Origin of the sequence: Azomonas macrocytogenes, assembly GCF_014191985.1 — a bacterium.
GTDB classification, from domain to species: domain Bacteria; phylum Pseudomonadota; class Gammaproteobacteria; order Pseudomonadales; family Pseudomonadaceae; genus Azomonas; species Azomonas macrocytogenes.
Genome location: NZ_JACHXI010000010.1, coordinates 57,672 through 113,745 on the forward strand (window position 1 = coordinate 57,672; position 56,074 = coordinate 113,745).

55 protein-coding genes and 2 pseudogenes (2 of these 57 only partly in view) are annotated in these 56,074 nt (G+C 55.9%); 36 read left to right on the plus strand and 21 right to left on the minus strand.

Annotation, left to right across the window (positions count from 1 at the left end):
- The 8 genes from FHR87_RS10985 to gshB all read right to left on the minus strand — a co-directional run.
- Positions 1 to 221, minus strand: the 5' end (the start) of a protein-coding gene (locus tag FHR87_RS10985; RefSeq protein WP_183166775.1) for a J domain-containing protein. It extends 883 nt beyond the left edge of the window; 221 of the gene's 1,104 nt are visible here — the first part of the coding sequence; the start codon lies at positions 219 to 221; its stop codon lies beyond the left edge, outside the window.
- A 10-nt stretch (positions 222 to 231) separates the two neighbouring features.
- Positions 232 to 1,521: a dihydroorotase gene (locus FHR87_RS10990; RefSeq protein WP_183166776.1), complete on the minus strand. Its 1,290-nt coding sequence runs from the start codon at positions 1,519 to 1,521 to the stop codon at positions 232 to 234.
- Complete coding sequence (locus FHR87_RS10995; RefSeq protein WP_183166777.1) at positions 1,521 to 2,531, minus strand: aspartate carbamoyltransferase catalytic subunit; 1,011 nt, start codon at positions 2,529 to 2,531, stop codon at positions 1,521 to 1,523. The genes FHR87_RS10990 and FHR87_RS10995 overlap by 1 nt, the downstream gene beginning before the upstream one ends.
- Before the next feature lie 11 nt (positions 2,532 to 2,542).
- Positions 2,543 to 3,052 carry a bifunctional pyr operon transcriptional regulator/uracil phosphoribosyltransferase PyrR gene (pyrR, locus tag FHR87_RS11000; protein ID WP_183166778.1) on the minus strand — a complete coding sequence of 170 codons (510 nt, stop codon included), beginning with the start codon at positions 3,050 to 3,052 and terminating at the stop codon, positions 2,543 to 2,545.
- 22 nt (positions 3,053 to 3,074) lie between these two features.
- Positions 3,075 to 3,503, minus strand: coding sequence for a Holliday junction resolvase RuvX (ruvX, locus tag FHR87_RS11005; RefSeq protein WP_183166779.1), 429 nt, complete (start codon positions 3,501 to 3,503; stop codon positions 3,075 to 3,077).
- Positions 3,500 to 4,069, minus strand: coding sequence for a YqgE/AlgH family protein (locus FHR87_RS11010; protein ID WP_183166780.1), 570 nt, complete (start codon positions 4,067 to 4,069; stop codon positions 3,500 to 3,502). Before FHR87_RS11010 ends, ruvX begins: the two co-directional genes overlap by 4 nt.
- Positions 4,070 to 4,128: 59 nt before the next feature.
- Positions 4,129 to 5,025: an energy transducer TonB gene (locus FHR87_RS11015; protein ID WP_183166841.1), complete on the minus strand. Its 897-nt coding sequence runs from the start codon at positions 5,023 to 5,025 to the stop codon at positions 4,129 to 4,131.
- Between the two features lie 120 nt (positions 5,026 to 5,145).
- Entirely contained in the window at positions 5,146 to 6,099 is a 954-nt protein-coding gene (gshB, locus tag FHR87_RS11020; RefSeq protein ID WP_183166781.1) for a glutathione synthase, read from the minus strand.
- Between the two features lie 211 nt (positions 6,100 to 6,310).
- Between gshB and pilG the strand changes: the two genes are divergently transcribed.
- From pilG to FHR87_RS11055, 7 genes are all read left to right on the plus strand, one after another.
- Positions 6,311 to 6,715, plus strand: a complete 405-nt coding sequence (gene pilG, locus FHR87_RS11025; RefSeq protein WP_183166782.1) for a twitching motility response regulator PilG — start codon at positions 6,311 to 6,313, stop codon at positions 6,713 to 6,715.
- Between the two features lie 42 nt (positions 6,716 to 6,757).
- Positions 6,758 to 7,123: a twitching motility response regulator PilH gene (gene pilH / locus FHR87_RS11030; protein WP_183166783.1), complete on the plus strand. Its 366-nt coding sequence runs from the start codon at positions 6,758 to 6,760 to the stop codon at positions 7,121 to 7,123.
- Positions 7,124 to 7,134: 11 nt separating this feature from the next.
- Positions 7,135 to 7,692 (plus strand): chemotaxis protein CheW, encoded by a 558-nt coding sequence (locus FHR87_RS11035; RefSeq protein ID WP_183166784.1) that lies wholly within the window; start codon positions 7,135 to 7,137, stop codon positions 7,690 to 7,692.
- Between the two features lie 69 nt (positions 7,693 to 7,761).
- Positions 7,762 to 9,813: a methyl-accepting chemotaxis protein gene (locus tag FHR87_RS11040; RefSeq protein WP_183166842.1), complete on the plus strand. Its 2,052-nt coding sequence runs from the start codon at positions 7,762 to 7,764 to the stop codon at positions 9,811 to 9,813.
- Positions 9,814 to 9,943: 130 nt separating this feature from the next.
- A complete protein-coding gene (locus FHR87_RS11045) occupies positions 9,944 to 16,417 on the plus strand; it encodes an Hpt domain-containing protein (RefSeq protein WP_420826738.1) in 6,474 nt (2,157 codons plus the stop codon).
- The gene (locus FHR87_RS11050) at positions 16,410 to 17,456 is read left to right on the plus strand and encodes a chemotaxis protein CheB (RefSeq protein ID WP_183166785.1); all 1,047 of its coding nucleotides are present in this window, start codon (positions 16,410 to 16,412) and stop codon (positions 17,454 to 17,456) included. Before FHR87_RS11045 ends, FHR87_RS11050 begins: the two co-directional genes overlap by 8 nt.
- A complete protein-coding gene (locus FHR87_RS11055; RefSeq protein WP_183166786.1) occupies positions 17,449 to 17,919 on the plus strand; it encodes a chemotaxis protein CheW in 471 nt (156 codons plus the stop codon). The genes FHR87_RS11050 and FHR87_RS11055 overlap by 8 nt, the downstream gene beginning before the upstream one ends.
- A 16-nt stretch (positions 17,920 to 17,935) precedes the next feature.
- Here the strand turns inward: FHR87_RS11055 and FHR87_RS11060 are convergent, their stop codons facing one another.
- Complete coding sequence (locus tag FHR87_RS11060) at positions 17,936 to 18,655, minus strand: 16S rRNA (uracil(1498)-N(3))-methyltransferase (RefSeq protein WP_183166787.1); 720 nt, start codon at positions 18,653 to 18,655, stop codon at positions 17,936 to 17,938.
- A 93-nt stretch (positions 18,656 to 18,748) separates the two neighbouring features.
- Positions 18,749 to 20,155, minus strand: coding sequence for an adenosylmethionine--8-amino-7-oxononanoate transaminase (locus FHR87_RS11065; protein ID WP_183166788.1), 1,407 nt, complete (start codon positions 20,153 to 20,155; stop codon positions 18,749 to 18,751).
- A 165-nt stretch (positions 20,156 to 20,320) separates the two neighbouring features.
- On the opposite strand from FHR87_RS11065, the gene FHR87_RS11070 reads away from it, so the two are divergent.
- The 5 genes from FHR87_RS11070 (at position 20,321) to FHR87_RS11090 (ending at position 27,701) form a co-directional block, all read left to right on the plus strand.
- Entirely contained in the window at positions 20,321 to 20,893 is a 573-nt protein-coding gene (locus tag FHR87_RS11070; RefSeq protein ID WP_183166789.1) for a cytochrome b, read from the plus strand.
- Positions 20,894 to 20,912: 19 nt separating this feature from the next.
- Entirely contained in the window at positions 20,913 to 21,488 is a 576-nt protein-coding gene (locus FHR87_RS11075; RefSeq protein WP_183166790.1) for a YceI family protein, read from the plus strand.
- A gap of 427 nt (positions 21,489 to 21,915) precedes the next feature.
- Positions 21,916 to 23,061, plus strand: coding sequence for an efflux RND transporter periplasmic adaptor subunit (locus FHR87_RS11080; protein WP_183166791.1), 1,146 nt, complete (start codon positions 21,916 to 21,918; stop codon positions 23,059 to 23,061).
- 9 nt (positions 23,062 to 23,070) lie between these two features.
- The gene (locus tag FHR87_RS11085; RefSeq protein ID WP_183166792.1) at positions 23,071 to 26,214 is read left to right on the plus strand and encodes an efflux RND transporter permease subunit; all 3,144 of its coding nucleotides are present in this window, start codon (positions 23,071 to 23,073) and stop codon (positions 26,212 to 26,214) included.
- Positions 26,211 to 27,701: an efflux transporter outer membrane subunit gene (locus FHR87_RS11090; protein ID WP_183166793.1), complete on the plus strand. Its 1,491-nt coding sequence runs from the start codon at positions 26,211 to 26,213 to the stop codon at positions 27,699 to 27,701. The genes FHR87_RS11085 and FHR87_RS11090 overlap by 4 nt, the downstream gene beginning before the upstream one ends.
- Positions 27,702 to 27,811: 110 nt before the next feature.
- Here FHR87_RS11090 and grxD read toward each other — a convergent pair whose 3' ends face one another.
- The 7 genes from grxD to nifL all read right to left on the minus strand — a co-directional run bounded on the left by grxD (position 27,812) and on the right by nifL (position 34,439).
- A complete protein-coding gene (grxD, locus tag FHR87_RS11095; RefSeq protein ID WP_183166794.1) occupies positions 27,812 to 28,135 on the minus strand; it encodes a Grx4 family monothiol glutaredoxin in 324 nt (107 codons plus the stop codon).
- Positions 28,136 to 28,188: 53 nt separating this feature from the next.
- Positions 28,189 to 28,728, minus strand: coding sequence for a nitrogen fixation protein NifQ (locus FHR87_RS11100; protein ID WP_183166795.1), 540 nt, complete (start codon positions 28,726 to 28,728; stop codon positions 28,189 to 28,191).
- A 41-nt stretch (positions 28,729 to 28,769) separates the two neighbouring features.
- Positions 28,770 to 29,219, minus strand: coding sequence for an ArsC/Spx/MgsR family protein (locus FHR87_RS11105; protein WP_183166796.1), 450 nt, complete (start codon positions 29,217 to 29,219; stop codon positions 28,770 to 28,772).
- Positions 29,220 to 29,230: 11 nt separating this feature from the next.
- Positions 29,231 to 29,509, minus strand: coding sequence for a 4Fe-4S binding protein (locus FHR87_RS11110; RefSeq protein ID WP_183166797.1), 279 nt, complete (start codon positions 29,507 to 29,509; stop codon positions 29,231 to 29,233).
- A 42-nt stretch (positions 29,510 to 29,551) separates the two neighbouring features.
- Complete coding sequence (gene nifB, locus FHR87_RS11115; RefSeq protein WP_183166798.1) at positions 29,552 to 31,066, minus strand: nitrogenase cofactor biosynthesis protein NifB; 1,515 nt, start codon at positions 31,064 to 31,066, stop codon at positions 29,552 to 29,554.
- Positions 31,067 to 31,294: 228 nt separating this feature from the next.
- Positions 31,295 to 32,860 carry a nif-specific transcriptional activator NifA gene (nifA, locus tag FHR87_RS11120; protein ID WP_183166799.1) on the minus strand — a complete coding sequence of 522 codons (1,566 nt, stop codon included), beginning with the start codon at positions 32,858 to 32,860 and terminating at the stop codon, positions 31,295 to 31,297.
- 19 nt (positions 32,861 to 32,879) lie between these two features.
- The gene (gene nifL / locus FHR87_RS11125; protein ID WP_183166800.1) at positions 32,880 to 34,439 is read right to left on the minus strand and encodes a nitrogen fixation negative regulator NifL; all 1,560 of its coding nucleotides are present in this window, start codon (positions 34,437 to 34,439) and stop codon (positions 32,880 to 32,882) included.
- Positions 34,440 to 35,250: 811 nt separating this feature from the next.
- Here nifL and FHR87_RS11130 point away from each other — a divergent pair.
- The 3 genes and pseudogenes from FHR87_RS11130 (at position 35,251) to FHR87_RS11140 (ending at position 36,642) form a co-directional block, all read left to right on the plus strand.
- Positions 35,251 to 35,503 (plus strand): annotated as a pseudogene (locus FHR87_RS11130) (RnfH family protein).
- 33 nt (positions 35,504 to 35,536) lie between these two features.
- The gene (nifX, locus tag FHR87_RS11135; RefSeq protein ID WP_183166801.1) at positions 35,537 to 36,250 is read left to right on the plus strand and encodes a nitrogen fixation protein NifX; all 714 of its coding nucleotides are present in this window, start codon (positions 35,537 to 35,539) and stop codon (positions 36,248 to 36,250) included.
- A complete protein-coding gene (locus FHR87_RS11140; RefSeq protein ID WP_183166802.1) occupies positions 36,247 to 36,642 on the plus strand; it encodes a NifB/NifX family molybdenum-iron cluster-binding protein in 396 nt (131 codons plus the stop codon). Before nifX ends, FHR87_RS11140 begins: the two co-directional genes overlap by 4 nt.
- Before the next feature lie 127 nt (positions 36,643 to 36,769).
- Here FHR87_RS11140 and FHR87_RS11145 read toward each other — a convergent pair whose 3' ends face one another.
- Positions 36,770 to 37,336, minus strand: coding sequence for a hypothetical protein (locus FHR87_RS11145; RefSeq protein WP_183166803.1), 567 nt, complete (start codon positions 37,334 to 37,336; stop codon positions 36,770 to 36,772).
- 29 nt (positions 37,337 to 37,365) lie between these two features.
- Positions 37,366 to 38,211 carry an SIR2 family protein gene (locus FHR87_RS11150; RefSeq protein WP_183166804.1) on the minus strand — a complete coding sequence of 282 codons (846 nt, stop codon included), beginning with the start codon at positions 38,209 to 38,211 and terminating at the stop codon, positions 37,366 to 37,368.
- A gap of 433 nt (positions 38,212 to 38,644) precedes the next feature.
- Between FHR87_RS11150 and nifH the strand changes: the two genes are divergently transcribed.
- From nifH to FHR87_RS11235, 18 genes and pseudogenes are all read left to right on the plus strand, one after another.
- On the plus strand, positions 38,645 to 39,517 hold the full coding sequence (gene nifH, locus FHR87_RS11155) for a nitrogenase iron protein (RefSeq protein ID WP_183166805.1): 873 nt from the start codon (positions 38,645 to 38,647) through the stop codon (positions 39,515 to 39,517).
- Positions 39,518 to 39,643: 126 nt separating this feature from the next.
- Positions 39,644 to 41,125, plus strand: coding sequence for a nitrogenase molybdenum-iron protein alpha chain (gene nifD, locus FHR87_RS11160; RefSeq protein WP_183166806.1), 1,482 nt, complete (start codon positions 39,644 to 39,646; stop codon positions 41,123 to 41,125).
- Positions 41,126 to 41,229: 104 nt separating this feature from the next.
- Complete coding sequence (nifK, locus tag FHR87_RS11165; protein ID WP_183166844.1) at positions 41,230 to 42,801, plus strand: nitrogenase molybdenum-iron protein subunit beta; 1,572 nt, start codon at positions 41,230 to 41,232, stop codon at positions 42,799 to 42,801.
- 139 nt (positions 42,802 to 42,940) lie between these two features.
- Positions 42,941 to 43,168, plus strand: coding sequence for a putative nitrogen fixation protein NifT (nifT, locus tag FHR87_RS11170; RefSeq protein ID WP_183166807.1), 228 nt, complete (start codon positions 42,941 to 42,943; stop codon positions 43,166 to 43,168).
- A gap of 4 nt (positions 43,169 to 43,172) precedes the next feature.
- Positions 43,173 to 43,919 (plus strand): dinitrogenase iron-molybdenum cofactor N-terminal domain-containing protein, encoded by a 747-nt coding sequence (locus FHR87_RS11175; protein WP_183166808.1) that lies wholly within the window; start codon positions 43,173 to 43,175, stop codon positions 43,917 to 43,919.
- Positions 43,920 to 43,932: 13 nt separating this feature from the next.
- Entirely contained in the window at positions 43,933 to 44,202 is a 270-nt protein-coding gene (locus tag FHR87_RS11180) for a DUF6129 family protein (RefSeq protein WP_183166809.1), read from the plus strand.
- A 6-nt stretch (positions 44,203 to 44,208) separates the two neighbouring features.
- Positions 44,209 to 44,364, plus strand: a pseudogene (locus FHR87_RS19215) (4Fe4S-binding leucine-rich repeat protein); the annotation flags it as partial.
- Positions 44,365 to 44,454: 90 nt separating this feature from the next.
- Entirely contained in the window at positions 44,455 to 44,946 is a 492-nt protein-coding gene (locus FHR87_RS11185; protein ID WP_246336013.1) for a hypothetical protein, read from the plus strand.
- A 241-nt stretch (positions 44,947 to 45,187) separates the two neighbouring features.
- Positions 45,188 to 46,612 carry a nitrogenase iron-molybdenum cofactor biosynthesis protein NifE gene (gene nifE / locus FHR87_RS11190; protein WP_183166811.1) on the plus strand — a complete coding sequence of 475 codons (1,425 nt, stop codon included), beginning with the start codon at positions 45,188 to 45,190 and terminating at the stop codon, positions 46,610 to 46,612.
- An 11-nt stretch (positions 46,613 to 46,623) separates the two neighbouring features.
- Positions 46,624 to 47,991 (plus strand): nitrogenase iron-molybdenum cofactor biosynthesis protein NifN, encoded by a 1,368-nt coding sequence (gene nifN / locus FHR87_RS11195; RefSeq protein WP_183166812.1) that lies wholly within the window; start codon positions 46,624 to 46,626, stop codon positions 47,989 to 47,991.
- Positions 47,992 to 48,003: 12 nt separating this feature from the next.
- Positions 48,004 to 48,480, plus strand: coding sequence for a NifB/NifX family molybdenum-iron cluster-binding protein (locus FHR87_RS11200; protein WP_183166813.1), 477 nt, complete (start codon positions 48,004 to 48,006; stop codon positions 48,478 to 48,480).
- Between the two features lie 110 nt (positions 48,481 to 48,590).
- The gene (locus FHR87_RS11205) at positions 48,591 to 49,073 is read left to right on the plus strand and encodes a NifX-associated nitrogen fixation protein (RefSeq protein ID WP_183166814.1); all 483 of its coding nucleotides are present in this window, start codon (positions 48,591 to 48,593) and stop codon (positions 49,071 to 49,073) included.
- Positions 49,074 to 49,088: 15 nt separating this feature from the next.
- Positions 49,089 to 49,304, plus strand: coding sequence for a CCE_0567 family metalloprotein (locus tag FHR87_RS11210; protein WP_183166815.1), 216 nt, complete (start codon positions 49,089 to 49,091; stop codon positions 49,302 to 49,304).
- Positions 49,305 to 49,495: 191 nt separating this feature from the next.
- Entirely contained in the window at positions 49,496 to 49,816 is a 321-nt protein-coding gene (locus FHR87_RS11215; RefSeq protein ID WP_183166816.1) for a 2Fe-2S ferredoxin, read from the plus strand.
- A gap of 5 nt (positions 49,817 to 49,821) precedes the next feature.
- The gene (locus FHR87_RS11220; RefSeq protein WP_183166817.1) at positions 49,822 to 50,325 is read left to right on the plus strand and encodes a hypothetical protein; all 504 of its coding nucleotides are present in this window, start codon (positions 49,822 to 49,824) and stop codon (positions 50,323 to 50,325) included.
- Positions 50,325 to 50,693 carry a hypothetical protein gene (locus tag FHR87_RS11225; RefSeq protein WP_183166818.1) on the plus strand — a complete coding sequence of 123 codons (369 nt, stop codon included), beginning with the start codon at positions 50,325 to 50,327 and terminating at the stop codon, positions 50,691 to 50,693. The genes FHR87_RS11220 and FHR87_RS11225 overlap by 1 nt, the downstream gene beginning before the upstream one ends.
- Entirely contained in the window at positions 50,690 to 51,439 is a 750-nt protein-coding gene (locus tag FHR87_RS11230; RefSeq protein ID WP_183166819.1) for a DUF364 domain-containing protein, read from the plus strand. The genes FHR87_RS11225 and FHR87_RS11230 overlap by 4 nt, the downstream gene beginning before the upstream one ends.
- Entirely contained in the window at positions 51,439 to 51,867 is a 429-nt protein-coding gene (locus FHR87_RS11235; RefSeq protein WP_183166820.1) for a hypothetical protein, read from the plus strand. The genes FHR87_RS11230 and FHR87_RS11235 overlap by 1 nt, the downstream gene beginning before the upstream one ends.
- Before the next feature lie 55 nt (positions 51,868 to 51,922).
- On the opposite strand, the gene FHR87_RS11240 is transcribed toward FHR87_RS11235, so the two are convergent.
- Complete coding sequence (locus FHR87_RS11240) at positions 51,923 to 52,141, minus strand: Nif11-like leader peptide family natural product precursor (RefSeq protein ID WP_183166821.1); 219 nt, start codon at positions 52,139 to 52,141, stop codon at positions 51,923 to 51,925.
- Between the two features lie 272 nt (positions 52,142 to 52,413).
- Positions 52,414 to 53,220: a TOBE domain-containing protein gene (locus tag FHR87_RS11245; RefSeq protein ID WP_183166822.1), complete on the minus strand. Its 807-nt coding sequence runs from the start codon at positions 53,218 to 53,220 to the stop codon at positions 52,414 to 52,416.
- Between the two features lie 461 nt (positions 53,221 to 53,681).
- On the opposite strand from FHR87_RS11245, the gene FHR87_RS11250 reads away from it, so the two are divergent.
- The 3 genes in view from FHR87_RS11250 to nifS are tightly spaced (at most 59 nt apart) and all read left to right on the plus strand, a layout consistent with a single transcriptional unit that may run on beyond the window.
- Positions 53,682 to 54,005 (plus strand): HesB/IscA family protein, encoded by a 324-nt coding sequence (locus FHR87_RS11250; RefSeq protein ID WP_183166823.1) that lies wholly within the window; start codon positions 53,682 to 53,684, stop codon positions 54,003 to 54,005.
- Between the two features lie 59 nt (positions 54,006 to 54,064).
- Positions 54,065 to 55,015, plus strand: a complete 951-nt coding sequence (gene nifU / locus FHR87_RS11255) for a Fe-S cluster assembly protein NifU (protein WP_183166824.1) — start codon at positions 54,065 to 54,067, stop codon at positions 55,013 to 55,015.
- 12 nt (positions 55,016 to 55,027) lie between these two features.
- Positions 55,028 to 56,074, plus strand: partial view of a cysteine desulfurase NifS gene (gene nifS / locus FHR87_RS11260; RefSeq protein ID WP_183166825.1) — the 5' portion only. It continues 162 nt past the right edge of the window; the window shows 1,047 of its 1,209 coding nt (coding positions 1-1,047); the start codon lies at positions 55,028 to 55,030; its stop codon lies beyond the right edge, outside the window.

Sequence of the window (56,074 nt, forward strand, 5' to 3'; positions counted from 1 at the left end):
TCCAGCAGTTCGGTCTGCTGCTGCCGGTAATCATCGAGCAACGGCTTGAAGGTGTCGCTCCAGCGTTGCTGGTAAGCGGGGATCGCCGCCTGCCAGGCTTCGAGCAGTCGCCGCTGTTTGTCGATCCTGCCGATCAGGCTGTTGAATTTCTTCTGTCCGCTGGACAGCTTGCATTGCTCGGTCTGGGGATTGATCTTGAGCGATTTTTCCTTGTCGGCCATGTGTCGTTCCTCATCGGTGACTACCGTGGTGAGCCCGGTAGCCGATTCGGCCGTCCAGCAGCGTGTAGTGCACCAACCCCGGCAGCTGCTGGCCGATGAAGGGGCAGTTGCGGCCTTTCGAGAACCAGTTTTCCCCGGCCAGCGTGCTGGCTTCGGGGTCGAACAGCAGCAGGTCGGCGGGAGCGCCTACCGCCAGTTGCCCGACGGGCAGGCGCAGGGCTGCGGCCGGGCCGCAGCTCAGCCGGGCGAGCAGGGTTGGCAGATCGAGCAGGCCGTCCCGGACCAGGGTCATGGCCAGCGGCAGCAGGATGTCCACGCTGCTGATGCCCGGCTCGGTTTCGCCGAATGGGGCCTGCTTGGCGTCTGCTTCGTGGGGCTGGTGGTGGCTGGCGATGGCCGAGATCACGCCGGATTTCACCGCTTCGCGCAGGCCGTCGCGGTCGGCCTGGGTGCGCAGGGGCGGCTGCACATGGTAAAGGCTGGAAAAATCGCGCAGCGCCTCGTCGGTCAGGATCAGCTGGTACATCGCCACATCCGCGGTGACCGGCAGGCCGCGCGCCTGGGCCTCGGCGATCATTTGGGCGCCGCGAGCGCTGCTCAGCTGGCTGAAATGGGCGCGTACCCCGGCTTCTTCCACCAGCAGCAGTTGCCGGGCCAGGGCCACGGTTTCGGCGCTTTCGGGAATCCCGGCGAGGCCAAGGAAGCTGGCGGTCGCGCCTTCATGGGCCAGGCCGCCGACGGCCAGGTCGCGGTCCTGGGAGTGGAGTACCACGCACAGATCAAAGGTGGCCGCGTATTCCAGGGCGCGGCGCAGGCTGCGGGTATCACTGAATTCGACCAGGCCGTTGCCGAAGGCGACGCAGCCGGCGTCGCGCAGGGTGACCAGTTCGGCCAGTTGTTCACCGGCCAGCTCCTTGCTGAGCGCGCCGATGGGGAAGACCTTGGTGCGGGCGGATTCGCGAGCCCGGTCGAGGATCAGCTCGGCGACCGCCGGGGTGTCCAGTACGGGGTTGGTCTCGGGCGGGCAGCACAGGCTGGTCACGCCACCGGCGACGGCGGCGAGTGTTTCGCTGGCGATGGTGCCTTTGCGGCTGTAACCCGGTTCGCGCAGGGACACGGAGAGATCGACCAGGCCGGGAGCCACCACCAGTCCTCGCGCATCGAGGGTTTCGTCCGCAGCGAAGCCGGCCGGTGCGTTGGCGATGGCCGCGATCCGCCCATTATCGATATAGAGATCGGCGCGCTGGTCCAGTCCGCTGGCCGGATCGATCAGCCGGCCACCGAGGATATGGATACGCATCAGTTCTGCTCCTCGACGTCCTGATTGAGTTGTCGTTGCGTGGCTTGGCCGCTCATGGCCATGGACAGCACTGCCATGCGGATGGCGATGCCGTAGGTGACCTGGTTGAGGATCACCGAGTGGCTGCCGTCAGCCACTGCCGATTCGATCTCGACACCGCGGTTGATCGGGCCGGGATGCATGACGATAGCCGTGGGGCTGGCCAGGGCGAGGCGCTGGCTGGTCAGGCCGTAGAGGCGGTAGAACTCGCCCTGGCTGGGCAGCAGGCCGCTCTGCATGCGTTCGCGTTGCAGACGCAGCATGATGATTACATCGACGCCCGCCAGCCCTTCTTGCATGTCATGGAACACGCGCACGCCGTATTGTTCGAGACCGGCCGGCAGCAAGGTCTGCGGGCCAATCACGCGGATGTCCGGGCAACCCAGGGTCTTGAGCGCCAGCATGTCGGAGCGTGCCACGCGCGAATGCAGGATATCGCCGACGATGGCCACCGAGAGGTTCTCGAAGCTGCCCTTGTGCCGGCGGATGGTGAGCATGTCCAGCATGCCCTGGGTCGGGTGTGCGTGGCGACCGTCGCCGCCGTTGATCACCGCCACGTCCGGGCAGACGTGCTCGGCGATGAAGTGCGCAGCACCGGATTCGGCGTGGCGGACCACGAACATGTCGGCGGCCATGGCTTCCAGGTTGCGCAGGGTATCGAACAGGGTTTCGCCCTTGCTGGTGGAAGAGGTGGAGACGTTCAGGGTGATGACATCGGCGGACAGCCGCTGGGCGGCCAGTTCGAAGGTGGTGCGGGTGCGGGTGGAGTTCTCGAAGAACACATTGCACACCGTCTTGCCGCGTAGCAGCGGGACCTTTTTCACCGCGCGGGCGCCGACTTCCAGGAAGGAGTCGGCCGTATCGAGGATTTCGTCGAGCAACTCGCGCGGCAGGCCGTCGAGGGAAAGAAAGTGGCGCAGCTGGCCGTTGTCGTTCAATTGCAGCGGGCGCTTGGCGTCGGTCGGCGACATCGCGAGGGGCCTCATTGGCTGGCGAGGGTGTTCAGTTCGAGGGTGAGTGGTGTGGGGCCGAGCAATTTTACCCGTTCGTCGGGCTTGAGCGACAGTGTAGCCCCGACTACGTCGGGACGGATGGGCAACTCGCGCGAATCCAGGTCGAGCAGGCAGACCAGCGTCACGCTGGCCGGACGGCCGTAGTCGAAGAGTTCGTTCATGGCCGCGCGAATGGTCCGGCCGCTCATCAGGACATCGTCGATCAGCACCAGGTGCTGGCCTTCCACCTCGAACGGCAAGGCCGAGGGCTGGACCTGGGGATGCAGGCCTTTTTGCGTGAAGTCGTCGCGATAGAAAGACACATCCAGCATGCCCAGCGGTTCGTCGCGCTCGAGCTCGGCCAACAGGGCCTGGGCGACCCAGACGCCACCGGTGCGGATACCGATGAAGCGGGCGTCCTTTAGCGCGTGTGCAGAGAGATGGCGAGTCAGGGTGGTGGCCATTTCTGGCAAGAGTTGCTCGGGGTTCGGCAACATCATGGGATCTCCTCGGAAGCCTGCGTCAGGCGCAGGCATGTTCGGTCAGCCAGCTTTCCAGCAGCAGGGCGGCCGCCAGTGCATCGACCGGTCGGGTACGATAATCGCCATGTTGTCCCTGGCGCATGCGCTGGCCCTTGGCTTCGAAAGTGGTCAGGCGCTCGTCCTGGGTGTGGACCGGCAGGTTGAAGCGGCCATTGAGGCGGCGGGCGAACTTCTCGGCGCGCGCGCTCATGGCACTGGGCGTACCGTCCATGTTCAGCGGCAGGCCTACGATCAGTGCGTCGGGTTGCCATTCGCGCAGCAGTGCTTCGATCCTGCTCCAGTCCGGTATGCCGTCCTGCGCCTTGAGCACGCACAGTTCGCGCGCCTGGCCGGTGATGGCCTGGCCCACGGCTACGCCGATCTGGCGCGTGCCGTAGTCGAACCCCAGCAGCAGGCGCAGCTCGCTCATGCGTGACCAGCCTGGGTACTGAGCAGGCTGAGGTCGATGCCCATGGACATCGCGGCTGCATTCAGGCGCTGATCGTAGGGGAGTTCGAACAGGATGTCGTCCGTGGCGGGACAGGTGAGCCAGGCATTGTCGATCAATTCCTGTTCCAACTGCCCGGCTTCCCAGCCGGCATAGCCGAGCGCGATCAGGTGACGGTCCGGTCCATGGCCATCGGCGATGGCGAACAGCACGTCCTGGGAAGTGGACAGGCTCCGCGACTCCAGCGCCAGGGTAGCCAGGTATTGCGGGCCGGCCGGATGCAGGACGAAGCCACGCTCGGTCTGCACCGGACCGCCGGAGAAGATCGGCAGGCTGCGGCAGAGCGCCGGAGGCTCGCTGTCGGGACGCAATTGTTCCAGCACGTCGGCCAGGCTGAGACCGCTTGGTCGGTTGACGATCAACCCCATCGCGCCTTCCGGGCCATGTTCCACCATATAGACCAGCGCATGCGCGAAGTCGGGATCGTCCATGTGCGGCATGGCGATCAGGAAATGGTGTTTGAGGTAGTGGGGTTCGGTGTTCTTCATGGCAGCTAGCTTAAGGGTTGCAGGCGCTACAAGCTACAGGCGCTTCCGGAGCTCGATGCCTATTTGCTCGACAGTCGGTCGCCGCCCTCGAAGCGCCAGGTACGGATGATTTCGACCTGATCGTAGCGCTTGGCCAATTCTCCGATGAATGGTGCGAAAGGCGCCGCCAGGCGGACGATCCGGATGGCGGCACTGTCGAGTACCGGTTTGCCGGATGATTCGAGAATCTGCAGCTCTGCGACGGTGCCATCCCGATTTACGGTCACCAATAGCCGCAGGTGGCCGTAGATCTGGTTTCGTCTGGCTTCTTCGGGATAGTTGAGGTTACCGATCCGTTCGACTTTCTTGCGCCATTCGTCGCGATACCAGGCGCTGATATCGCGCATGGTGGCTGCGCTGTTCTGGCGGCTGACCCGGGGACGCTTGGCATAGCGCTCGATGTCCTGGGCCAGCTCGGCTTCCAGGCTGGAAATCTCGGCGCTAAGGCGAGAGCTGTCGAAGATCGGGGCCGGGCGGGACGCCTGTTTCGGGTGAGCCTGCGCCGGTTCGATCGGCACCTTGTCCCGCTGCCTGGCTTGACTGGTCACGACGGTTCTGGATGGCTCCGGTTTGATCGCTTCCGGCGGTGCCGCTGGCGGCGTGACCTTGCGGATTTCATTGTCCTGGAACAGAGCTTGCTGATTGGTGCGCGGGGCGGTTTTCTTTTCTTGGGTACCGCTGCCCTGCTGGTTTTCCTGGGCGATGAAGTCGGCTTCTTCCGGCTTTTTGTCACTCTTGAACGTAGCCAGGGTGATTTCCAGGGTCTTGCTTGGCTGGCTCGGTGGCTGCAACGAGAATCCAACGCCCAGGATCAGGGCGAGATGCGCGGCGATGGCCAGGCAGAGTGCCGGGCCGAGCCGGCCCTGCGAGCTGGCGCCAGCCGCTTGCGGAACGAGTTGTGGCAAGGCTGCATTCATCATGGTTCGGGTCGGTGCGAGTGACGTGCAGTCTGCCCGACGCTTGGTGGGAAGTCCATGCGGTGGATCCCATCCTGTTGGCATCGGGCGACCAGCTGGCGACGGCGGTGTCCGGGCGCGTCAGCCCTTGCCCAGCTTGCCGGCGATCATGTCCATCAGGCGGTCACCGATGCGCGTGTCGAAAGCGCTGTCGATCTCGCGGATACAGGTCGGGCTGGTGATATTGATCTCGGTGAGGTAACTGCCGATCACGTCCAGACCGACGAACAACAAGCCGCGCTTGCGCAGTTCCGGGCCGATCAGGGCGGCGATCTCGCGGTCGCGCTCGGACAGCGGTTGCGCCACGCCATGGCCGCCAGCCGCCAGGTTGCCACGGGTTTCGCCGACCGCCGGGATGCGCGCCAGGCAATAGGGCACAGGCTCGCCGTCGATCATCAGGATGCGTTTGTCGCCATTCTTGATTTCCGGGATATACCGTTGGGCCATGATCTGGCGGCTACCGTGTTCGGTCAGGATTTCGAGGATCACCGACAGGTTCGGATCGCCCTCGCGGTGACGAAAGACCGAAGCCCCGCCCATTTCATCCAATGGTTTGAGAATGACATCACGCTGGGTTTGCGCAAACTCGCGCAAGATATCGGCTCGCCGGCTGACGAGGGTCGGCGACATGCATTGCGGGAACTGGGTGGCGAAGAATTTCTCGTTGCAGTCGCGCAGGCTGCGCGGGCTGTTGACGATGAGCGTACCGGCTTGTTCGGCCAGCTCCAGCAGGTAGGTCGCGTAGACGTATTCGCTGTTGAAGGGCGGGTCCTTGCGCATGAGGATGACATCGAGCTCGGCCAGTGCGGCATCGGTTTCCTCTTCCAGTTCGAACCAGCGCTGTGGATCCAGGAAGACTTTCAGCGGGCGCATCCTGGCCCGGGCTTGGCCTTCGAGGAGGTAGAGATCGTGCTGCTCCATGTAGTACAGCGACCAGCCACGGGTCTGGGCCGCCAGCAACATGGCCAGCGAGCTGTCCTTCTTGAAGGCGATATGCGCGATTGGATCCATGACGATCCCGACGCGAACGCTCATGAGAAACCTCCGGGTAATGGCGGCTGAATTGCCTGGATATGAAAAGTTGCCGCAGATTGGCGCTGGCATGGTAGGGGGGTCAAGAGAAATCGAGCTCCTTTCCATTCGCGGCGATGCCGCATGGATTGGGCGAAACCATCGGCAGGCAGGCCTTTGGCATACACTGGTAAGTGCTGCAGACACTATTCACCGAGGCAATGGTAGGGGCGAAATGGAACAGCATTCCAACGAATTGAGGGTCATGGTGATCGACGATTCGAAAACGATCCGGCGCACCGCGGAAACCTTGCTGAAAAAGGTCGGGTGCGCTGTCATCACGGCAGTCGACGGCTTCGACGCGCTGGCCAAGATTGCCGACACCCATCCGCACATCATCTTCGTGGACGTCATGATGCCCAGGCTGGATGGCTACCAGACCTGTGCGCTGATCAAGAACAACGACACCTTCAAGTCCACCCCCGTGATCATGCTTTCTTCGAAGGACGGCCTTTTCGACAAGGCCAAGGGACGCATCGTGGGCTCGGATCAATACCTGACCAAGCCATTCAGCAGGGAAGAGTTGCTGGGTGCTATAAAGGCCCATGTTCCAGATTTTGCACCGGTCGGGCTGGTATGAACCAGACCGCTTGCACTTCGCTACCTGTTTGAGGAGGACAGCATGGCCCGTATCCTGATCGTCGACGATTCGCCCACCGAAATGTACAAGCTGACCGCCATGCTCGAAAAACACGGCCATCAGGTTCTCAAGGCGGAGAACGGGGCGGATGGCGTGGCCCTGGCGCGCCAGGAAAAGCCCGATGCGGTGCTCATGGATATCGTGATGCCCGGCTTGAACGGCTTCCAGGCCACGCGCCAGCTTTCCAAGGATGCCCAGACCGGCAATATCCCGGTGATCATCGTCACCACCAAGGATCAGGAGACCGACGAAGTATGGGGCAAGCGCCAGGGAGCCAGGGATTACTTGGTCAAGCCGGTCGACGAGGCCACGCTGCTCAAGACGCTCAATGCCGTACTGACACGTTGATGGCATTGGGCATGACTGATACGGACCCTGTCACGGGCGACTCGCCAACGCCGTTTCAGCGGCTGAAGGGGATCGATAGCCGCTGTCGTGCGCTCGCGGCAGGGTTGCCGCTACGCCAGAATGCCACCCATACCTGGGGGGGAATCGGTTTTCGCATGGGTGAGCGGTTCTATGTCGCGCCTCTCGAGGAAATCGGCGAAATATTGCGCGAGCCGCGCTATACGCCATTGCCGGGGGTGAAGAGCTGGGTCAGGGGCGTTGCCAACGTCCGCGGTCGTTTGTTGCCGGTTATCGATCTGTGTCGCTACTTCGGTTTCGAATTGTCCTCCGCGTACCGGCAGCGACGGACCATGGTGCTGGAATCAGGCGGTGTATTCGCTGGCCTGATCGTCGATGAAGTGCTCGGCATGCAGCATTTTCCGGTCGAGGCGTTTTCCGAACACCCGCCGGCGGTCGAGGCGTCGATCCAGCCTTTCTTGCATGGGGCGTTCCGGCGCGAGCAGTTCTGGTTGGTGTTCAGTCCGTATGCGCTGGCCAGACACCAGGACTTTCTGAATGTAGGTCTTTGAGCTTTCGGGTACAGGCAGTTGCCGAGTCCGGTTTTGATGGTTATGGAAAGGGCCAGGCGAGGGCCGATGATGCACAAGAACTTGAATGCGAGTGCCCTGTTGGCCGGCATGCGGAACAACAGGCTGGTGACTTTCCTGTTTTTCGTACTGATCGTCTCCACAGTGCTGTTGTCCGCGAATTTTGCCTATGTCGGCACGTTGGCTGGCTATGACAACGAATACATGCGCAATGCGGGAGAGCTGCGGATGATCTCCCAGCGAATTGCTACCAATGCGGTAGAGGCTTCGGCCGGAACCCCCGAGGCGTTCCAGAAGCTTCGCGAGGCGCGTGGTGATTTTCAGCAACGCTGGGATGTCATCCTGCACGGTGACGAAAACCTCGGCCTGCCGGCAGTACCGACTACCCTGGCACCCAGCATCGAGGCCGTGCAGCAGGACTGGAATGTGCTGCGCAAGAATACCGATGCGATCATCGGGCAGGAGCAAACGGTATTGGCCCTGCACCAACTGGCTGACAACCTGACCAGGATCGTTCCGCAGCTGCAGGCCGAATACGAGGATATCGTTGATATCCTGCTGGCCAGAAATGCCCCGGCCGCACAGATTGCCGTTGCCCAGCGCCAGTCGTTGCTGGCCGAACGTATTCTCGGATCGAGCAACCGGCTGCTCGCGGGCGGGCAGGATGCGCAGCAGGCGGCCGAAGCCTTCAACCGCGATATCAGCCAGTTCGGCCAGGTGCTTGATGGCATGCTGCAAGGCAGTCAACCCCAGGGGATCGTCATGGTTACCGAGCGAGATGCACGTGCGCGCCTCGACAGGGTAGCCAAACTGTTCCAGTCGGTTTCCGGGCCGGCCGAGAAAATTCTTGGCAGCTCTGCCGAGCTGCAGCAGGTGCGTGAGTCTGCGCATGCCCTTTTCGGTGTCTCGAATGCGTTGCTCGACAAGGTATCGTTGCTGCTCCAGGGCCTGGAGATGCGTGTCGAAGGCCGCAGGATCTACAGCTTCATCGGCTATGGACTGGCTGCGCTGGTGCTGGTTTCGATCATGCTCATTGGCCTGGTCATCGTACGCCAGGCACGGCGCCGGCTGAACGAGACCGCCGAGAAGAACGACCGCAACCAGGCAGCCATTCTGCGCCTGCTCGACGAGATTGCCGACCTTGCCGATGGCGATCTCACGGTAACGGCCACCGTGACCGAGGACTTTACCGGGGCCATCGCCGACTCGATCAACTATTCGATAGATCAGCTGCGCGAGCTGGTGCAGACCATCAACCAGACTGCCGTACAGGTGGCCTCTGCGGCAGAGCAGACTCAGGCGACCGCTACCCATCTGGCCGAGGCTTCCAAGCACCAGGCGCAGGAAATCGCCGGAGCCTCTGCCGCGATCAACGAAATTGCCGTCTCGATCGACCAGGTATCGGCCAACGCGCTGGAATCCGCTGCCGTGGCGGAGCGCTCCGTGGCCATCGCCAACAAGGGCAACGAAGTAGTGCACAACACCATTGCCGGCATGGATAACATCCGCGAGCAGATCCAGGATACGTCCAAGCGGATCAAGCGGTTGGGTGAGTCGTCCCAGGAAATCGGCGACATCGTCGGCCTGATCGACGATATCGCCGACCAGACCAACATCCTCGCCTTGAACGCGGCAATCCAGGCATCCATGGCCGGTGATGCCGGCCGTGGTTTCGCTGTGGTCGCCGATGAGGTGCAGCGTCTTGCCGAGCGCTCTTCGGCCGCGACCAAGCAGATCGAGGCACTGGTCAAGACCATCCAGAGTGACACCAACGAGGCGGTGATCTCCATGGAGCAGACCACGGCAGAAGTCGTGCGCGGAGCTCATCTCGCCCAGGATGCGGGCGTTGCCCTGGAGGACATCGAAAAGGTCTCCAGAACGCTGGCAGCGCTGATCCAGAACATCTCCAATGCCGCCCGCCAGCAAACCTCTTCGGCAAGCCATATTTCCAGCACCATGAACGTGATCCGGGAAATCACTTCACAGACTTCGGCCGGTACCACCGCCACCGCCAGAAGTATCGGCAACTTGACGCAACTGGCCAGCGAGATGCGCCGTTCGGTTTCCGATTTCACCTTGCCGCAAACCCGGCGTCCGTTGTGAGGCGCGAGCTGCAGCACGCTGTGCGTGGTTGTTCGCCAAGGTTTAGGTGGGCTCCCGGGCATCCATGCGGGCACTGGTGGGTGGAAGGCTCGCTGCAGCGAGCGGATAGCGGTTTTTACCCGGAAGAACAATGAGCGGAATCGCAGCGATGGGTGAGCGGCCTGATTACGTTGCCCTGACGTGGTTGAAGGGCGAAATCGGTGAGGCGCTGAGGCAGGCGCGCCAGAGCCTCGAAAACTATGTCGAAGCACCACAGGATGCGCTACAGATGCGCTCTTGCCTGAGCTGCCTGCATCAGGTCCGTGGTTCGCTGCAGATACTGGAGCTCCGGGGCGCCGTGTTGCTGGCCGAGGAAATGGAGCAATTGGGCCTGGCGCTGCTCGAGGGGCAGGTGGCGCAGCGCGATGAAGCATTGGCCCTGCTCATCCAGGCGATCCTGCAACTACCGACCTACCTTGAACGTATCCAGGAGGTGCGCCGCGACATACCACTGGCCATCCTGCCGTTGCTCAACGATATGCGCGCTGTGCGCGGTGAAGTGTCTTTGACGGAGCCGCGGCTGTTGCTGCCCGCTCCGGAAAAGACCCCGCCACCCTTGTCCGAAGCCTCCCTGGCCGATCTGGATTCCGACGATCTGCCAGTGGTGCTGCGCAGGCTGCGGCAAATGCTGCAGACTGCACTGATCGCGGTGATTCGCGACCAGGACCTGCCTGGCAACCTGACGCGCATGGGCAAAGCTTTCGCGCATCTGGAAAAGCGTTGCCGGAATACTCCGTTAAGCCCGCTGTGGGAAGTGGCTGGCGGTGTCGTCGAGGGCATGCTTGAGGGTCAGATACCCAATACCCCAGCAGTGCGCAGCCTGCTGCACGAACTGGACAAGGAACTGAAGCTGCTGATCGAGCAGGGTGCCCGTGGCTTCAACCGATCTGCTCCCGAAGCGCTGCTGGAAAAGCTTCTTTTGCTCGTGGCCAAGGCTGCCTCCCGGACCCCTGCAATTCTTGCGCTCAAGGCACGTTATCGCTTGGATGAAGCGCTCTCGGACGAGGTCCTGGCCGCTCAGGATCGTACCCGGCTGGCCGGCCCCGACCGTTCCACGCTGCGCTCCGCCGTTTCCGCGCTTTGCGAAGAACTGGTTCGCATCAAGGACAGCCTGGACCTGTTCGTTCGCAGCGGCAGTAGCGAGCACCAGGCGTTCTCCGGCCATCTGGTCCGGTTGCTGGACCCTTTGAGGCGGATTGCCGATACGCTGGAACTTCTCGGTTTCGCGCAGTTATGCCAGATCGTCCGGGACCGGATCGAGTCCATCCGGGCAATGCTCCGGCAGCCGCCGCCGCCGGACGCTGCGTTGCTGATGGATATCGCCGGCTCGTTGCTGTTCGTCGAGGCTTCGTTGATCGGCAGGGTCGGCTTCCTGGAGCAGTCGGTCGGCGATGAGCATTCGCTGCCGATAGCGGATATCGCGCACATCCACCGACAGGTGCTGAAGGAAGTACGGGAGGATCTGGCCCAGGTGAAGGATTCAATGGCCGGATTCGTTTCATCCCGCTGGGATCATGATCGCCTGCAAACAGTGCCCGAGCTGTTCAACCGGGCTCGCGGTGCCCTGACGATGATTGCGTTACCGCGCGCCGCCGCCCTGATCGATGGCTGCGACCGCTATGTCCGCATGCGCATCCTCGACTCCGGCGCAGTGCCTGGCCGACAGGATCTGGATACCCTGGCGGAGATCATCAGCAGCCTGGACTATTACCTCGAGCGCCGGTGCGAGGATTCCGTCTCGCAGAGCGACTCTATTCTCGACATGGCCCAGCAACGCCTGCAAGCACTGAACTGCGAACCGACCGAAGAGCAGCTTCCTGTGCCCGCAAGCGCTTACCTTCCGGTTGCGTCCAAAGAGGATTCGACGCCCGTTGCCGTGCCGTCCGAAGTCGATTCGATCGCTGCCTCTGCATGTGCCGAGGAGGACGAGGCAACGAGCGGTGATACCCAAGCTGGGCTGTTGCCTGCGCCGGAAACCGAAAGCCTGATGGACGATGAGTTGATCAGGGTCTTCATCGAGGAAGCCGGCGAGGTACTGCAGACGATCGGCAATCACCTGCCCGTGTGGCGTGAAAAGCCGGGCGACAAACAGGCATTGGGTGAACTCCGCCGCGCTTTCCATACCCTCAAAGGGAGCGGTAGGATGGTGCAGGCGGCGCTCATCGCCGAGCTCGGCTGGGCGGTGGAAGATCTGCTCAAGCGCCTGATCGACGGCACTGTGGCGGCAAGCGAAGCGGCCGTTGCGGTCGTTTCGCAGGCAACCGTGCTGCTGCCAGAACTGCTCGATGAGTTTGCCGCGCAAGTCCAGCATCCACGCAGCGATGTCGACCGCCTGATCATGCAGGCCCAAAGGTTGGCGCAGGGGCTGAACGGCGCCATCGACTCCCCGGATATCCTGGCCGCGACAGCTCAGGGCCAGGGGCTCGATCCGCAGTTGGTCGAGATTTTCTGTGGTGAGGCAGAAACCCATCTCGATGCCATCGATGGATTTCTGGCCCGTTGCGCCGAACTGCTGCCGCAGCCGGTGACGGATGATCTGCAGCGCTCATTGCATACCCTGAAAGGCAGCTCCCGCATGGCCGGGATAGTACCGATTGATGAAATAGCCACGCCACTCGAAAAACTGGTCAAGGAATACAAGAATCATCTGATTCCTTTCGACCTGGCGGATACGGAGCTGTTGAAAAACGCTCTGGCGATGCTGCGCCGGGGGCTGGTTGATCTGCAGGCCGGCAAGCCTCTGGTTCCCGTGGAGGGAACCGAGGAACTCAAGGCGCAGATTGCGGCGCTCTACCTGGCTCGCCAGCCTGAAATGGCTGCCGGAAACGGCGAGTCTGCTGTTGTCGGCGCTCCAGCAGGCAAGGCCGGCGAGAATCCGATATCGCAGTTCGTATTCAGGTGCATGCCGCTTCTCCAGGGTCTTGAAGAGGCCCTGGCGAGCTGGCGACAGGAACCTGAGGAGGGCAGCCATATTGCGTCTATCCAGCGCGATCTGGTAGCACTGAGGCAGGCTGCACGGCTGGTCGAGCTACAACCGATCAATAAACTTTCCCAGGATCTGCTTGACCTGTATGAAGCAGCCAGAGTGCGAGAGGTTCCGGTCGATGAAGCCTTTCTCATCCTTGCCGAGCAGGGCCACGAAGCGCTGGTCTGCATGCTGGATCAGGTCGTGGCCGGGTTGCAGGTCACTCCGTACAACGATGTCGCCAACGGCCTGCAGGCCTTGCGTCATCGTGCGCGGCAAGCTCCCGAACCGGCCGCGACGTCGGTCGAGGCGGATACGCTCGACCGGGAAATGATCGCGATCTTCCTGGAGGAGTCCGTCGAGCTGCTGCACGATGCTACCCAGGCGCTCGAACGCTGGCGGCATGATAGGCAGGATCACGAGGCCCTGGCTGCGCTGCAACGGAATCTGCACACCATCAAGGGCGGTGCGCGTATGGCCGAAGTCCGCCCTATCGGCGATCTGGCCCACGAATTGGAATTTCTTTACGAAGGGCTGTTCGAGCAGCGTATCGAGGCTTCCGGCGAGTTGCTCGAGCTGCTGCAACGCAGTCATGACCGGCTCGCGATTCAACTGGATGAACTGCGGGCCAACACGCCGCTCGACAGCTCGCAGGATTTGCTCGAGGCGATCCAAGCCCTGCGCCGGGAAGCGCTCGCTAAGACGGCACCCGCCGGGGACGAGTTGCCACCGATGGTCGATGTGGTGGCTACCGACGCAGTCAGCGACAGTCACATTCCGGCACCAAGGCTGCCGGATGCCTTCGCCGAAAAGAGCCGGGACGACGATGGCGATCCACAGCAAGAGGCAGCGCTGCTCAGGCTCTTTCTAGAGGAAGGCTTTGTGATCCTGGAAAGCGCTTCCTCGTCTCTGCGGCACTGGATTGCCGACCCCGAAGCAGTTCATGAACTCGAACACCTGCAGCAGGATCTGCACCGGCTCAAGAGTGGCGCGCGCATGGCCGGGGTACGCCCGGTCGGCGATCTGGCCAACGAACTGGAGTTCGTCTACAAGGACTTGAACAGCGGCCACTTCAGCGCCGGTGCGGCGCTGCTTGACCTGCTCGAAACCTGCCACGACCGGCTCGCCGATATGTTCTACAAACTGCGGGCGAAACGAACGCTGCCCGATAGCCTGTTCCTGGTAGAGGAGTTGCGAGGTTTCCGCAAGCGCCCGGCCGATCCTGCACGCGTTGCTTCGTCGCACAGAGTGGCCAGCGACGCTGGGGATTCCGACGATGCGGACGTTCTACCGGTCTTCATCGAGGAAGCCGACGGTTTGCTGGATGCGCTGGGTTCGGCGCTGGAGCAATGGGCAGGCGGTGCGGATGAGGCGTTGGCCGATATGCTGCGAACCTTGCACGCCCTCAAGGGCAGTGCATATCTGGCAGATCAGAGCGGAATCGGCGATCTGGCCCACGAATTGGAGCGGTGCCTGAGCGCAGCGCGCCGGCAGGCCGACCCGCGTGCTTGCGGTCTGCTGGAAGCCATGCAGATCGGGCAGCGCGAGCTTGGGGAGGCGCTCGCGCGGCTGGGCAATGGCGCTGATGGCTCTCTCGCGGCGCCTGTGCCCATCCCCGCGCCACTGGCCGAGCCGGCGGAACACTTGGTCACTGCTGCCAGCGTGCGGGATCCCGACCTGCCGGCATCCCCCAAGGTTCTTCCCTTTGTCCAGGCTGCCCAGGAAGCGGCCCGCGCCGCCGCGGCCCAGCGTGCTCCCGAGGAAATGGTCAGGGTTCCAGCCGGACTGCTCGAGCAATTGGTCAATCTGGCCGGTGAAACGTCCATTTCCCGGGCACGGATCGAGCAACAGATCAGCGATTGCAACTTCACCCTGAACGAGATGGATGCCACGATCGAACGGGTACGTGACCAGCTTCGGCGGCTGGATATCGAAACCCAGGCGCAGATTCTCAGTCGCCATCGTGCCGAAGGGGAAAGAAGCGCCCGTGAGGAGTTCGATCCGCTGGAACTGGATCGTTACTCGCAGCTGCAGCAACTGTCGCGCTCCCTGTTCGAATCGGCTTCGGATCTGCTGGATCTGAAGGAAACCTTGGCGGCGCGCAATCGCGACGCCGAATCTCTGCTGAACCAGCAGGCGCGAATCAACACTGAGCTTCAGGAAGGCCTGATGCGTACCCGTATGGTGCCTTTCGAGCGGGTCATGCCGCGCTTGCGTCGGATTGTTCGCCAGGTGGCCACAGAGCTGGGCAAGCAGGTCGAACTCGTCGGTGGCAATGCGAGCGGCGAAATGGACCGCAGCGTACTCGAGCGCATCATTGCCTCGCTTGAGCATATGCTGCGCAATGCGGTCGATCACGGAATCGAGACGCCCGAGCAGCGCCGGCTGGCAGGCAAGCCGGAAACTGGTTCGATCAAACTCGAACTGGCTCGCGAAGGTGGCGACATTCTGGTGATCCTGGCCGACGATGGCGCCGGTATCGACATCGATGCGGTGCGACGCAAGGCGGTCGAGCGTGGGCTGCTGGCAGCCAACAGCCATCTGGCCGACCGTGAAGTGCTGCAGTTTATCTTCGCCGCCGGCTTCAGTACGGCCGGACAGGTTACGCAGATTTCCGGGCGTGGCGTCGGGTTGGATGTGGCCTGTGCCGAGGTGCGGCAGTTGGGGGGAGCGATGAGCATCGATTCCTACCCGGGCAAGGGATCGCGTTTCGTCATCCGACTGCCGTTTACCGTATCGACCAACCGCTCGCTGATGGTGTGTTCCGGCGAGGATCTCTACGCCGTTCCATTGAACGCGGTCGAAGGTATCGTGCGACTTTCTGCCACTGACTTGAAAAAATACTATCGATCGGATGTGCCGCATTTCGAGTACGCGGGGCGGCGTTACGAGTTGTGCTACCTCGGCGACCTTCTGGGGACCGGGCAACAGCCCGCTCTGGAAGGCCGCAATATCCCATTGCCGGTGCTGCTGGTGCGCTCTGGCGAATCCGTGGTTGCGGTCCAGGTCGACTCTCTGAGCGGCTCGCGCGATATCGTGGTGAAGACCCTCGGGCCGCAATTCGCCGGCGTCCAGAGCGTATCGGGAGCAACCCTGCTCGGCGATGGACGGGTCGTCGTCATTCTGGACCTGCCGGGAGCCATTCGTGTCCGGCAGACGCGCATGCATCTGCCGCGCCCGAACATACAGTGGGCCTCGACTGCCGATGGCGAGACCAGTCGAGGCCGTCCGCCGTTGATTATGGTGGTCGATGATTCGGTTACCGTGCGCAAGGTCACCAGCCGTTTCCTGGAGCGCAATGGCATGAATGTACTGACCGCCAAAGATGGCGCCGATGCCATTCTCCTCCTGCAACAGCAGCAGCCGGATGTTGTGTTGCTGGATATCGAAATGCCACGCATGGATGGCTACGAGGTTGTCGCACAGATGCGCCACGATCAGCGCTTGAAGGATTTGCCGATCATCATGATCACTTCGCGCACCGGCAGGAAACATCGAGAGCGGGCCATGGCCATTGGCGTCAACGAATATTTCGGCAAGCCGTACCAGGAATCCGCACTACTCGAAGCCATCCACCGACTGGTTGCCAGGCATGCGTGAGGATGCTTGCGCTGCGCGCATTGCCGTCATCGCCGATACCTCGCTGCAACGCCATACCCTGCAGCGAGTCCTGGATGTCAATGGCTACCAGGTGGTGCTCAATCGGGATCCACAGCGTCTGGAAGAGGCCGACTTGAGTGCCTGCCAGGCCGATCTCTGGCTGATCGATCTGACACAGATCGAGGATTCGCTACTAATCGATACGCTGCTGGAAAAGTCTGTGGTGCCCGTGCTGTTCGGTGAAGGCGATGCGCCAAGACAGCAGTCGGATGAGTACTCGCAGTGGGAGCGGCGTCTGGTAGGAAAGCTCAAGCGTCTGGTCGGGGATTCCAGCCGTGCGGTCGGCCCCAGCCTGAAGGCGCTTTTCGAGGATGCCGGGCAGCCTGCCCGTCTGGAGATTCCCCCCGCGCTTTCCAGCAAGAGACTGCAGTTTGGTCAACCGGCACGTGAAGTCTGGTTGCTGGCTGCGGCGATGGGCGGGCCGGGAGCGGTCAAGGGATTTCTCGATGCCTTGCCGGGCGGCCTGCCGGTCGCTTTTCTGTATGCTCAGCATATCGACGCCAGATTCGAGACGTTGCTGTCTCAGGCGGTAGGGCGACATAGCCAATGGCATATCGGTCCTGCACGACATGGCGAGAAATTGCGTTGCGGTGAGATGGTCGTGGTGCCGGTAGCTCAGGAACTGGCTTTCGGCAAGGATGGTTCCATGCAACTGGGCGGGGTTGCCTGGCCCGAGCCCTATAGTCCGTCGATCGAGCGAATGATGCTGAATCTGGCGCAGCAATTCGGCGCGCATTGTGGCGTCATTGTTTTCAGCGGCATGGGCTCCGATGGCAGCAATGCCGCCGCTTATGTGTCTCGCCGCGGCGGCAAGCTCTGGACCCAGCAAGCCGATGGCTGTGCCTGCCCGAGCCTGCCGGAAAGCCTGCGGGAAATAGGATATGGCCTGTTCAGCGCTTCTCCACCGGGTTTAGCCCGGGCTCTGCTCGAGCATCTTGCGGAGCAGGCAGTTTCTGAGTTGGAGATTTCTCATGAATAGTTTGTTGGTTCGCCAGGAAGGCGAGGAACGCCTCGCCTGTCTGCTATTGCCTCTGGCTGATCGCCAATTGTTGCTACCCAATGTGGCGATTGCCGAATTGATTTCCTTTCGTGCGCCGCAGCCGGTCGCGGATCTGCCGAGCTGGTTTCTCGGCTGGATTTGCTGGCGTGACTTGCAACTTCCCTTGCTGTCTTTCGAAGAAGTTTCCGCGGGGCAGGTTCGCTTTGTCTGCGCGAACCGGATCGCCGTCTTGAATGCGCTGGGTGGACGAGAGCAGCTGAAGTTCATCGCCTTGCTGATCCAGGGGATCCCGCGCTCGGTTCGGGTCGACAGCGATCTGGCGGCTATCGGAGCCAAGCTGGCGCCGTTCGAGCTGGAGGTGGTCAGCCTGGGCGATGAACAGGCCAGCATTCCCGATCTGGCCGGGCTGGAGCAGCTGTTGGTCGATCTGGAACTGGTTTGATCTTGCGATGAACCCTCTAGAAATCACCCCATAGTTGCTGGGCCACGGCCAGCGCTACCACCGGAGCCGTTTCGGTCCGCAGGATGCGAGGGCCGAGGCGGGCGCCCTGGAAGCCGGCCTCCAGGGCCTGGTGCACTTCCGCTTCGCTCAGTCCTCCTTCCGGTCCGATCAGCAGGGCCAGGCTTTGCGGCCGGGCATGTTCCGGTAATGGCGTTGCGACCGGGTGCAGGACCAGCCTGAGCTCGGCTTCGGTTCGCTGCAGCCAGTCTGCCAAGGCTTGCGGTGCGTGAATAACTGGCAGGACCGAGCGCCCGCATTGTTCACAGGCACTGATCGCGATTTGCCGCCAGTGGCTCAGGCGCTTGTCGGTACGCTCGTCGTTCAAGCGGACTTCGCAGCGTTCGCTGAAGAGCGGGGTGATTTCCGTAGCACCCAGTTCGGTAGCCTTCTGGATCGCCCAGTCCATGCGCTCGCCCCGCGAAAGTCCCTGGCCCAGATGTACCTGTAGCGCCGATTCAGGCAGGCCGGGCAAGGCTTCACGCAGTTCGACACGAGCACTTTTCTTGCCGACTTCGGTCAGCTCGCCCAGGTATTCCACGCCACTGCCATCGAAGAGTTGAACCTCGGAACCGGCATTCAAGCGCAGCACTCGCCCGATGTAGTGCGCCTGGGCTTCGGGGAGATCGTGTTGGCCAAGGGATAGTGGGAGATCGACGAAGAAGCGGGAAAGACGCATATGAAAGGGCTACAGGCTTTAGATAGGGGGCTGCAAGCTTAACTCTTGCAGCTTGCAGCTTGCAGCTTGCAGCTTGCAGCTTGCAGTCCTCTTCTAGCCTGGATCGCGGTGTCCCGGATAGCGGCCCATGTCTACCCGTGTACTGGCGCTTTTCCGGGTGGCGAGGTCGATTCCCTTGGTAGCGACCTCGGCGAGAAAGTCGATCTGGTCGGGGGTAATGACATAAGGCGGCAACAAATAAACCACGTTGCCCAGCGGTCGCAGCAGGGCGCCGCGCTCCAAAGCATGCTGGTAGACCGTCATGCCCCGTCGTTCCTGCCAGGGATAAGGCGTTTTGCTGGCCTTGTCCTGCACCATCTCGATGGCCAGGACCATGCCAGTCTGGCGTACTTCTGCCACGTGGGGATGCTCGGCCAGGTGTGCGCAGGCTTGCCCCATATGCGCAGCCAGTGCCCGGTTCGCCTCGATAACGCCATCCTGCTCGAAGATATCCAGGGTCGCCAGTGCGGCTGCGCAAGCCAGAGGGTTACCGGTGTAGGTATGCGAATGCAGGAAGGCGCGCAGCGTGGTGTAGTCGTCGTAGAACGCCTGGTACAGCTCGTTGGTAGTAAGCACTGCGGCCATCGGTAGATAGCCACCGGTCAAGGCTTTGGACAGAACCAGGAAATCCGGCGTGATGCCAGCCTGTTCACAGGCGAACAGTGTGCCGGTACGGCCGAAGCCGACCGCGATCTCGTCGTGGATCAGATGTACGCGATAGCGGGTGCAGGCTTCACGCAGCAATTGCAGGTAAACCGGGTGGTACATGCGCATGCCGCCGGCACCCTGGATCAGCGGTTCCACGATCACGGCCGCGATTTCGTGATGGTGCTCGGCAAGACACTGTTCCATGTGGCTGAACATGTTGCGTGAGTGTTCTGCCCAGTCCATGCCTTCCGGTCGCAGGTAGCAGTCCGGGCTCGCCACCTTGAGGGTATCCAGCAGCAGCGGTTTGTAGATGTCGGTGAACAGCGCCACGTCGCCCACCGACATGGCCGCCACGGTTTCGCCGTGATAGCTGTTGGTCAGCGTGACGAAGCGTTTCTTTTGTGCGTGACCGCTGTTGCGCCAGTAGTGATAGCTCATCTTCAGCGCGACTTCGATCCCGGAAGAGCCGTTGTCGGCATAGAAGGCGCGGGAGAGCCCCGGTGGAGCGAGTTGCAGCAGCCGTTCGGACAGCTCGATCACAGGCGCATGGCTGAAGCCGGCGAGCATCACGTGTTCGAGATTTTCCAGTTGTCCGCGGATGCGCGCATTGATGCGCGGGTTGGCGTGGCCGAAGACATTGACCCACCATGAGCTCACTGCATCCAGATAACGCTTGCCGTCGAAATCTTCCAGCCAGACGCCTTCCCCACGCCGAATCGGGATTAAGGGCAACTGCTCGTGATCCTTCATTTGCGTGCAGGGATGCCAGACAACAGCCAGGTCGCGTTGCATCCAGGCGTGATTTCGACTCATGAGCATTTCTCCTTGCAGTGGGGCCGCAGACTAGCAGAGGTACCTTGATCAAGTGATGGTGGATTTGTCATATCCAATTGATCGGTGTTTCTCAGCGAAATAATCCGTCTTTACCCGATAGATTTGCCGCTAGGCTTTTCCCAATTCATGCAGGAGTCGCTCGCGATGCAATGGCGTAATTCAACTGATAGCTATGGGCTGATTGGCAGGCTGTTGCACTGGCTGGTTGCCGTTACGGTATTCGGCCTGTTTGGCCTGGGTATCTGGATGCGCGGGCTCGACTATTACAGCAGTTGGTACCGTGCGGCTCCGGAGATCCACAAGAGCATCGGCATGCTGCTCTTTGGCCAGATGCTGGTGCGAGTCGCCTGGCGTTTTTTCAGCCCGGGACCGGCGCCGTTGGCCAGCCATGGCAGCCTGGTGCAGGTCGCGACCAGGCTTATGCACGAGCTGCTCTATCTCGGGCTGTTTGCCGTGATGATTGCCGGCTACCTCATTTCCACCGCCGATGGTCGTTCTATCGAGGTATTCGGCTGGTTCGCAGTGCCGGCTTCGGTCACCTCGCTTGCCAATCAGGCGGATTTGGCCGGAATGATCCATAAATACCTGGCTTGGCTGCTCGTTATCCTGGCTGCACTGCATGCTCTGGCCGCTCTCAAGCACCACTTCATCGATCGTGACTCGACCCTGCTGCGGATGGCAGGCCGAGTATCGAAGGCTCAAGTTTCGATCCGCTAATCACTAAGGAGAAACTGTAATGTTGAAAAAAAGGTTTATCGCTCTGGCTCTGGCTTCCACCCTGTTTGGCGGGCAAGCGCTGGCTGCCGATTATGTGATCGACAAGGAGGGCCAGCACGCTTTCGTCAATTTCAAGATCAGCCATCTGGGGTTCAGCTGGCTATACGGTACCTTCAAGGATTTTGACGGTACCTTCAGCTTCGATGCGGACAAGCCGGAAGCCAGCAAGGTCAAGGTCAATCTGCAGACCGCCAGTGTCGACAGCAATCATGCCGAGCGTGACAAGCACTTGCGCAGCCCTGATTTTCTCAACGTTGCGGCACATCCGACGGCAACGTTCGAATCCACTTCGGTCAAGTCTACCGGCAAGAATACGGCCGATATCGCCGGCAACCTGACCTTGAACGGCGTTACCAAGCCAATCGTGATCGCTGCGCATTTTTTGGGTGAAGGCAAGGATCCATGGGGCGGATATCGTGCCGGATTCGAAGGGAACACGACACTCAAGCTGAAGGATTTCGCTATCGAGAAGGATCTTGGCCCGGCCTCGCAGACAGTGGAGCTGATCTTATCCATCGAAGGGGTTCGACAGTAGATTTTCGATAGGTTGGTTTTCGTGAAACAACGCCGGCCCGGAGCCGGCGTTGTGCTTTCCAGCCTTTTTATATGTGCGGTCATTGGCCGCATATTTAGGGCTGAATTGGGTTCAGGACCTTCGCTAAGGTGCGGATTGCCTGCTACATACCGATTTTGGAAAAGTTTTTATAGCCCCTTTTCATAACCATTAGAGCAATCGTGTTATTGCATAAGATATTGATTTTAATGTTTTTATTTTTTAATGGTAACGAGTTTTTTTATAAGAGACTGATTCTTATTGATAAACGTGCAAGAGCATGATTGCACTGATATGACCAAGAGATTGGTTTACAGACAATTATGGATGTAAGTATATTTCAGCAGTTCTTCCCACTCCTGGTAGAAATTCGTTCCACGCTAAGGTCCGCCTGCCCAAGAGGTTCTCCATGACATCCATCAAGTCGGCATGCGCTGCACTGGTCTCTATTGCAGCTGCTGTGTTCATGCTCAGCGCATGTCGGGAGCAGGAAGCTGCACAAACCCAGCAAAAACCGGCCCCGCAAGTTGGTATCGTCGTTCTGAAATCCGAGCCCGTCGCCCTTACGTCCGATTTACCGGGGCGGACTCAGGCCTATCGGGTCGCCCAAGTCCGTCCGCAAGTCGATGGTATTGTTCAGAAACGGCTGTTTACCGAAGGTACAGAGGTCAAGGCGGGCCAACAGCTCTATCAGATCGACCCGTCGATGTATAATGCGGTGCTCAAGAGCGCCAGTGCGACCCTGGCTTCCACCAAAGCCCTGACCGAGCGCTATTCGGCATTGGTCAAGCAGCAGGCGGTGAGCCGACAATCCTATGACGATGCTCGTGCCTCCATGCTGCAGGCCGAAGCCTCGGTCGAACAAGCGCGTATCAACCTTCGCTATACCAAGGTCATGGCACCTATCACTGGGCGAATCGATCGCTCGCTGGTTACCGAGGGAGCTCTGGTCAGTAGCCGTCAGGACCAGGCATTGGCCATCATCTATCAGCTTGATCCCATTTATGTGGACGTGACCCAGCCGTCGCGCGAGTTGCTGCGCCTGCGCCGCGATTTCAACGAAGGACGCTTGCAGAAAGCTAGCGACCATGCGGCCCGGATCACCTTGACTCTTGAGGATGGTACCCAGTACCAGCAGGAAGGAACCCTGGAATTCGCCGAAGTGTCGGTCGATCAGGGAACCGGCTCGGTAACCGTGCGCGCAATCTTTCCTAATCCCGAGCGTACCTTGCTGCCCGGTATGTTTGTTTACGCCAAATTGGTCGAGGGCGTGCAGGAACAGGCAATTCTGGCGCCGCAGCAAGGTATTACGCATGACACTAAAGGCAATGCGGTTGCCATGGTGGTCAATGCCGAGAACAAGGTCGAATCGCGCCCAGTCGTTACTGGACGCACGGTAGGTAACCGCTGGCTGATTCTCGATGGGTTGAAAGAGGGGGATCGGCTGATCACCGAAGGTCTGCAGTACATCAAGCCGGGAGCGGAGGTCAAGGCCGTTCCCGCCACCAATGTCGCGGGCTCTGCAACCGAGCCGCCACGCAAGCAAGAAGGCTGAGGGCCGAGCATGTCCAGATTCTTTATCGACAGGCCGGTCTTTGCCTGGGTGATCGCCTTGCTAATCATGCTGATCGGCGGCTTGTCCATCTTGCGCTTGCCGATCAACCAGTATCCGGATATCGCCGCGCCCGCCGTGGCGATTTCCGTGACCTATCCCGGTGCGTCGGCGCAGACGGTGCAAGACACGGTAGTCCAGGTGATCGAGCAGCAGCTCAATGGTCTCGATGGCCTGCGTTACATCTCGTCGAACAGTAACTCTGACGGTTATATGACTATCACCGTCACGTTCGACCAGGGCACCAACCCGGACATCGCCCAGGTACAGGTACAGAACAAGCTGCAGTTGGCCACGCCGAACCTGCCGCTGGAAGTTCAGCAGCAGGGGATCCGGGTTACCAAATCGGCTACCAGTTATCTGATGATTGTCGGCGTGGTTTCGACCGATGGCCAACTGGAGCGGGGCGATCTGGCCGATTTCATCGTTTCCAACTTACAGGATCCGATTTCGCGTACCTATGGGGTTGGCGATTTCCAGGTATTCGGCACCCAGTACTCGATGCGAATCTGGCTGGACCCTGTCAAGCTGAATAACTTTCAGTTGACCCCAGTCGATGTAAGGAATGCCATCACTGCCCAGAACGTCCAGATTTCATCCGGGCAACTGGGGGGGCAGCCGGCCGTGCCCGGGCAGCAACTGACCGCTACTATCATCGGCAAGACTCGCCTGCAGACGCCCGAACAGTTCGACAATATCCTGCTGACGGTAAACAGTGACGGTTCCCAGGTCCGCCTGAAGGATGTTGCACGTTCGGAACTGAGTTCTCAGGACGCGAATATTTCCTCGCTCTTCAATGGTAAGCCGGCCAGTGGTATCGGGATCAGGCTGGCTACTGGCGCTAACGCCTTGGATACTGCCGAAGCGGTGCGCGAGACGATGAACCAATTGACCTCCCTGCTGCCGCCGGGGGTGGATGTCGTCTATCCATACGATACGACGCCTGTGATCAAAGAATCGATCATGACGGTGGTGCATACACTGTTCGAGGCGATCGTTCTGGTTTTCCTGGTGATGTTTCTGTTCCTACAGAATTTTCGTGCCACCCTGGTGCCAACTCTGGCTGTTCCGGTCGTGTTGCTCGGAACCTTTGCGGTATTGGCTATGTTCGGCTATTCGATCAATACGCTGACCATGTTCGCCATGGTTCTGGCGATTGGCCTGCTGGTAGACGATGCCATCGTGGTGGTAGAGAACGTCGAGCGGGTGATGGCCGAGGAGGGGTTGTCGCCGCTGGAGGCAACTCGCAAATCGATGGATCAGGTCCAGGGAGCGCTGGTCGGGATTGGCACCGTGTTATCGGCAGTATTTCTGCCCATGGCGTTCTTCAGTGGATCGACCGGCATTATCTTTCGCCAGTTTTCGCTCACCATCGCCACGGCCATGGGGCTATCGGTGCTGGTTGCGCTGGTCTTCACTCCGACGCTATGCATCATGCTGCTCAAGCCTTCGGCTGTCGGTCACCATGAAAAGCGTGGCTTCTTCGGCTGGTTCAACCGTGTGTTCGAGCGCAGCGTAAATGGCTACAAACACAGTGTTGCGTCCATTCTACGGCACAAGGCCCCTTATTTGATCGTATATGTCGTGATCGTCGTTGCCATAGGCTGGCTCTTTACCAAGCTACCCAGTGCCTTTTTACCCGAAGAGGACCAGGGTGTGTTGTTCGTCCAGGCCCAGACGCCGGTTGGTTCCAGTGCTGAGCGGACCCAGCAGACCATGGATAAAGTCCGTCAGTATCTGCTTGAAGATGAAGGTCATATTGTTCCATCGGCCTTTACCCTCACTGGCTTCAACTTTGCCGGGCGTGGCCAGAATTCGGGGCTTGCTTTCGTCACTCTCAAACCTTGGGAGGACCGACCCAATCCTGAGGACTCGGTTTTTGCCTTGATGCGGCGGGCCCAGCGACACTTCGCCGGTATTCGTGATGCGATGGTTTTCCCCTTTGCCCCGCCTGCAGTGATTGCATTGGGTAACGCATCGGGTTTCGATGTCTTTTTGGAGGATCGCGGTAACCTTGGTCATGAAGCATTGGTTCAGGCTCGCAATCAAGTGCTCGGGATGGCCGCACAAGCTCCCGAGCTGGTTGGTGTGCGCCCTAACGGCATGAATGATGAACCCCAGTTCAAGCTGGAAATCGACGATGAAAAGGCCAGGGTGCTTGGCATATCGCTCACTGAGATCAATGCGACCGTGTCGGCGGGCTGGGGTACTAGCTATGTCAACGACTTCATCGATCGCGGCCGGGTCAAGAGGGTATACATGCAGGGCGAACCCGCAGCCCGTATGTCTCCGGAAAACTTCAAGGACTGGTATGTTCGCAACAGCAGTGGTGCGATGGTGCCGTTCACTGCATTTGCCTCAGGAAAGTGGATCTATGGATCGCCCAGACTGGAACGTTACAATGGAGTGTCGGCAGTCGAGATCCTCGGCCAGCCGGCACCCGGCTATTCCACTGGAGAGGCGATGGCGGCAATGGAGCGGATCATGGAACAATTGCCGCCTACCATCACTCACTCCTGGACGGGCGTTTCGTTCGAAGAGCGCTCGGCTGGAAACCTGGCTCCGGCTCTTTACGCTTTATCACTGGTCGTTGTGTTCCTCTGTCTGGCCGCCTTGTATGAAAGCTGGGCGATTCCCTTTGCTGTCCTTTTAGTGGTCCCGCTGGGCGTTATCGGCGCTCTGGGCGCGACTCTCGGGCGTGGGCTCTCCAACGATGTGTTCTTCCAGGTCGGTCTGCTGACCACGATCGGGCTGACAGCGAAGAACGCAATCCTTATCGTCGAATTTGCCAAGGAGTTGCACGAGCAAGGCAAGAGTCTGATCGAGGCTGCCATCGAGGCCTGTCGCATGCGCTTGCGCCCGATCATCATGACGTCGATGGCTTTTACCTTAGGGGTGGTTCCCTTGGCCATCACCACCAGCGCAGGTGCCGGTAGTGCGCATGCGATCAGTACCGGGGTGATCGGCGGTATGTTGTCTGCGACTTTTCTGGCGATCTTCTGGGTACCGTTGTTCTTCGTAGTGGTGCTGTCTTTGAAAGAGCGAAAAGAAAGAAAAACCAAGCACGATGTTAGTGAAGAGGAGGGTTCAGAGTGAACAAGTCACCATTGGCCTTGGCTTTGCTTTTGGTATTGTCAGGCTGCTCGTTTATTCCTGGCTATGAGCAGCCAGAGTTACCCGTCGAGCGGACCTTCAATACCCGAACCGAGGAAATGGATCAACCGGATTTGGTCTGGCGCACTTTCTTCCGCGATCCAGCGATGCGCCAACTGATCGAAATCGCTCTGGAAAACAACCGAGATCTGCGTACGGCTGCGCTGAATGTGGAGGCTTATCAGGCGCAATATCGTATTTCTCGCTCGGATCTTTTTCCGAAATTCAATGTGTCCGGCGTTGAAAGCCGTCGACGCATTCCGATGGGCACCAATGGTGGCAATAGTGGTAGCGGTAATACCACTAGCGGTGGTACTTCTGGCACCAGCTCAAATTATACCGGTCCCGGCAGCAACGGCAGTTCAGCGACAATTACCTCCTGGTATGCGACAACCATGGATGTTTCCTGGCAAATCGACCTGTTCGGCCGGCTGAATAGTTTGCGTGAGCAGGCGCTGGAGCAATATTTCGCTACTGAAGCTGCACACCGTGGCGTTCAGGTCAGCCTGATTGCCAACGTCGCCAATGCTTGGCTGAGTTGGCAAGCTGATCAGGCGCAGCTGGAGCTGAGCCAAAATACGCTTAAGGCTTATGAGGAAACCCTGCGCCTGACCCAGAGTACGTTCGATCTCGGTACTGCGTCGGCACTGGATGTCCGCCAGGCACAGACGACAGTAGACTCCACGCGGGCAACCTTGGAATCTTATGCTCGTGCCGTAATGCTTGATCGCAATGAGTTGACCTTGTTACTGGGGCAGAAAATTCCAGACAACATCAAGCCTGACTGGAAACCGGATGGTCATCAGTTGGCCGATTTTCCTGTGGGTATGTCGTCCGATCTGCTGTTACAGCGGCCAGATATTATAGAAGCTGAATATCAGCTCAGAGCGGCCAACGCCAACATTGGAGCTGCCCGTTCCGCATTTTTCCCGACTATCACGCTCTCGGCATCGGCAGGTACTGCTGGCGGTTCGATTTCAGATTTATTCGAGGGGGGCTCGGGCTACTGGAGCTTTGTACCTAGTATTTCCTTGCCAATTTTCCGGGCTGGTGAGCTGATGGGAAATCTCGATTACGCCAAGGTCAGCAAGAACATGCAGGTCTCGAATTACGAGCAGGCTATTCAGACGGCTTTTCGCGAGGTTAACGACGGTCTTGCTGCACGGACCACCTATCACCGCCAGGTACAGGCTCAGAACGATCTGGTCGATACCAGCCAGGATTATTATCGCCTTGCCGAGCTGCGCTATCGAACCGGAGTGGACAATTACTTGACCTTGCTGGATGCGCAGCGCCAATTGTTCTCCGCTCGCCAGCAACTGATCACTGACCAGCTCGATCAGCACATCAGCGAGGTCAATCTGTTCAAGGCGCTCGGTGGTGGTTGGCAGGAAACCACGGCTGACAAGTCAGAAGTAGTGATGCTTTGATATCTGTTCCGCTGTAATGAAAATGCCGACCCTGTGGTCGGCATTTTCACGGAAACCTGGAGCTTGTGGGTTATCCAGAGCAAAAGGAAACCGTGGCGCTGGTTGATTGATCAGTTGGCAACCTTGTCCATCAATTCTTTCAGCGAGCCATCCTTGTCCATGCCAAGAACGATGTCACAGCCGCCAATCAGTTCGCCATTTACAAAAAACTGCGGGTAGGTTGGCCACTGGGAAATCTTTGGCAATTTCTCGCGGATGTGAGGTGCGGTCAGGACATTGACGAAGGCATAAGGCTTGCCGAATTTTTTCAGAGTCTCGACCACTGCACGGGAAAAACCACATTCCGGGGCGTCCGGTGTACCTTTCATATAAAGAATCACCGGATTTTCGGCAATCTGCTGACGAATGCGGCCTTCGGTATCCAGAACCTGCATAATGGTTTCTCCTTGGTTTGTTCTTGCTGGAAAGGAAACATGAACGAGCCGCCTTATGTTTCATCTCCGAAGCAGTCATTGTAGGTAGGGCATTGTTCGCACGTAGGCGAGCGACAGACATAACCGCCTTCCTGCTCGCACAGTTGTTTGTAGAAGAATTTTTTCCAGCGCATGTTCTGGGTATTGCGTGCAGTAATATCCGGAAAGTTGTACGAGAGCAGCTCATGTAATTGTAGACGAGAGGTCATGCCGAGATCCTGCCACAAGTGACCTCCACCGAGGCAGGCAGCGGCGACGATGGCTGCCATGACTTCTTCGGCAGGATCGAGGCCATGGCGTCCGCTGAGGAGCAGGGTACGAATCTCGTCCCATTCGTCCTGACGTAGATCCAGCAGCTCTTGGCGTAAATCTTCCTGCTCCGCTTGGGCATTTTGATTGGATGACCAACTGTTTGCCTCGAAGGCATATTGGCGGGAAAGAGCTTGGTACGTCTGTTCATCCAGGCCCAGCCTGGCGGGGAGACAAGTCTGGCCTGCTGCCCTGGCCTGGACAATCTGCAATAACCAAGTGCGGTTATCTTCGGGCTGGTGCATTGTTGCTGGAGCCCGACGTATAACCATCGATTGTCCGATCATCATTGACCACCTTGGGCAGGTGAACAGCCCTCATGGCTTCCCTGGCCGACCGAACAACTACCCAAGGTATTCTCTTCCGGTAGGGACGGGAATTTACCCTTGCAAGGAAGCTGTTTGCTCAGTGTGGCCAGATCGAATCCAGCCATGAAATGCATGCCATAGCGGATCAAAGGGCGACGAATCAGCAGCGGATTTTTTATCATCAGCTCCAGGGCCTGGTTGGCTGTAAGCGTCTCTGGGTCCAGTTCGCCGTATTTAATGGCTGGGGCCGAGGTATTGAACCACTCGGCTACCGGTTTATTACCGAAAAAAGGACGCAGGCGCTCACTGGTCCAGGGCTCGCTGAGCAGATCCCGTACTTCAAGCTGAAGACCTGTCGTGCGCAGCAACTGTTTCTGTAGGCGGTTGGTTGCACACCCTGGCTTTTCATAGAAGACGATACAGGACATATGGATAGTCCTCAGCGAGCCTGGATTTCATTCATGGCTTCAGCCAGACGCTCCGGTGGAATGCCCGTCAGTGAGCCTGGCGGATTTGCAGGCATGCCATCAGCCAACAGAATGGCTCCTTCTACGGGGCAGATGCTGGCACATTGCTGCTCCGCATAGTCGCCGTCACATTCGGTGCATTTGCTTGTCACTATCTGAAAATGTGCACTACCTTGGGTTATTGCATCGCTCGGGCAAACATCTACGCAAGCCCAGCAGTTGACACAGGATTCCACAATCTTCAAGGCCATCTCGCACCTCCGGCATCTCTTGTTCAGTAGTCGGACCCCGACTCAGGCATTGGCCTGAAACAGGGCCTTTTCACCATTCAGACGACCAGCAGCGATCATTTCCTGGTATACGGCCATCACCGCTTCTTCAATGGGTTCCATTGCATGTTCGCCATTGGGGTGGATACCCGCAGCTTCCAGGTCACTCCAAGGTTCGAACCCGATCTTGGAGCAGAGCACTGCCTCGCAACCTTTCAATGCACGAATGCTGCCAGAAAGGGCAGATTCCTTTTCGCCACAGCTGTCATTACCGACGCAGAACTGATCGACCTTGCGGTGTCCGATAAAGCGAACACCTTCGGGCGATGCTTCGTAAATTAGAAACTCGCGAGCGTGACCGAAGTGTTCGTTGATCAGTCCACCGCCATTGGTGGCTACTGCCATCTGCACAGAGCGATAGTTCCGGCTGATCCGACCTTCGGTGAGCGAGGGTACGGAAACATTGGCCAAGCGAGCTTTTTGGGCTGCTTTCTCGTCTAGCTCTTCCATGATCGAAGCTTGTACGGCGGCACGTTTGACCATGGCCGCTTCGTAGTCGATATCCATTTGCTCGATCTTCTCCAGGGTGAATTCGTCACCACGGTCTTCACCGAGCATGCCCACGGCATCGGCGCGACACTGGCGACAATGACGCATCATGTTCATGTCGCCGGCACAGGAATCCTGCAAATCCTGCAACTCTTCTGGATCGGGACTACGCTGGCCCATGACGCCATAGAAAGTACCGTGCTCCGCTTCGGCGATCAGTGGCATCACATTGTGCAGGAATGCACCTTTTTCTTTCACGATGCGGCTGACTTCCTTCAGATGCTCGTCGTTGACACCTGGAATCATCACCGAGTTGACTTTGACCAGGATGCCGCGTTCGACCAGCATCTCCAAGCCTTTCTGCTGCTGCCGGATAAGGATTTCGGCTGCTTTCACACCACGGATACGCTTATTGTTCCAATAGATCCAAGGGTAGATCTTGGCGCCGATTTTCGGATCTACGCAGTTGATCGTGATGGTGACGTGGTCGATATTGTGCTTGGCCAGTTCTTCGACGCAATCCGGCAGAGCCAGGCCGTTGGTGGATACGCACAGCTTGATGTCCGGGGCCTGTTCGGTCAGTTGGCGAAAGGTCTCGAAGGTGCGCTGTGGGTTGGCCAGAGGGTCGCCGGGACCGGCAATGCCGAGAACGGTCATTTGCGGAATGGTGGCAGCTACTGCCTTGACTTTCTTGACGGCTTGATCAGGCGTCAATACTTCGGAAACCACACCCGGACGGGACTCGTTGGCACAGTCGTACTTGCGGTTACAGTAATGGCACTGGATGTTACAGGCCGGTGCTACAGCCACGTGCATACGGGCAAAGTAATGGTGGGCTTCTTCCGAATAGCAAGGATGGTTTTGGACCTTGGCGCGAATGCTATCCGGAAGGTGGGAAAGTTGATCGTCGGTGCTGCCACAGCTACTCGAAGAGCAACCGCCAGCACTGCTGCTCCCTGCCTTGCCATGCTCAAGTACGCTCAGTTCCATGGTTGTTCTCCGATTGAGAGAGTCTGGTGAACCATGGTTAAGCAATAAAAGGGCCTGTTTCTTTAACTGTTTGTTTTTTATTGTTTTTGATATTTTTATGATGTCCTTTTGTAGTTCAACGGACAAATAACGGATAGCTTTGCTGCTGCATCTGTACACTTAATAACAACGAATGTACGAATGAAGTGAGGGGCACCGGCACCTGAATGGTGCCGATGGAAAGTAAAGTCAGATTTTGCGCATATGGATGTTGAGTGTCTGGATCCGGTAGGCAATTTGCCGAGGGGTCATACCCAGCAGGCGTGCTGCCTTGGCTTTTACCCAGCCCGCTTGTTCCAGGGCAGCAACGACTCGTTCGCGGTCATCCAGGCCTTCATCGCTCAGATCGATTTCGGGAAGCGGAGCGATAGGCGGGGCTTCATTGTCCGGGCCTGTCAGAGAGATGACATCGCGAGTGATGCTGCCGTCTTCGCTCATGATCGCCGAGCGCTCCAGGCAGTTTTCCAGTTCACGTACGTTACCTGGCCAGCGGTGGTTCATCAGTAATCGGATAGCGCTATCGGTTATGGTCAATGGCCGACCTTGCTGATTGGAAATCTTGTCGAGCAGGAATTCGGCCAGTTCGGGAATGTCGGCGGCTCGCTCGCGCAAGGGTGGAATACGGATGGTCATGACGTTCAGTCGGTAATAAAGGTCTTCACGGAAGTTGCCTTTTTCGACTTCGTTTTCCAGATCGCGGTTGGTTGCCGCTACGATACGGACATTGACTCGGACTGTCTGGTTTCCGCCAACCCGTTCGAACTCGCCTTCTTGCAGGACACGCAGCAGCTTGGCTTGGAACATCGGTGAAATTTCACCGATTTCATCCAGGAACAGGGTGCCGCCATCGGCCTGTTCGAAGCGTCCCTTGCGCTGCTTGACTGCGCCGGTAAAAGCGCCTTTTTCATGGCCGAAAAGCTCCGATTCCAGCAGCGTTTCCGGAAGCGCAGCACAATTCAAGCGTATCAAGGGGCGGTGCGATCTTGGCGAATTGTAATGAATGGCGCTGGCAATCAGTTCCTTGCCCGTTCCGGATTCGCCCAGAATGAGTACCGTGCTGTTCCACTTGGCTACGCGCCTGATCTGGTCGAATATCTGGCGCATGGAGGCGGTATGGCCGACAACCATGTTTTCGAAACCATACTTGGCCCGGACTTCGCGGCGCAGTTCGTCGCGCTCGTCCGCCACATCGCGGCCGTCTTCCAAATTGACTACAAGCCGGACGGTCTGCGATAGCAGATTCGCGACAATTTCGAGCAGGCGGGTCCGCTCGGGCAGTAGTTCATCGGCCCGACTGGCAGGTTGTGCAGCCAGTACGCCAATGGTGCTGCCTTCCGGATTTTTGATCGGCACGGCAATGAATGGCAGCTCCAGATCGTACAGGGCCAAGCGGTCAAGAAAGCGCGGATCAGAGGCAATGCGTCCGAGCACGATGCTGTCACCGTTCTTGAGTACGTGGCCAATAATGCCTTCACCGTTGCGATAACGCGCGCTTTCCGCCGCCTGGATGACGGTTTGGGAATCCGTATAGATGGCTCCGATCTGCAATGTATCGTTCTTCGGGTCGGTTATGGAGACCAGTCCGTGCAACAGGCCCAGGTCGTTGTGCAATACGGCCAGAACCTGAGTCAGCAGCTCCTCGACCTGCTGTACTCGACTAAGGACGCGGGCAATGCTTGCCAGGGCCTGTATCTGACCATCGTAGAGCTCGATCTGTGTCGGCTTGGGCGAATAGTGTGGGAAGGTTGCATTCATGAGCATCCCTTGCGCTAATTCAGGTGGCCGAGAATGGAAGTTCGACAATCACGCGGCAGCCGTTTTGGTGCCGTGTGTCGAAGTGCACCATTCCGGAGTGCTTGGTAACGATTTCCTGGACCATGGACAATCCCATGCCGCGAGCACCACGGTGTGGTGGTTTGGTGCTGAAGAAAGGTTCGAATACCTTCAAGGCCAGGTTTTCAGGTATTCCTGGGCCTGTATCGGTGATTTCCATGCGCACGAGCTTGCCGCTTTCCACGCGAGTGCTAATGAATAATTCGCGCTGGTAACTCTGGCTCTGGCTCATGGATTCGATGGCGTTGTCCACCAGGTGCTTGATCATGCTGCGCAGGCTGCTTTCAGCGCCCATTACCCAGGGCAGGCGCAAGGCTGGTTGCCAGTCCACGACGATGCCTTGGGAGAGCAACTGATCGGTATTCATGGTGATGACTTCGCGAATCAGCTGGTTGAGATTGACTGGCAGCTTCGCCTCCTCCATGCGGACAGGAATCGACCCACTGAGATTTTCCAGTGCTTCGAGGCCGGCAGCACTGGCTTCGCGCATGGCATTCAGCACTGGGTCGTTTTCGGCCTGCTCGCCTAGACGTCTCTCCAGCATGCGAGTGGCTGCACTGATCAGGTTGACCGGGCCCTGGAGACGATGGATTGCACCATTGAAAGTCTCGCGCATCCCGTCCAGCAGTTCTTCCTCGGCCATCAGGGCTTTAAGTGCATGAAGCCGGGAGTCTTCCTGTTTCTGCCGCAGTTCGGATATCTCATTGAGGGTCAGTAGCAGGTAGCGTTCTTCTTCTTGGGAAAAGAAGATGTGTGCATGTTCGTCCTCGACATTGATGGCTCGGCCATGGCATGAAAGCCAGCGCGAAGAGCGTCCACCCAAATCGAAAGAAATTTCCTTTCCCGAGAATGGCTTGCCATCTTTTTCCAGTGCTTCGAATGAGGCGGTCAGGCTCTCCCGGAGCAGGGCTACCAGTCCTTCGCTGCTATTATCATCCACCAAGTCGCGAGCGAGACGCTGAAAACTAGGGTTGGAAAGCACTACCCGGTACTGGCTGTCGAACACGACCATGGCCGCCGGTGCGGCATTGAGTACTGCTTCGATCATCAGTCGCTGGTTATTGACGCGCTGTTCGAGCTCATGAAGCTCGCTGGTGTCTCGGTGCATGCCCAGGTAGCAGAGGGCTTCGCCCTGTTCGTCAAGCACCGGAGCGACGGTTAGCTCGGCTAGATAAAGCGTGTTGTCCTTGCGGCGATTGACTAGTACGCCGGACCATGGCTTCTTCTGTGCAAGTCTGCCCCATAGCGCCTGGTAGACCAAGCGCGGAGTGGTCCCGTTGGATAATACCGACTCGTTCTTGCCTATTACCTCTTCGTTGCAGTAGCCGGTAATGGTGCTGAATGCTCGATTGACATAGATGATGTTGGCTTTTAGGTCTGTAATGGAGATCGCGATAGGCGCATGCTCCACTGTCTGACGGAATATTTCTGGTAACAATTCCAGATTGTCTCTACTGGCTGGTTGAGTGTCGTTGCTCAGAGTCGGTTTGGCCTGGGTCATGCTCAGCCTCGTCTATCTACGGAAAGCCAGCGAACACGATACACATCAGTATGCAGCTCGGTCGAGAGTACGACTGGCCGCCCAGTTAATTAAAAGAAGCGTGCCTGTAACGGTAAACGGTATCGGCTCCTGCCTTTGATTCTGTTCGCCGGCTGGAAAGGCCGTCTCCTGGCGTGTTGGATCACTCCAGTCACTGCGTTTCTGTGTGAAATAACACAATTGAAGAGTAGATGGAGAGTAATCACTTGTCGCAAATGCTACAGCGTACCGTTTGTAGATAAGCAAGTTTCAGGATTTTTTTCAACTTTGCTGATCTGTATCCGGTTTTTTTGGTGGGGTTTTGCTCTGAGTGAGACATCAGACATACCTGATGCCAAGGCTTTATCTGACTGCGTCCTAACGATCATGGTGTCAGGCGTCACCCAGGACGAGGAAGGAAACCATAAGACGGAAAGCATCCCTCGGTTCATCGCGCTGGTTGTAGGCAGGTGCTCGTTCCGAGTTGGGAGTTTTTCACAAGGAACGTTAAAAGCCTATCCGGGTAATTGATGACTAACCCAGTCGTTATCAAGAAAACGAAGTGATAAATGGAGTTGGCCGCCACTGCTGTATCGATTCTCACCAGGGCCTGATTTCTGCGATAAGCCATGACATTTCGCCTGAAGTGCGTAACCCACTGATGATCGGTATCATTGCACTGATGATAACCAACTACGCCGTATTGGATATAGATCGCAAGCTGTCTGCGCAACGTGCCAAAAATCATGAGGAGTTGGCGGTTTTGCAGTAACCGTGTTCTAGGAGTAATTCGATGAAAGTTTCTGTGGTGTGCGCTACTGAAAGGCCGCTTTTGTTGAATTGCAATGTTGGGTGAGGCCGTAGCGTTGAGCAAGTCATCACGAAATTCGGATTGTCGCGCTGCTGTCCGCCCGGACATCGGCCTGAAAAAAACAGAAGGTTAGGTTTTTGGCAAATTCGTTAAGCTTGATAGCATATTGAAAGACGGTGACCGTATTGAGATCTATCAAAAGATCATACGGGTGCTCAATGATGACGACGATTGAGTCTCGCTAAGGAGGCTGCCTGTGGATAGCCCTATGAATATGAGCCGTGATACTGCATTGCGTATTGCCCTGGCTGCCCGAGCCTTGCCGGATACTAGTGTCGGGCAATTACTTGAAATCCTACATCAGCAGATCAACGGCCCTTTGACCGAGAAAAGCCTGCAGGATGTGACCGTTACCGATCTCAAGATCGGTTTGGCTGGGTCTGAGGAGGACGTCGACATGCTTGATACGCCAATGTCTGCCTTGAAAGATGCGGTACGCATTCTCTGGGGCGAGACCATGGCCGACGATCTACCCAGGCCGGTAAAACTGGACAGTATCCCGGAAGGCTCTATTCGTGTCGCTGTTGCTTCGAATAATGGCGAGTGCCTAGATGGACATTTCGGTTCGTGCCTGCGTTTTCTTGTCTACCAAGTCTCGGCCAAGGAGAAAACCCTGGTTGATATCCGCTCCACGCTGGATGCAGATTCTTCCGATGACAAGAATGCTTGGCGAGTTGATCAGATTGCCGACTGCCAGGTCTTGTTTGTCGTTTCGATCGGGGGACCAGCAGCTGCCAAGGTAGTCAAGGCTGGTATTCATCCGCTGAAGAAAGTTAAAGGTGGCATGGCTGCAGATGTCATCGCCGAATTGCAACAAGTCATGGATGGCGCACCGCCGCCGTGGCTGGCAAAGATGCTCGGTGTTTCGGTCGAAAAGCGGGTGCGGTTTTCCCTTTCGGATGACGAGGCTGTAAATAAATGAGTGATGGTCGTCTGTTGATTGCCGTTGCAGTCGATCGCGATGGTCATATCGCTAGTCATGCCGGGCGGGCTTTGCGCTGGCGAGTATTTGATGTCTGGCCCGGCGAAGCTCCTGATGCTATCTACACTATCGAACTGGATGAGCATGCCAATCTTCACGAATGGCATGTGCAGGCCTATCCGGAACGGCATCCGTTACATGCCGTCAATGTCGCTATTTCCGCTACCGCAGGAGCTGGGGTCATCAAGCGTTTGAGTGCGCGGGGTGTCACGATGCTCACAACCAGTGAGCCTGATCCGGAAAAAGCCGTGAAGGCTTATCTTACTGCTACGTTACCCGATGGTTTGCCACATGATGAGCACTCATGTGGTGGGGAAGGTCATCAGCATTGAGTGGTTTGTCTGCTTTTGGACTAGTAGCGGATAAAGCCGGATTAACAGAGTAAAGGTAACTGACTTAATAAAAATGACTAAAACAAAACGCCCCCGAATGGGGGCGTTTTGTTTTGTGCTAAATCTATCAAACCGGTCCGCGGGTTTCGCGACGAGCGACGTTGGCAAGAGCCAAGCCTTCTTCGTAGCTGACCTTGTCGAATTTTGGCTTGAGGTCGGCCAATGCTTCGCGCATGGTAATTACCTTGTCTTCAGCGGTTTGGCCTTTGAAGTCGTCCTTGTCCAGCCTCAGGTCATCCATCAGGGTGTTCCATACGGCGCCGCCATCGTAATGGGGGATCAGGGTAACTACTATGCCATCTATGTCGATCAGAATCTTCTTGCTGAGGTTTTCAACGTAGAAGAGGATGCTGGCGCTGGGGGACAGATCTTTCTTGTAGCGATTGAAGAACGTGGGCATCAGATCCAGAGTATTGAGAGTACCGGCAACCATTTCCAGCTTGTCGTTCTTGATCAGAACAACGCCTTGCTTGAGGGTGGATTTCGGCGGCTTGCGACGACCGGACGAGTCGGCGATTTCTCCTTCCTCCAGAACCAGGTCGCCACGATAGGCATAGGTATCAGCCTGGGTAGTGGCTCCATTCACGCTGAGGTTACACAGCAGGTTCTCGGATTCGTAAGTTTTAAGCAGCATTGTTACTTCCTCGGTTAATGATCCATGGTTCAGGCAATCTGGGACGAAGCGGCATTCAACAGCTCCGTCCAGTCAGCCTCTACTAGCTCAAGAGATTTTTTAGCGCAGATTTTGCGCTCCTTTTGCGTCGGCTCGTTTATCAAAGCCCAGCCGGCATCGGGTGCAGCATCGTAGATGAGATCACTCATCACCATTCGCTCGGTATCGCGATTGAAACGCATGCCAAGGAACAGATATCGCTGGTCGCGGCGTTTGAGTTTGACCCATCCTGGTACGGCAAAACCGCCCATCAACTCAGTGATGTAATCTACAAAGTCCGCATCACTAGCAATATAGGTCGGTTTGGGAATTGGTGTTCCCAATGGCTTGAACAGGATTGGAAGGCTGGTGTCGACCTGATCCTGACCAATTGCCCGGTACGCGCCATTTTGCCATTCATAAATCTCGAAGCGGTAATGTGTACCGGTCAGGCGTGCGCAACCGACAATCAGCGTATGGGCACGATCGGCATAGCACTGCTGAAGAAGTGAGTCACGATTGTAATCAATGACATAAGGCAGGTTCAGAGCAGCTATCCAGCGGTGAATCGGCGCTGGTGTCCACCCTTCTCCGCCATATGTCTGCGTTAGAAAGCGTTCAATGAAGCTGCGCCCCTTCTTATTCTCCAGATGCATGGCAGCTCTGGAGAACTCATACATGAGGCGAGGCGACATTGGCGTGCCCCCTGTCATGGCCAGGATAAGGCTCTCGCTTTCGGCCGGTACGGGTTTCTGAGTAGCGGGAGCAATTACTCCATTCAAAATCCCCGGACCCAAATAGGGAACGACATTGCCGGCTTTCAATTGGGCAAGAATTGCCTCAAGGCTATTGTTCACTGGTCTCTCCTGCTGAAAAAAGGGCGTGACACAGAAAAAAGATTCCTGCAAATTTCAGGCCTACTTCTTTGTTTGGCTATATTGTTGATTTTAAATGATAAAAATAAGGATTCAGATGTTCGTGCAGTGCAGGTAAGGGCAGTTTCTAACAAGTTGTCGTATTTGATACATGTGACGCTTGGGTAATACAGGTTGTATGTGTTGTAAGTGTTCATTGTTGTTTTGTTGCCAATCGCACCTGACAGTTGGCACCGATTGTTATGTATCGCACTGGTTTGAGATTTTGTTGTTTTCATTTAATTTCTTATAAATCATTAAGTTATATTTTTTTAAGGAATTTGGCATGGAGGCTGCATTAGTGTTGGGGCGCGGGCTTGTTCGTGCCTACGGCCCACATATATGAAAGTGGCAACGAAACCTGAGGAACTTAATTATGGCAATGCGTCAATGCGCTATCTACGGCAAAGGTGGTATCGGTAAGTCCACAACCACTCAAAACCTCGTGGCTGCTCTTGCCGAAGCCGGCAAGAAGGTGATGATTGTTGGTTGCGACCCGAAAGCCGACTCGACTCGCCTGATTCTGCACTCCAAAGCCCAGAACACCATCATGGAAATGGCTGCTGAAGCCGGTACCGTTGAAGATCTGGAGCTGGAAGACGTTCTGAAAGTAGGTTTCGGTGGCGTCAAGTGTGTCGAGTCCGGTGGTCCTGAGCCGGGTGTAGGTTGCGCTGGCCGTGGTGTTATCACTGCAATCAACTTCCTCGAAGAGGAAGGTGCTTATGAAGAAGATCTGGACTTCGTATTCTACGACGTACTGGGTGACGTAGTGTGTGGCGGCTTCGCCATGCCGATTCGTGAAAACAAGGCTCAGGAAATCTACATCGTCTGCTCCGGCGAAATGATGGCCATGTACGCGGCCAACAACATTGCCAAAGGCATCGTGAAGTACGCTAACTCCGGTAGCGTTCGCCTGGCCGGTCTGATCTGCAACAGCCGTAAGACTGACCGCGAAGACGAACTGATCATCGCTCTGGCCGAGAAAATGGGCACTCAGATGATTCATTTCGTACCTCGTGACAACGTTGTACAGCGCGCTGAAATTCGTCGTATGACCGTGATCGAATACGATCCGAAGGCTGGTCAAGCTGATGAATACCGCTCCTTGGCTCGCAAGGTCATGGAAAATAAAAAATTCGTGATCCCGACTCCCATCACCATGGACGAGCTCGAAGCTCTACTGATGGAATTCGGCATCATGGAAGTTGAAGACGAGAGCATCGTCGGCAAGACTGCTGCGGAAGAATAAAACCGCATAGCTTCAGACGGACGGGGCAGGGCAGATGAGCCCTGTCGGAGCGTCGCGCTCTGTTCGCAAGTAGTGCGACGCATCCGTTCCCGCAAATGAACGCAACGCTTAAAGGAGTCATACCCAATGTCTGGTATGTCACGCGAAGAGGTCGAATCCCTCATCCAGGAAGTTCTGGAAGTTTATCCCGAGAAAGCTCGTAAGGACCGCGCCAAGCACTTGTCGCCCAACGATCCTTCTCTGCCAAATGCCAAGAAGTGCATCACTTCCAACAAAAAGTCCCAGCCTGGTCTGATGACCATTCGTGGCTGCGCTTATGCCGGTTCCAAAGGTGTGGTCTGGGGTCCGATCAAGGACATGATCCACATCTCTCACGGTCCGGTAGGCTGCGGTCAATATTCGCGTGCTGGTCGTCGTAACTACTACATCGGCACCACCGGCGTTAACGCTTTCGTCACCATGAACTTCACCTCGGATTTCCAGGAGAAGGACATCGTCTTCGGTGGCGATAAAAAACTGTCTCAACTGATCGATGAAGTGGAAACCCTGTTCCCGCTGAACAAGGGTATCTCCATCCAGTCCGAGTGTCCGATCGGCCTGATCGGTGACGATATCGAGGCTGTTTCCAAGAAGAAAGCCGCTGAGCACGAAACTACGGTTGTTCCGGTTCGTTGCGAAGGTTTCCGCGGTGTTTCCCAGTCTCTCGGTCACCACATTGCCAACGACGCGGTCCGTGACTGGGTTTTGGACAAACGTGACAACGATACCAGTTTCCAGACTACCCCTTACGACGTATCCATCATCGGTGACTACAACATTGGTGGTGACGCCTGGTCTTCCCGTATTCTGCTGGAAGAAATGGGCCTGCGTGTTGTCGCCCAGTGGTCCGGCGACGGCTCCCTGGCCGAGATCGAGCTGACTCCGAAGGTCAAGCTGAACCTGGTTCACTGCTATCGCTCGATGAACTATATCTCCCGTCACATGGAAGAGAAGTACGGTATCCCATGGATGGAGTACAACTTCTTTGGCCCGACCAAGACCATTGAATCCTTGCGCGCCATCGCTGCTCGCTTCGATGAGACTATCCAGAAGAAGTGTGAAGAAGTTATCGCCAAGTACAACTCGGAATGGCAGGCAATCGTTGCCAAGTACCGTCCGCGTCTGGAAGGCAAGCGTGTCATGCTCTATATCGGCGGCCTGCGTCCTCGTCACGTGATCGGTGCCTATGAAGATCTGGGCATGGAAGTTGTCGGTACTGGTTATGAGTTCGCTCACAACGACGACTATGACCGTACGCTGAAGGAAATGGGTGATTCCACCCTGCTGTACGATGACGTTACCGGCTATGAATTCGAAGAATTCGTCAAACGCATCAAGCCCGATTTGATCGGCTCCGGTATCAAAGAGAAATTCATCTTCCAGAAGATGGGTATCCCCTTCCGTCAGATGCACTCCTGGGATTATTCCGGTCCGTACCATGGCTTCGATGGCTTCGCCATCTTTGCTCGTGACATGGATATGACCTTGAATAATCCATGCTGGAAAAAACTGCAGGCTCCTTGGCAGAACACTGAGCAAGCTGCCGAAAAAGTTGCAGCCAGCGCCTGATAGAACCAGAGCAATAGTCGAAACGTCCGCCAGGGGCCGCGTAAATGTCCTTGGCCGACATCCGTGATCGCCGTTCACAGATGAGTGAGGCGCAGGAGATAGTCATGAGTCAGCAAGCCGATAACATCAAGCCCAGTTACCCGCTGTTCCTCGACGACGAATACAAGGACATGCTTGCACGCAAGCGTGATGGATTCGAAGAAAAGCACCCGCAAGACAAAATTGACGAAGTGTTCCAGTGGACTACTTCCGAAGAATACAAAGAGCTGAACTTCAAGCGTGAAGCGCTCACCATCAACCCAGCCAAAGCCTGCCAGCCTCTGGGCGCCGTTCTGTGTACCCTTGGCTTCCAAAATGCCATGCCTTATGTGCATGGTTCGCAAGGCTGCGTCGCTTACTTCCGTTCCTACTTCAACCGTCATTTCCGCGAGCCGATTTCCTGCGTTTCCGACTCGATGACCGAAGATGCGGCAGTATTCGGTGGTCAGCAAAATATGAAGGATGGCTTGATCAACTGTAAGTCTACCTACAAGCCTGAGATCATCGCAGTTTCCACTACCTGCATGGCTGAAGTTATTGGTGACGACCTCAACGCGTTCATCAACAACACCAAGAAGGAAGGGATCATTCCTGATGATTTCCCTGTTCCTTATGCCCACACTCCGAGCTTCGTCGGCAGCCATGTAACTGGCTGGGACAACATGTTCGAAGGCTTTGCCAAGTATTTCACGCTGAATGCGATGGAAGACAAGGTTGTGGGCAGCAACCACAAAGTCAACATCGTTCCTGGTTTTGAAACCTATCTGGGCAATTACCGCGTCATCAAGCGCATGCTCAAGGAAATGGACGTCGGTTTCAGCATGCTTTCCGATCCGGAAGAAGTGCTGGACACTCCTGCCGACGGAAAATTCCGCATGTACTCGGGTGGTACTACTCAGGAAGAAATGAGAGATGCACCGAACGCCTACACGACCGTTCTGCTGCAACCTTGGCACTTGGAAAAAACCAGGAAGTTCGTCACAGGTACCTGGAAGCACGAAGTACCGAAGCTGAACATCCCGATGGGACTGGACTGGACCGACGAGTTTCTGATGAAAATCAGTGAAATCACTGGTCAGCCGATTCCTGAGAGCCTGACTAAAGAGCGTGGCCGTTTGGTCGACATGATGACCGACTCCCACACCTGGTTGCATGGCAAGCGCTTTGCCGTATGGGGTGATCCAGACTTCGTTCTGGGTGTGGTCAAGTTCCTGCTGGAAGTAGGTGCCGAGCCAGTACACATCCTCTGCAACAATGGTAACAAGCGTTGGAAGAAAGTCGTAGATGCACTGCTGGAAACCTCGCCTTATGGCGCCAACAGCACTGTTTACGTCGGCAAGGACCTGTGGCACATGCGCTCCTTGGTCTTCACTGACAAGCCGGACTTCATGATCGGCAACAGCTACGGTAAGTTCATCCAGCGTGACACCCTGCACAAAGGTAAAGAATTCGAAGTTCCGCTGATCCGTATCGGCTTCCCGATCTTCGATCGTCATCACCTGCACCGTCAGACCACCATGGGCTACGAAGGCGCCATGTACATGCTGACTACTATCGTCAATGCCATTCTCGACCGTCTGGACGATGAAACTCGCGGCATGCAGGCTACCGACTACAATCACGATCTGGTTCGCTAATCCCGATCTGTTGTTAGTTGCTTGGGCCGGAGCGGTGTTATACCGCTCCGGCATTTCGTTTGGTGATTGTCTAAATCGGACGGCTGTATTAGCCTCGCTCCGATTTTTCGATTACCTGTCATTTTTCTTGGAGAACCTCATGCCAAGCGTCATGCTCCGTATAAACGATCAAGGAAAGCTGACCTTCTATATTCCCAAGAAGGATCTGGAAGAGACGGTTGTATCTCTGGAACATGATCGTCCCGATTGCTGGGGTGGCGAAGTCGCTCTTTCCGACGGCTCGACTTATTATCTCGAGCCTCTTTCCGCTCCGCCGAAACTGCCAATTACGCTTCGTGCCAAGCGAGTTGGCGACGGCGAGGACTGATCCTATGGCCGAGCAATCGCCCTATTCTCAGGCGCGTCTGCCGGCCCATCTGGCGCTACGTATCGCTCTGGCGGCACGAGCGCTCAAAGGAGTCGATACTGCCTGCCTGTTGCAAGCATTGATTGCTGCCGTAGGTGAACCCATAACCGAAGCTCGTTTGGCGAAGCTCAGGGCTTCGCGTCTGCGGTCCCGATTGCTCGAAGCCGGGTCGGCTGAAACACCATCATCTCCTTTGGTCTTGACTGACCGGCAACTGCAGCAGGCCTTGGGCTTATTGAAAGGGCGCGGTGTGAAGATGCCTGAAGAGCCTTTACCCAAGCCCCAGGCCTATCAGGAAGGAGATTTGCAGGACTCGATTCGCATTGCCTGTGCCTCCGATGGCGGCGAGCGACTGGATGGTATTTTCAGTAACTGCACACGGTTCCTGATCTACCAGATTTCACCGCGGGAAAGCCGCTTGATCGCTCTGCGAGAGCCGGGTTCTTGTCGTAAAGATATGGACCGGCATGCCTATCGAGCTGAACTATTACAAGATTGTCAGTTGCTTTATACCTTGAGTATCGGAGGGCCTGCCGCTGCCAAGGTAGTGCGTGCGGGGGTTCATCCCGTCAAGCTTGCTCGTGCTTTGCCCGCACGAGAAATCGTCGAGGAGTTGCAGCGAGTGCTTGCAACTGCACCGCCACCTTGGCTTGCCAAGGCCATGAGGCGAAGCCGGGATAGCTCGCACGATTTTTCTGTAATAACTCCGTGATGAGGACAAAGCCATGATCAGTCAGACACAACTCGATGAGATCATTCGCGAGGTTGAACAGTCTTCGCTTGACGATGCTCTACTGGCACGTTTGCGCAATACCTATCCAGGGATTCATTTTACGCATTGCATGGATGATGACATTGTCGTGAATGCCAAGCCTGTTGCCGAGAAATCCGGGTTCAATCTCTATCTGGTAAATTCGAGCGATCATTGTTCGGTTTTGACCAATGATACGCAGGCCGCATCTGGAGTGGTTCTGGCTGAAGTCATTGAGGACTAAGAGAGCATGCTCGACGATAAAGGTGAGAATATTACTCCCGTTGGCGATTGTCGCTCCTGTTCATTTCGCCGGACTTTACTGCTAGCTGGTCGCTGTACGCCGGGAGATACCTGTGTCGCGGTGGAAAGTGGGCGGCAAATTGATCGTTTTTTTCGCGTTAACCCTCATTTGGCTGTGCAATATCTTGCGGATCCTTTTTGGGAGCGCCGAGCCATCGCCGTTCGTTACTCACCCATAGAGGCCCTCTCTTCCATGACTCGCGATCCTGACGAGGCTGTTCGAAGAGCTGTCGCTTACCGATTGCCCCGGGAGCAGCTTTCGGTGCTGATGAACGATGAGGATCGCGAGGTGCGCATCACTGTGGCAGATCGCCTACCGGCAGAGCAGTTGGAGAACATGGCTACCGATAAGGATTATCTGGTTCGAGCTTATGTGGTTCAACGCATTGCACCAGGCCGCCTGTTTCGCTTCATGCGCGATGAAGATCGACAAGTACGTAAATTCGTAGCCAAGCGTTTACCGGAAGAAAGCCTGGGCCTGATGTCTATGGATCCCGAGCCGGAGGTGAGGCGTATCGTTGCTTCCCGGCTCAGCGGGGATGATCTTTTCGATCTGCTGTGTGACCCGGATTGGACTGTTCGTCTTGCTGCCGTACAGAATGCTTCGATAGAGGCACTGCGCAAGTTGGATGAAAAAGACCCCGAGGTTCGTTTGGCTATTGAGGAGCGTCTCGCCGAAATATAGGCGGAGCATGGTTTCCCGAAGAGCAAGAGCATAATTGCCTCGAGGCTTTGTTTTTGTCTGTTTTGTTCCTTTTATGGCAAAGGACTAAAGCTCGCCTGATATGTTGCAAAATAGACAATTGGATGCTTTTGTTACACGTACGCTATTCGATTAGTCTCCTTTAATCAGCATGTTGCCCTGTGGTACGAGCTTTGCAGCATCTGGGTGTGTGCAACACCGATAAGCTAAAGAGGGGTGCGCGATGAAAGCCAAGGATATTGCCGAGCTCTTGAACGAGCCCGCCTGCAGCCACAACAAGAAAGAAAAGTCTGGCTGTTCCAAGCCAAAGCCGGGTGCTACCGACGGTGGTTGTGCCTTCGATGGTGCACAGATTGCCCTGCTACCTATAGCTGACGTAGCCCATATCGTACATGGGCCCATTGCCTGTGCTGGCAGTTCTTGGGACAACCGTGGAACCCGATCGAGTGGTCCTGATTTGTATCGCATCGGCATGACTACCGATCTTACCGAGCAGGACATCATCATGGGGCAGGCAGAAAAACGCTTGTTCCATGCTATCCGGCAGGCGGTCGACACTTATGCCCCGCCTGCAGTGTTCGTCTATAACACGTGCGTACCCGCGTTGATCGGGGACGATATTGACGCGGTCTGCAAAGCTGCCAGTGCTCATTTCAATACCCCAGTCGTGCCTGTCGATGCCGCTGGCTTCTATGGTACGAAAAACCTTGGCAACCGCATCGCGGGCGATGCAATGATCAAGTACGTGGTTGGCACTCGCGAGCCGGAGCCTGTCCCGCAAGACGGGCAACGAGACGGTATTCCCGTGTACGATGTCAACCTGATCGGTGAATACAATATTGCTGGCGAGTTCTGGCATGTACTGCCGTTGCTGGATGAGTTGGGACTGCGCGTCCTTTGTACGCTTTCCGGCGATGCCCGCTACCACGAAGTCCAGACTATGCATGCCGCCAAGGTCAACATGATGGTCTGCTCCAAGGCCATGCTGAATGTCGCGCGAAAGCTGCAGGAAACGTACGGTACGCCTTGGTTTGAAGGTAGCTTTTACGGCATCACCGATACCTCGCAGGCCTTGCGTGATTTTGCTCGCTTGATCGGCGATGAGAGACTGATTGCCCGTACCGAAGTCTTGATTGAGCGTGAAGAAGCTCGAATTCGCGCTGCCCTCGAGCCTTGGCGTTCTCGTTTGCAGGGCAAGCGTGTTCTGCTTTATACCGGCGGAGTCAAGTCCTGGTCGGTGATCTCCGCCTTACAGGATCTGGGGATGAAGGTAGTTGCCACTGGTACGAAGAAATCTACCGAAGAAGATAAGGCGCGTATCCGCGAGTTGATGGGCGACGATGTCAAGATGCTCGATGAAGGGAATCCCCGCGTTCTGCTCAAGACTGTCGAAGACTACAAGGCCGATATTCTCATTGCCGGTGGCCGTAATATGTATACCGCCTTGAAGGCCCGCATTCCATTTCTGGATATCAACCAGGAGCGTGAATTTGGCTATGCCGGTTACGAGGGCATGCTTGAATTGGTAAGGCAGCTCTGTCTGACAATGGAGAGTCCTATCTGGGAAGCGGTTCGCCGTCCTGCTCCTTGGGGAGCACAGGTTGTAGCGGCAGTACAGGATATTCATCCGCAAGTTGCTAACGTCTGAGGAGAGGTAGCATGGCCGAGATCCTTAACCGCAAGAAACCCTTGGCGGTTAGCCCGCTGAAAGCCAGCCAGACGATGGGGGGAGCACTGGCGTTTTTAGGAATGAAGCGCAGTGTTCCGTTGATGCACGGCTCGCAAGGATGCACGGCCTTTGCCAAAGTCTTCTTCGTTCGTCATTTTCGCGAGCCCATTCCGTTGCAAACTACTGCAATGGATCAGGTCAGTTCAGTAATGGGCGCCGATGAAAATATCATCGAGGCATTGGCGACTATTTGCGAAAAACATCATCCGGCTATTATCGGTCTTGTGACAACAGGACTTGCCGAGGCACAGGGCTGCCATTTGACCCGGGCAATCCTGCAATTTCGCCGTGAACATGAGAAGTTTGCCGATATAGCTGTCGTACCGGTCAATACACCGGATTTCAGCGGCAGCTTCGAAAGCGGCTTTGCGATTGCTGTAAAGGCAATCATCGAGACGCTGATCCCGCAAGATACCACCCGAGTAGGCCAACGGCCGCGTCAGGTCAATGTACTGTGTGGTGCCAACCTGACCCCGGGTGACCTGGAATTCGTTTTCGAGAGCATAGAAAGCTTCGGACTCCGTCCCCTACTTATTCCAGACCTATCCGGCTCGCTAGATGGTCACCTGGATGACGCATCCTTCAATCCTTTCACGACGGGAGGGTTGACGCTGACCGAGCTAGCAACGGCGGGGCAGAGCGCTGCCACGCTAGTAGTAGGACAAAGCCTCAACGAGGCTGCAGATATTCTGGCAGCGCGGACAGGTGTACCTGATCACCGTTTCGGATTGCTGATGGGGTTGGATGCTGTCGATGATTGGATGATGGCTTTAACCGAAATTAGTGGAAATGCAGTTCCCGAACGTTGGAAGCGTCATCGTAGCCAACTGCAGGATGCATTACTTGATACGCATTTCATGCTTAGTGATTCCCGTGTTGCGATCGCTGCCGATCCGGATCTACTGCTTGGCTTCGATGCCATGTTGCGTGGTGTTGGTTCGCGCACTGTTGCTGCTGTGGTGCCTGCCCGGGCAGCGGCATTGAATAGCTCGCCACTCGACCGCATCCAGGTTGGTGATCTCGAGGATCTCGAGGCTACTGCACGTAGCGAAAAAGCCCAGTTGGTTCTTGGTAACAGCCATGCTTATGCTAGCGCCGAGCGCTTGGGAGTACCTTGTTTGCGGATGGGGTTTCCTCAGTATGATCTGGTCGGTGGTTTCCAGCGCTGTTGGTCTGGCTATCGTGGTACTAGCCAGGCATTGTTCGATATGGCCAATTTGCTGATCGAACATCACAAGGGAATTGCTCCGTATCATTCCATTTACAAGCAAGCGACCTTGAACGAACATCTGAAATAGAGGTACTGAGACATGTCCGCTCCGACTCGACAGCTGCAGGTTCTAGATACTGAAAACGACGGCACTCTGTTAAAAGTAGCCTTTGCCTCTTCTGATCGTGAAGTCGTGGACCAGCATTTCGGCTCATCCCGCTCTTTTGCCATATATGGAGTGAATATCGACCAGGTCCAGCTCCTTTCTGTGGTCGAGTTCGGCGACCTTGAGCAGGATGGTAATGAAGACAAGCTGAATAGTAAGCTGGAGTTGCTAGAGGGTTGCATAGCTGTGTACTGTCGCGCCTGCGGCGCTTCTGCAGTGCGTCAGTTATTGTCGGCAGGCATACAGCCGGTCAAGGTTAGCGAAGACTCACATATCGACAAGCTAATCGAAGCTTTGCAGGGTGAGTTGCGCGAAGGTCCTTCGGCATGGTTGGCCAAGGCTATTCACCGCACCCAAGGAACCGACATTAAGCGCTTTGACGCCATGGCTGCAGAAGAATGGGACGAGTAAGTTCCTTCCGGTAGTCTGGGTAATTAGCTCTTGCTGTTTCGCCTCTAAAAATCCAGATTCCCAAGTCACCAACGTGACTTGGGAATATTTATTCGAGTGAGGAATACTACATGTACGAAGAAGAGTTCGAACAAGCAGTCGTGCAGGAAGACGACAAGTTTCTTCAGGACCCAATTATCCGCCAGATGGTAATACAGCTTCGCGCCATGGATGGATATGGCACTTACGATACTTGGAGCGATGCCCGGGTGCTTGATCCGCTAATCTTGACCAAGGCACGTCGGAAAGCCATTCCGGTTATAGGTGATCCTGATGAGACGGTTATCTCCAGGATAAAGGCCTTCTACAATGCCATTTCGCAGTTGATTGAGCGTGAAACAGGCCTGTTGGTCGTGCCGGTAATCAATATTACTCACGAAGGTTTTGGGCGCGTGCTGATCGTTGTTGGAAAACTCGTTGCGTTCGACAAGATCCTTCGGGATGTTCACCGTTTCGGTTTCGATTCGCTTGAAGTATTGGCTGGCGATGCGCAAAAGATTGTCCAGAAAGCAGCGGCTTTGGTCAACGAGCACCGGGTGGTTGCCGAGCTTTAATTTAGGGAATTCGTAATGAGTGAAGAAGAACTCAAGGCCTTGAAAAAAGAGGTCAGCCAGAAAAAACGCATAGCGAATGAGTGGGCCGGTCAGATACACGACTTGGTAGAGGATCGCTTCTTTACCGATTATCCAAATCTTATCGCTCTGGCACAGAGCGCTCATCAAGCCTGTCTCGAATGGGAAGAAGCCAAATCTCGCCTTGAAGAGGCTGGAGGCAGCGCTGCCTGAGCGTTATTGGATTCATATAAGAGCGGATATAACCGCCTTTGTTAGCGTCAACCTCTTGCATGGTAAACAGCAAAGGATACTCGTACCTGGGAGTTAAGAATTCTTTTCGAAGCAGAGTACGGTAGCTTTTGCGGTTTACGATCAGGTGGGATGACGTTGTACGTGTTAGTCATGATCAAGGAATAGTGTATATGGCCAAGCCTGAGTTTCACATTTTCATTTGCGGTCAACATCGTCCCGAGGGCCATCCTCGTGGCAGTTGTGGAGCAAAGGGTGCTGATGCCCTGTACGATGCTTTCGCGCAAGTGATTATTCAGAATAATTTGACGACCAAAGTTGCTCTTACTCGTACGGGATGTATAGGTCCTTGCCAGGCTGGTGCAAACGTATTGGTTTATCCGGGTTCGCAGATGTACAGCTGGGTGGAACCTGAAGATGCCCAGCCGCTTATCAAGCATGTATTGGAAGGTCAGATCTTTGCTGACAAGCTGACTCCGGCAGAGCTCTGGTAACCGAGATGGCGAAGGTATTGCTGTTCGGTGCGGAGCGAGCTTTTTTTTCGGACAGCACACCCCAAGCGTTACGCCATCTTTTAAATAATGCACTTTGTGCAAAAACACCTGATGCTGTCGAGGCTTTGCTGCTCGAAGCGCGTGAATGTTGGCCGGAAGAGCCTGATACACATATTGGCTTATACAAATTCCTCTTCGTCAATAAGCGTTACTCCGAAGCAGAAGCCGCTGTATGGGCTGCTTTGCGATCTGCATCTCGACAATTGGGAATTGACCGCAACTATCGACGCTTAAAGGTGAATAGCGCCGATTGGAGTAAGCGTCAGGGAGCGGAAAGGCTCTATCTTTTCAGTCTTAAAGCACTTGGCGTGATTCGTTTACGGCGCGCCCGTGTAGGGCAGGCTCGCAGTGTCCTGAGTAAGCTACTGGAACTGGATCCCTATGATGAAATCGGTGGGGGCGTCTTTTTACAGATAGCACGATCCTTCGATGAGGATAATGATCGGTGATGGCCTTTCTCAAACAACGCATCGAAGAAGCTGAGCCTCTTTTTGCTGAAATCTGGCAAATCATGGCTCTGACTCTCCAGAAAGCTGGGCTCGACCCGCTGGTTGTATTTGGTCAAGTTCCTAATCATAGTGAGTTGCGAGAAGATTCTTTTGATCAAACCTTCGCTCTTTATACCGAGTGGCGTACACAAATTGGGGTTTACCTGGGTAATATCGTAGTCAATGGTAACGGTCAGAGTTTTGCTGAATTCGATGTCTTGTTACCGCACCCCCAAAAACCTTGCTGGTTTGTCGAAGCGGTAACGGCCTGGGGTGTGTATGGTGAATTGAGAAGTGAACTTCGTCTGCTGCCGGCACTTGAAGAATGAACGAATTATATGAGTGGTTGTTGGAAAGCGCTGCCACTAGCTTGCCACTGGAAAAAGTACTGCTAGGGCTGAACTGGACTGTTGCAGATGTTTCTGGAGAATTCGGTTTTGCTTTCAGCCCGCGCCATGTTCCCAGGACATTGGACTGGGCTGGAACGTTAAGAGGGCGGTCCTGCGAGCAACTGCATTCTTGGTTGCTATCTTGGAACGAAGCGGAAGCTGCCGTTGGGTTGGCTGTTCTCAATGCCTCAATCAATACAGGAACATCTCGCTGCTTGCAGTTGGCTCAGCCACTACGTTCTGATGCTCCAGGGCATTTGCGTGTTTTCGCGCATTTTGGTCCACAGTTGAATGGGCAAAAAGTAGTAGTGATTGGCCGTTATCCTGGTCTCGACAAATTGTGGAGTGGCTTTTCCTATAAATGCCTGGAGCGCACTCCGCAAGATGGTGACTTTCCAGATATGGCGGCGGAATATCTTCTTCCCCAAGCGGATTGGGTTTTCATTACTGCCAGTAGCCTTGCCAACAAAACACTGCCGCGCCTGCTTGAGTTATCTACTCAGGCAAAAGTAGTGTTGATGGGGCCTAGCATGCCTTGGCTGGATGGCTGGAAAGATTTTGGTATTAATTATCTGGCCGGGGTCAGGGTTCTTGATGCTGCAGCAGCATATCAAGTTGCCGCAGAAGGAGGCGGAACCCGTCTCTTTACTGGCCCGGTAGAGTATGCCCTTCTGGCACTTGATTGATGGATCTTATAAACGAGGCTGATGCTTTTTTTTGGCGCATTTTAGTGTGTCATAAGCACCCATTTAGTGCGCGCCTGCATTTTTTAGTACCAGAGAATACAGGAGTAGTGCTACCCGAACCCTTACCGCGTCTGGCTGTCATCGCTGAATGTGGTCAGGATACTGTTATTCAGTGTCACCCATCCGCTGCTCTGTGTAGTTTTCAGGAGATTATGGGCATAAAGCAGACATTGGAAATTGTCAGCGATTTTGATTTATTGATGGAAGTTCCCGGGCATTTGGTATCGATTTATCTGGCCGCTTTAAGTGGTCATGATCTATTCGAGCCACCTGAAGGTACTTGTTGGGTTGAACTACTGCAGTGTGTTGAAAGGCCTTGGTTGGATCGAGAGATCCTACGGCGTGCTTACGAAGTGCTGATGGGGTGACGCAGATAGAAGGCAGGGTGTAGGATTACACCCTGCCAAGCTGGAGTGGTAACACTTAGCCACCCAGCAGGGCTTTAGCCAATTTTGGTGAAAGCTGATCTTTGGTGAACTGGGGTTCGTTCGGCGGATACAGCGCATCTTCAATAATGCTGTGTCCATGCTCTTTGGCAAGAGCAATCATCTCACGAGTTTTTTCGCAAGCTTTCAGCTTCTCGGCAAGTACCTGATCAGCTTTGGCTTTTTCCGAGAAGGCGTGTACTTCTTTTATCGACATGACTTTTCTCTCATTGACGATGTTGCATACGCCAAGGCCAGTTGTTCCAACCTTGGGGCGCGCATTATGCCAGATATGCCAGACGCTTTGTCCTGGTAGCGGGCCAATGGTTTTAATTGAGAAATTTTTGCCGCTTATCGAAAAACTGCATTTCTCTCCAGGATTTCAGCAACTGGAGATATTGAGGTTTTAATATCCCAAATTTGCTTCATTCGATGAAAATTTCAGTATTGGCTCTAATTAATTCTTTGGTTTATTTGAATCATAGAATGTCAGGTAGAAATAATTACATGTGAGGCCTTTATAAAGGCTGTACAAGGCTGTCCAGGGGCTAAGCCAAGCTCACTCACGCTTTCATTGGTAACGGTAGCTGTGAGAGTTCTTCCTTTTGGTAGTTGTATCTTGACTTCGCTGCTAATAGTCCCGGGTATTATCGCGATCAGCTTTCCTTGAAGGCGATTTCGAGCACTTATTTTCAATTCAGGATCAGGGGAAAGCAGAATAAAACTGGCCTTTACCAGTGCGATGGCAGCTTTTCCTGTGGTTAGCTGCAAATCATCGGCACATTCATTTGTCATCGTTGCAACAATTTCCAAGCCTTCGCCCAGATCAAGGCTCACGCAACTATCGATAGCTCCTTGCTCAATGGTTTTGATGCGCCCATGAAATTGGTTGCCTGCACTGGTTTTTGTTGTAATTGCCCGAAGTAGTCGATCTATATCTTCGAAATGTTCAACACCTTGCGCAATCTTGGCCAGATAACGTTCATATTCCACCTGCATGCGACGCCAAGTCTGAACTACTTCTCGGCCAAAGTCGGTTAGTCGGGTTCCTCCTGTCAGTCCACCTGCCGAACATACAACCAACGGCCTTTCAGAGAGATTGCTCATTGCATCCACGGTATCCCAGGCTGCTTTGTAGGGCAGCTTGATTTTCTTGGCTGCACGGCTTATCGAGCCTGTCATTTCGATTTGCTCGAGTAGCTCGATGCTTTTACTCGCCATGCGGTTTTTGTCCCTTTTTTCGGGCCAAAACTCGCCAATGCTTTCGGAAGGTTTCGGGCGGTGGAGTTGAGACATAAGGTGTGCTCGCCTCGTAAAGGATCGATACGTTCTTGCAAAATGGCTTCCAGTTTGTTGTCTGGAATTTTAATTATTTTAATTATTTTAATATCAATGGCTTATGCTGTTTTTTTGCAATGGCGTAACAGCATATTTACTTGTAGAAGATATGACGTTGATAGGTTACCTGTGTCATTTTGTATATAACGCAACAGCTTGTGTGAACCAAATAGAGCAAGGTGTGGTGATGCGGTAATTGTATTTTTGGCTTTGAATATGTACATAGACTGCTTCGAAAGTTGTATCAAAGTCGACATTGGTTCCAGCAGGTCTTGTTCATGACAGCTCGTAAGCTGGTTTGATTGCTCCAAGGCATTGCTACCAAAGAAATTTTCTGTTTTTCAATATATGGCATGCTGGGTGCATAAATTTTGAGGTCAGGTTGTTTATGCAACTGCCAAATCCGAGGAGACAAGCCAATGATTACTCTGACAGACAGTGCGATGGCTGCAGTCAGCCGTTTCATGACCAATATGGATAAGCCGGTCGCTGGCTTGCGTATTCGGGTTGAAGGTGGTGGCTGTTCGGGACTGAAATATAGTCTCAAGCTGGAGGAAACTAGCGAGGTGGGCGATCAAATGGTCGATTTCAACGGTGTTACCTTGCTTATCGATGATGCCAGTGCTCCGCTACTCAATGGTGTAACCATGGATTTCGTCGAAAGCATGGAGGGCAGCGGCTTCACTTTCACTAATCCGAATGCCACCAACAGTTGCAGTTGCGGCAAGTCGTTCGCCTGCTAGCAATTCTATGGTAGCCGGCCGACCGGCACCGATAAAGACTTACCGGGAGACATGCCGTAATGTGGGATTATTCTGAAAAAGTAAAAGAGCACTTCTACAATCCGAAGAATGCCGGAGCCGTTACTGATGCAAATGCGATCGGTGATGTCGGCTCGCTGAGCTGCGGCGATGCATTGCGTCTGACACTGAAAGTCGATCCGGCAACCGACGTTATCCTGGATGCGGGGTTTCAGACGTTTGGTTGTGGTTCAGCTATCGCTTCTTCTTCTGCTCTGACCGAAATGGTGAAGGGGCTTACTCTGGATGATGCGCTGAAAATCAGTAATCAGGATATTGCCGACTATCTCGACGGTTTGCCGCCCGAAAAAATGCACTGTTCCGTGATGGGAAAAGAAGCTTTGCAGGCTGCTGTGGCGAACTATCGTGGCGAAGAGCTAGAGGACGACCATGAGGAAGGTGCTCTGGTCTGTAAATGTTTCGCAGTCGATGAAGTGATGGTGCGCGATACCATTCGTGCCAATCGTTTGTCCAGCGTCGAGGATGTTACCAACTATACCAAGGCTGGCGGTGGTTGCTCGGCATGTCATGAACGAATCGAGCAGCTCCTTGATGAAGAGCTGACTGCCCGTGGTGAAGTGTTCGCTCCTGCTCCGATCAAGGCTAAATCCGGTAAGAAAAGCCAGATCGTTACGCTCGAATCTCCAAAATCTGCTGTTCCCGCAGAGGTCGAAACACCTGCTGCACCTGCTACCGGCAAGCTGACCAATCTGCAGCGTATTCGTCGTATCGAGACGGTTCTCGAATCCATTCGTCCTACTTTGCAGCGCGATCATGGCGACGTTGAGTTGCTTGATGTCGAGGGTAAGAACGTTTATGTGAAGCTTACTGGAGCATGTACTGGCTGTCAGATGGCCAGTATGACGTTGGGTGGCATCCAGCAGCGCTTGATTGAAGAACTCGGCGAGTTCGTCAAGGTCATTCCTGTCAGTGCCCAGGCTCACGCTCTATAACGGAGGTTTGATATGGTCAACGTCTATCTGGACAACAACGCCACAACTCGAGTTGATGATGAGGTTGTACAGGCGATGCTACCTTTCTTCACTGAGCAGTTCGGTAACCCTTCGTCGTTGCATAGTTTCGGTAACCAAGTGGGCCTGGCGTTGAAAAATGCCCGCAAAAGCGTACAGAACCTGCTCGGTGCTGAGCATGATTCCGAGATAGTCTTCACTTCCTGTGGTACAGAAGCTGACTCTACGGCCATTTTTTCTGCTCTTAAGGCGCAGCCAGAGCGCAAGACGATCATCACTACTGTCGTTGAGCATCCTGCTGTACTGACCCTCTGCGATCATTTGGTGAGTGAGGGATATACGGTACACAAACTGACGGTAGACAAGCGTGGTCGTCTCGATCTCAAGCAATATGCTGACCTGCTTGGCGATGATGTTGCCATTGTATCTGTCATGTGGGCCAATAACGAGACGGGCACATTATTCCCGATCGAAGAGATGGCACGCATGGCTGATGAAGCTGGTGTCATGTTCCACACCGATGCAGTCCAGGCAGTTGGCAAGGTACCGATTGACCTGAAAAACTCCTCAATTCATATGCTTTCACTTTCTGGACATAAACTGCATGCCCCGAAAGGTGTCGGTGTGCTTTATCTGCGTCGTGGAACCCGCTTTCGCCCATTATTGCGCGGTGGACATCAGGAGCGTGGGCGTCGGGCTGGAACCGAAAACGCCGCATCGATCGTCGGTATGGGAGTTGCTGCAGACCGTGCTCTAATGTTCATGGAGCATGAAAATACAGAAGTCAAGCGTTTGCGGGACAGGCTTGAGGCAGGAATTCTTGCCGCAGTTCCACATTCCTTCGTTACTGGTGATCCAGAGAACCGCCTGCCCAATACTGCCAATATTGCTTTTGAGTTCATCGAAGGCGAAGCCATTCTTTTGCTGATGAATAAAGTCGGTATTGCCGCCTCCAGTGGTTCCGCCTGTACTTCCGGTTCGCTCGAGCCTTCGCATGTAATGCGGGCTATGGATATCCCCTATACCGCAGCACATGGCACT

Excerpts from the sequence above, each read along its gene's own strand:
- nifN (WP_183166812.1), top strand. The coding sequence starts at position 46,624 with ATGGCCGAGATCCTTAACCGCAAGAAACCCTTGGCGGTTAGCCCGCTG.
- FHR87_RS11140 (WP_183166802.1), top strand. The coding sequence starts at position 36,247 with ATGAGTGATGGTCGTCTGTTGATTGCCGTTGCAGTCGATCGCGATGGT.
- FHR87_RS11060 (WP_183166787.1), bottom strand. The coding sequence starts at position 18,655 with ATGCGTCTTTCCCGCTTCTTCGTCGATCTCCCACTATCCCTTGGCCAA.
- FHR87_RS11085 (WP_183166792.1), top strand. The coding sequence starts at position 23,071 with ATGTCCAGATTCTTTATCGACAGGCCGGTCTTTGCCTGGGTGATCGCC.
- nifA (WP_183166799.1), bottom strand. The coding sequence starts at position 32,860 with ATGAATGCAACCTTCCCACACTATTCGCCCAAGCCGACACAGATCGAG.
- nifT (WP_183166807.1), top strand. The coding sequence starts at position 42,941 with ATGCCAAGCGTCATGCTCCGTATAAACGATCAAGGAAAGCTGACCTTC.
- nifU (WP_183166824.1), top strand. The coding sequence starts at position 54,065 with ATGTGGGATTATTCTGAAAAAGTAAAAGAGCACTTCTACAATCCGAAG.
- pilH (WP_183166783.1), top strand. The coding sequence starts at position 6,758 with ATGGCCCGTATCCTGATCGTCGACGATTCGCCCACCGAAATGTACAAG.
- FHR87_RS11240 (WP_183166821.1), bottom strand. The coding sequence starts at position 52,141 with ATGTCGATAAAAGAAGTACACGCCTTCTCGGAAAAAGCCAAAGCTGAT.
- nifX (WP_183166801.1), top strand. The coding sequence starts at position 35,537 with ATGAATATGAGCCGTGATACTGCATTGCGTATTGCCCTGGCTGCCCGA.
- FHR87_RS11080 (WP_183166791.1), top strand. The coding sequence starts at position 21,916 with ATGACATCCATCAAGTCGGCATGCGCTGCACTGGTCTCTATTGCAGCT.
- FHR87_RS11180 (WP_183166809.1), top strand. The coding sequence starts at position 43,933 with ATGATCAGTCAGACACAACTCGATGAGATCATTCGCGAGGTTGAACAG.
- FHR87_RS11230 (WP_183166819.1), top strand. The coding sequence starts at position 50,690 with ATGAACGAATTATATGAGTGGTTGTTGGAAAGCGCTGCCACTAGCTTG.
- FHR87_RS11210 (WP_183166815.1), top strand. The coding sequence starts at position 49,089 with ATGAGTGAAGAAGAACTCAAGGCCTTGAAAAAAGAGGTCAGCCAGAAA.
- FHR87_RS11040 (WP_183166842.1), top strand. The coding sequence starts at position 7,762 with ATGCACAAGAACTTGAATGCGAGTGCCCTGTTGGCCGGCATGCGGAAC.
- FHR87_RS11200 (WP_183166813.1), top strand. The coding sequence starts at position 48,004 with ATGTCCGCTCCGACTCGACAGCTGCAGGTTCTAGATACTGAAAACGAC.
- FHR87_RS11205 (WP_183166814.1), top strand. The coding sequence starts at position 48,591 with ATGTACGAAGAAGAGTTCGAACAAGCAGTCGTGCAGGAAGACGACAAG.
- FHR87_RS11235 (WP_183166820.1), top strand. The coding sequence starts at position 51,439 with ATGGATCTTATAAACGAGGCTGATGCTTTTTTTTGGCGCATTTTAGTG.
- nifD (WP_183166806.1), top strand. The coding sequence starts at position 39,644 with ATGTCTGGTATGTCACGCGAAGAGGTCGAATCCCTCATCCAGGAAGTT.
- FHR87_RS11220 (WP_183166817.1), top strand. The coding sequence starts at position 49,822 with ATGGCGAAGGTATTGCTGTTCGGTGCGGAGCGAGCTTTTTTTTCGGAC.
- FHR87_RS11075 (WP_183166790.1), top strand. The coding sequence starts at position 20,913 with ATGTTGAAAAAAAGGTTTATCGCTCTGGCTCTGGCTTCCACCCTGTTT.
- FHR87_RS11105 (WP_183166796.1), bottom strand. The coding sequence starts at position 29,219 with ATGTCCTGTATCGTCTTCTATGAAAAGCCAGGGTGTGCAACCAACCGC.
- FHR87_RS11100 (WP_183166795.1), bottom strand. The coding sequence starts at position 28,728 with ATGCACCAGCCCGAAGATAACCGCACTTGGTTATTGCAGATTGTCCAG.
- nifB (WP_183166798.1), bottom strand. The coding sequence starts at position 31,066 with ATGGAACTGAGCGTACTTGAGCATGGCAAGGCAGGGAGCAGCAGTGCT.
- FHR87_RS10990 (WP_183166776.1), bottom strand. The coding sequence starts at position 1,521 with ATGCGTATCCATATCCTCGGTGGCCGGCTGATCGATCCGGCCAGCGGA.
- grxD (WP_183166794.1), bottom strand. The coding sequence starts at position 28,135 with ATGCAGGTTCTGGATACCGAAGGCCGCATTCGTCAGCAGATTGCCGAA.
- pyrR (WP_183166778.1), bottom strand. The coding sequence starts at position 3,052 with ATGATGTTGCCGAACCCCGAGCAACTCTTGCCAGAAATGGCCACCACC.
- FHR87_RS11215 (WP_183166816.1), top strand. The coding sequence starts at position 49,496 with ATGGCCAAGCCTGAGTTTCACATTTTCATTTGCGGTCAACATCGTCCC.
- FHR87_RS11245 (WP_183166822.1), bottom strand. The coding sequence starts at position 53,220 with ATGTCTCAACTCCACCGCCCGAAACCTTCCGAAAGCATTGGCGAGTTT.
- FHR87_RS11250 (WP_183166823.1), top strand. The coding sequence starts at position 53,682 with ATGATTACTCTGACAGACAGTGCGATGGCTGCAGTCAGCCGTTTCATG.
- pilG (WP_183166782.1), top strand. The coding sequence starts at position 6,311 with ATGGAACAGCATTCCAACGAATTGAGGGTCATGGTGATCGACGATTCG.
- FHR87_RS10995 (WP_183166777.1), bottom strand. The coding sequence starts at position 2,531 with ATGTCGCCGACCGACGCCAAGCGCCCGCTGCAATTGAACGACAACGGC.
- FHR87_RS11185 (WP_246336013.1), top strand. The coding sequence starts at position 44,455 with ATGACTCGCGATCCTGACGAGGCTGTTCGAAGAGCTGTCGCTTACCGA.
- FHR87_RS11015 (WP_183166841.1), bottom strand. The coding sequence starts at position 5,025 with ATGAATGCAGCCTTGCCACAACTCGTTCCGCAAGCGGCTGGCGCCAGC.
- gshB (WP_183166781.1), bottom strand. The coding sequence starts at position 6,099 with ATGAGCGTTCGCGTCGGGATCGTCATGGATCCAATCGCGCATATCGCC.
- FHR87_RS11070 (WP_183166789.1), top strand. The coding sequence starts at position 20,321 with ATGCAATGGCGTAATTCAACTGATAGCTATGGGCTGATTGGCAGGCTG.
- FHR87_RS11050 (WP_183166785.1), top strand. The coding sequence starts at position 16,410 with ATGCGTGAGGATGCTTGCGCTGCGCGCATTGCCGTCATCGCCGATACC.
- FHR87_RS11045 (WP_420826738.1), top strand. The coding sequence starts at position 9,944 with ATGAGCGGAATCGCAGCGATGGGTGAGCGGCCTGATTACGTTGCCCTG.
- nifH (WP_183166805.1), top strand. The coding sequence starts at position 38,645 with ATGGCAATGCGTCAATGCGCTATCTACGGCAAAGGTGGTATCGGTAAG.
- FHR87_RS11110 (WP_183166797.1), bottom strand. The coding sequence starts at position 29,509 with ATGGCCTTGAAGATTGTGGAATCCTGTGTCAACTGCTGGGCTTGCGTA.
- FHR87_RS11010 (WP_183166780.1), bottom strand. The coding sequence starts at position 4,069 with ATGAAGAACACCGAACCCCACTACCTCAAACACCATTTCCTGATCGCC.
- FHR87_RS11065 (WP_183166788.1), bottom strand. The coding sequence starts at position 20,155 with ATGAGTCGAAATCACGCCTGGATGCAACGCGACCTGGCTGTTGTCTGG.
- nifL (WP_183166800.1), bottom strand. The coding sequence starts at position 34,439 with ATGACCCAGGCCAAACCGACTCTGAGCAACGACACTCAACCAGCCAGT.
- ruvX (WP_183166779.1), bottom strand. The coding sequence starts at position 3,503 with ATGAGCGAGCTGCGCCTGCTGCTGGGGTTCGACTACGGCACGCGCCAG.
- FHR87_RS11225 (WP_183166818.1), top strand. The coding sequence starts at position 50,325 with ATGGCCTTTCTCAAACAACGCATCGAAGAAGCTGAGCCTCTTTTTGCT.
- FHR87_RS11035 (WP_183166784.1), top strand. The coding sequence starts at position 7,135 with ATGACTGATACGGACCCTGTCACGGGCGACTCGCCAACGCCGTTTCAG.
- FHR87_RS11145 (WP_183166803.1), bottom strand. The coding sequence starts at position 37,336 with ATGCTGCTTAAAACTTACGAATCCGAGAACCTGCTGTGTAACCTCAGC.
- FHR87_RS11055 (WP_183166786.1), top strand. The coding sequence starts at position 17,449 with ATGAATAGTTTGTTGGTTCGCCAGGAAGGCGAGGAACGCCTCGCCTGT.
- FHR87_RS11175 (WP_183166808.1), top strand. The coding sequence starts at position 43,173 with ATGGCCGAGCAATCGCCCTATTCTCAGGCGCGTCTGCCGGCCCATCTG.
- nifK (WP_183166844.1), top strand. The coding sequence starts at position 41,230 with ATGAGTCAGCAAGCCGATAACATCAAGCCCAGTTACCCGCTGTTCCTC.
- nifE (WP_183166811.1), top strand. The coding sequence starts at position 45,188 with ATGAAAGCCAAGGATATTGCCGAGCTCTTGAACGAGCCCGCCTGCAGC.